This window comes from Streptosporangium sp. NPDC050148 (assembly GCF_055586505.1).
Genome location: NZ_JBVJIA010000010.1, coordinates 114,008 through 171,678, shown reverse-complemented (window position 1 = coordinate 171,678; position 57,671 = coordinate 114,008). Strand labels below are relative to the sequence as shown.

The window sequence follows — 57,671 nt, the reverse complement described above, 5'->3', positions numbered from 1 at the left end:
GTGCAGGAGATCGGGCCGCCCTTGCCGGTCGAGCCCGACCTGATCGACCTGTCCGGCCTGCCCGCCGGCGAGCGGGAGGCCCGCGCGACCGAGCTGGTCGCCGACCTCACCAACCGCCCGTTCGACCTGGCGGCCGGGCCGCTGCTGCGGGTCCACCTGATCACCATGTCGCAGGCCGACCACGTGCTCTGCGTGGTGCTGCACCACATCGTGGCCGACGGCTGGTCGCTGAAGGTCCTGCTGGGCGAGTTCGCGACCTTCTACGGCGCCCGCCTGGAGGGGCGCGAGGCCGACCTGCCGGAGCCGGCGCTGGAGTACGCCGACTACGCCGCCTGGCAGCGCGAGCGCCTGGACGAGGAGAGCGTGCGCCGCCAGCTCGACTACTGGGGCGAGCGGCTGGCCGGGGTGCCGGTGCTGGACGTCCCGGCCGACCGCCCCCGGTCACCGGTGCGCTCGTCCAACGGCGACTACGCGGCGCGCCGGATCGGGCGGGAGCTGACCGCCCGCCTGGACCGGCTGGCCAGGGACGAGCGCTGCACGCCGTTCATGGTGCTGCTGGCCGCCTTCCACACGCTGCTCGGCGCCCACTCCGGGCAGGACGACGTGTGCGTGGGATCGGTGATCGCCGGCCGGGAACACCCCGAGCTGGAGCACGTCGTCGGGTTCTTCCCGAACACGCTGGCACTGCGCGCCGACCTGTCGGGCGACCCGGGCTTCCGGGAACTGCTCGGCCGGGTCCGGTCGACGGTGCTGGACGCCTTCGCCCACCAGGACATCCCCTTCGAGCGGCTCCTGAACGAGCTGCACGTGGAGCGGGACCTGAGCACCACGCCGCTGTTCCAGGCGATGTTCGTGATGCAGGACAAGGACGCCTCCGAGCTGACCATCCCCGGCGTGGAGACCGGCGTCTTCGACCCGGGCGCGCGGCAGGCCAAGTTCGACCTGATGCTGGACGTGACGCCGCGCTCGGACTCGCTGTACGCGCTGCTGTCCTACAACGCCGACCTGTTCGAGCCGGACACGATGGCCCGGATGCTGCGCCGGTACGAGCGCACGCTGGAGGCCGTGGTCGCCGACCCCGACATCCCGCTCTCGCGCCTGCGCGCCGCGATGCTGCTCCCCGAGGACCGGCTGCCCGCGGTCACCGCGTCGCTGTCCACGGGCACGCGTCCCTCCTCCTCTTCGTCTTCTTCCTCTTCTTCCTCGTCCCCGGTCCCCCCGACCGGCGTGGTGGCCGGGCCCGCAGCCGGGCCACCGGACGGGAGCACCCGCACGAGCGACGCGACGGCCCGCGCCGTGGCCGGCCCGCCGGACGGGACCGCCGGTGTGGTCGGGCTGTTCGAGGAGCGGGCCCGGCTGGCGCCGGACGCTCCCGCGGTCGCCCACGCGGGCCGGCGGCTGAGCTACGCCGAGCTGGACGAGCGCGCCGGACGGCTGGCCGCGCGGCTGGCCGCCGCGGGGGCCGGGCCGGAGACGGTGGTCGCCGTACGCGCCCGGCGCGGCCTCGAACTGGTCGTGGCACTGCTCGCGGTGCTCAAGGCGGGCGGCGCCTACCTCCCGCTGGATCCCGCCTACCCGGCCGAGCGGCTGCGCTGGATGCTGCGCGACAGCGGTGCCGCGCTGCTGCTCTCCCAGGGCGACCCCGGCCTCCACGACGCCCCCGGCTCCCGCGGCTCGCAGGACGGCCTCGGCTCGCAGGACGGTGCCGGCTCGCAGGACGGTGCCGGCTCGCAGGGCGGCTCCGATCTCCTGCAGGGCACCGTCGACGGGAACGTGCCGGTGATCTCGCTGGAGGGCGTCGCCGACGGCCCGTCCGTCGGTGACACCACGACGTCCAGCGGGGATGCGGCCACCGGCCTCCGGGTCCCGAGCTCCGCGAGCTCCGCGAGCTCCGCGAGCTCCGCGAGTTCCGCGAGCTCCGCGAGCTCCGCGAGCCCGGCGAACCTGGCGTACGTGATCTACACCTCGGGTTCGACCGGCCGCCCCAAGGGCGTGCAGGTCGAGCGGCGGGCGCTGGACGCGCGGGTGGCGTGGATGCGCGCCGAGTACGGTGTCGGGCCCGACGACCGGGTGCTCCAGTTCGCCTCGGTGGGCTTCGACACCCACGCCGAGGAGATCTACCCCGCGCTCACCTCGGGGGCGGAGCTGGTGCTCGCCCCGGACGAGCCGCTCCCCGACTTCCTGCGGACCCCGGCGGGCGCGTCGCTGACCGTGATGGACCTGCCCACCTCCTACTGGCAGGAGCTGGTCGCGGCCCGGATCGCCTGGCCCGCGGCGCTGCGCCTGCTGATCCTGGGCGCCGACCCGCTGCCCGCACCGGTGCTCGCCACCTGGTACGAGACGCACGGCGAGCGCGTCACCCTGGTCAACAGCTACGGGCCGACCGAGACGACGATCATCGCCACCGCCGGGGAGCTCGACCCTTCCGAGGCGTCCAGGCGGCCCACCGTGGGCCACCCGCTCTCCGGCACCCGCGTCCACGTGCTGGACCGCGACGGGGCACCGGTCCCGGTCGGCGTACCGGGTGAGCTCTGCATCGGCGGCGACGGCCTCGCCCGCGGCTACCTGGGCTCGCCCGCGCTGACGGCCGAGCGCTTCGTTCCCGACCCGTACGGCCCGGCCGGGGCGCGTCTCTACCGCACCGGCGACCGGGCCAGGTTCCGGCCGGACGGCCGCCTGGAGATCCTCGGCCGCCTCGACCGCCAGGTGAAGATCCGCGGCTACCGCGTGGAGCCCGGTGAGATCGAGGCCCGGCTGCTGGCCCACCCCCGGGTGGCGCGGGCCACGGTGACGGTCAGGGAGGACACCCCCGGCGACCGCCGCCTGGTCGCCTACGTCGTCCCCCGGGCCCTCGTCCCCGGCGAGCCCGTCCCTGACGGGTCCGTCCCTGACGGGTCCGTCACGAGCGGGCGCCCCCCGGGTGAGCCGGACGCGGAAGGCCCGGAGGCCGCTCCGCCGGTCGGCGGGCGGCCCGGTGGCGAGGACCTGCGCGAGCACCTCACCGCGGAACTGCCACCGCACCTGGTGCCGAGCGCCGTGGTGGAGATCGCGCACATCCCGCTCACGCCGAGCGGAAAGGTCGACCAGGCGGCGCTGCCCGCCCCCGAACACCGCTCCGACGAGGGCTACCTGGCCCCGGAGAGCGCCACGCAGGAACTGGTCTGCGCGGTCTGGGCCGAGGTGCTGGGCGTCGAACGGGTCGGGGTGCTCGACGACTTCTTCCAGCTCGGCGGTCACTCACTGCTCGCGACCAGGACCATCGCCAGGCTCTCCGCCGCGACCGGGCTGGACGTCCCGCTGAAGCTGGCCTTCAGCCACTCGTCCGTACGGCGGCTGGCGCAGGCGCTCGACGAGCTGGCCCAGGAGGGTCCCGGCACCGCCGCGGGGCCCGGCCCGGTCCGGCGTCCGGAGGGCACGGCACCGCCGCTGTCGTTCGCGCAGGAACGGCTCTGGTTCATGGAGCAGTTCAGCCCCGGCACGGGCGCCTACGTCCTGCCCGCGGCGGCACGGCTGCGCGGGCCGCTGGACCTCGCGGCGCTGACCGCGAGGCTGGACGCGGCCGTGACGCGGCACGAGAGCCTGCGGATGCGTTTCCCCGCCGCCCCCGACGGGCGTCCCGAGGTGAGGATCGTCCCCGCGGACGACCCCGCGGCGCGGGTCACGCTCCGCGTCGTCGAGGCGGTCCCCGCGCCCGGAGCCGGGACGAAGGCCGGAGCGGGCACGGAGACCGGACCGGGCACGACGACCGACACCGGTACCGGAACCGGCACGACGACCGACACCGGAGCCGGAGCCGGCACCGACACCGGAGCGGGCACGACGGCCGGCGCCAGAGCGGAGGCCGAGGCGCGCCGGATCGTCAGCGACGACGCGGCACGCCCCTTCGACCTCGCCGAGGGCCCTCCGCTCCGGGCGACCCTGGTCAGGCTCGGCCCGGACGACCACGTGCTGCTGGTCGCCGTGCACCACATCGTGGCCGACGGCTGGTCGGCGGAACTCCTGCTGGACGAGCTGCTCTCCGGCCGCACCGGCCGCGCGGACCCGTCCGTCGGGTACGGCGACTACGCGCTCTGGCAGCGGGACCGCCTGACCGGGGAACGCCTGGAGGGGCACCTGGAGTTCTGGCGGCGGGAACTGGCCGCGCTGCCCCCGCTGGAGCTCCCCCTCGACCGGCCCAGGCCCGCCCGGCAGGGGCACCGGGGAGCCTGGTACGACCTGCGGCTGGACCCCGGGCTCACCGGCGACCTCGGCGCGCTGGCACGCGAGAACGGCGCCACCCTCTACATGGTGCTGCTCGCCGCCTACCAGGCCGTGCTCTCCCGCTGGTCGGGACAGCGGGACTTCGCGGTGGGCTCGCCGGTGGCCGGACGGGACCGGGCCGAGTTCGAGGACGTGGTCGGGTTGTTCGTGAACCTGCTCCCGCTCCGGGCCCGACTGGAGGGCGACCCCACGTTCGCCGACCTGCTCGCCCGTACCCGTGAGGCCGCCCTGGAGGTGTACGCCCACCAGGAGCTGCCGTTCGAGAAGCTCGTCGCCGAGCTGGACCTGGCCAGGGACGCCACCCGGTCGCCCGTGGTGCAGGCCCTCTTCGCGCTGCAGAGCTACCTGGGCGGCACGGTCCCGGCCGTGACACCGTCCGCGACGACGGCCGCGACGGTGGCCGGGACGGCGACCGGGACGGCGACGGTGACCGAGCCGTTCGCGCCCGACACCACCTCCACCCGCTTCGACCTGGAGCTCTACGTCTCGGAGACCGGGGGCGCCCTGGCCGCGAGGTTCGTCTACGACCGCGACCTGTTCGCGGCCGGGACCGTCGAGCGCATGGCCGCGTCCTTCGAGACGTTCCTGCGTTCGGCCGTCGCCGCCCCGCACACCCGGGTCGGCGACCTCGAACTCCTCTCCCCCGCCGAGCGGGACCTGGTGCTGACCGGCTGGAACGCCACCGGCACCGCGTACCCGCCGCCGGAGACGTTGCACGGCCTCATCGAGGCCCAGGTGGCGCGCACCCCCGGTGCCCCCGCCGTGGTCTTCGAGGGGGAGACCCTCACCTACGCCGAGCTGGACGACCGGGCCGAGGCCCTGGCCGCGCGACTCCGCGCCGCGACGGGCGCCGACGGCATCGGGAACGCCGGGGTGTTCGCCGTACGGGCGGAGCGCTCGCTCGACCTGCCGGTGCGGCTGCTCGCCGTGCTCAAGGCCGGGGCCGCCTACCTCCCGCTCGACCCGGGCCTGCCCGACCGGCGCGTGGAGGCCATGCTCGCCGACGCCGGGGCCGTGGAACTCGACCGCGCCGTCCGCTCCCCCGCCCCCACCGGTCCCACCGGCGCCGGGGAGGAGGACCGCCGGGCGGGGACCCCGCCGGACGCGCTGGCTTACGTGATCTTCACGTCCGGGTCGACCGGGCGTCCCAAGGGGGTCGGGGTCTCGCACCGGGCGATCGTCAACCGGCTGCGCTGGATGCAGGAGACCTACCGGCTGGACGCCGGTGACGCGGTGCTGCAGAAGACCCCCGCCGGGTTCGACGTGTCGGTGTGGGAGTTCTTCTGGCCGCTGATCAGCGGCGCGCGCCTGGTGCTCGCCCGCCCCGACGGGCACCGCGACACCGCCTACCTGCGCGACCTCGTCACCGCGCAGGCGATCACCACGATGCACTTCGTCCCGTCGATGCTGGCGGCCTTCACCGCCGAGGAGCGGATCGAGGAGTGCCGCTCGCTGCGCCGGGTCATCTGCAGCGGCGAGGAGCTCACCGCCGCGGCGGCGGAGCGGCTGACCGGCCGGCTGCCCGGGGTGGAGCTGCACAACCTCTACGGCCCCACCGAGGCCGCGGTCGACGTCTCCTGGCACCGCTACGCGCCGGGCGAGCCGACCGTGCCGATCGGCCGCCCGGTGGCCAACACCCGCCTGTACGTGCTGGACGGCTCGCTGCGCCCGGTGCCCGCGGGGATGCCGGGCGAGCTGTTCATCGGCGGGGTGCAGGTGGCCCGCGGCTACCTCGGCCGCCCCGCCCTGACCGCCGAACGCTTCCTGCCCGACCCCTACGGACCCCCCGGCTCCCGCCTGTACGCCACCGGAGACCGCGCCCGCTGGCGACCCGACGGCGAACTCGACTACCTCGGCCGCCTCGACACCCAGACCAAGATCCGCGGAATGCGCGTCGAACCCGGCGAGATCGAGGCCGCGCTCGCCCGTCACCCGGAGCTGGGCGCCGCGGCGGTCGGCGTGACCGACGGGCCCGGCGGGGCCCGGCTGGTCGGCTACGTCGTGCGCAGGCCCGCCCCCGACGTCCCCGGCACCCCCTCCGGGCGCGCACCGGGCGGCGGACAGGGCGGGATGGACGCGGACCTGCACGAACGGCTCCGGGACCGGCTCCGCGAGGAGCTGCCCGAGCACATGATCCCCTCCCTCTGGGTCGAGCTGGAGGCCCTCCCGCTCACCCCGAACGGCAAGCTCGACCGGGCGGCGCTGCCGTCGCCGTCGCAGCACTCCGGCGGCCCGGCCTGGGAACCCCCGCGTCCCGGCGCCGAGCAGGACGTGGCCGAGGTCTGGCAGGGGGTGCTCGGCCTGGACAAGGTGGGGCGCCACGACGGCTTCTTCGCCGTCGGCGGTGACTCCATCCTCAGCCTCTCGGTGGTGGCGGGACTGCGCCGCCGGGGCTACACGCTGGACCTGCAGCGGCTGTTCACCCACCAGACCGTGGCCGAGCTGGCCTCCGTACTGGACACACCAGGCGCAGAACCCGCCGCCGAGCCGGAGCCGGAGACCCCTGCCGGGGCGTTCGGCATGCTCAGCGCCGCGGATCTGGCCAAGCTCAGGAAGGGCGAACGATGATCGAGGACGCGTACCCGCTGGCGGCGCTGCAGGCGGGGATGCTGTATCACAGCGAACTCGAACCCGGCAGCCCCACCTACCACGACCTGATGACCGTCACGCTGCGCGGCGCCCTGAACGTCCCGGCGCTGACCGGGGCGCTGGCCGGGGTCGCGGCCCGGCATCCGGTGCTGCGCACCTCCTTCGACCTGACCGGGTTCAGCGAGCCGCTGCAGCTCGTGCACGACACCGTGACGATCCCGCTGGAGGTCGTGGACCTGCGTGACGGCGCCGCGACGACGGTCGTCCCCGGCGCGCCCGGCACGGGTACCGGCGCGGCCGTCGCGAGCGGTACGGGCGTCGGCGGGAAGAGCCCGCGGGAACGGCTGGCGGCCTGGCGGGAGGCGGAGAAGCACAACGCGTTCGACTGGTCGTCCCCGCCGCTGCTGCGGGCGTACGCGCACGTGCTGGACGACGAGGAGTTCGCGCTCAGCCTCAGCTTCCACCACGCGATCCTGGACGGCTGGAGCGTCGCGGCGCTGGTCACCGAGCTGCTGGGCCGCTACGACGCGGGCTGCGCGCAGGCCGGCGGTTCCGCGCCCGCGCCCGAACCGGCCCCGCCGCGTGCCCTGTTCCGCGACCTGGTCGCGGCCGAGCGGGCGGCCACGGCCTCGGCGCAGGCGCGGGAGTTCTGGCGCGAGCGCGTCGAGGACGCCCCGGAGAGCCGGTTGCCCCGGCTGCCCGGGTACCCGACCGGTGGCCCGCGTGCCGCGCAGGTGGTGGCCGTGCCCGTACCGGACGGGACCGTGGCGGAGCTGGAGCGGCAGAGCCGCGAGCTGCGGGTGCCGCTGCGCACCACGCTGCTGACGGCCTACCTGACGGCGCTGGGGCACGTCACCGGGGAGCGGGACGTGATGGCCGGCGTCCTCGGCCACGGCCGCCCGGAGAACGAGGGCGGCGGCGAGGTGCTGGGGCTGTTCCTGAACACGCTGCCGCTGCGGGTGCGCCTCGACGCGGGCGACCGGGCCGGGCTGATCCGGCGGGTGTTCGACGCCGAGGTGGCCGCGGTGCCCCACCGGCACTACCCGCTGTTCGAGATCCAGCAGGCCGCCGGGCGCTCGCCGCTGCTGGACACCCTGTTCGATTTCCGGGACTTCCACGTGTACGGGGGCCGGTCGGCCGACGGCGTGGCCATCACCGGGCAGGAGTTCTTCGAGCAGACCGACATGCCGTGCACGGTGGCCTTCGTCCGCCTGCCCGGGGGCGGCCTGACCCTCACGCTGTCCTACGACGCCTCGCAGTTCCCGCGCGAGCAGATGGAGTCCCTGGCCGGGCGGGTGATCGCCGCGCTGACCGGCGAGCCGGGCGAGGACCCGGCGGAGAACGAGACGATCGACCGGTGGAACGCCACCGGCCGCGCCCACCCTGCGGGCGGCACCCTGCACGGCCTGTTCTTCGCGCAGGCCGCGCTGACCCCCGACGCCCCGGCGGTGGGCTTCGAGGGCTCCTGGGTCACCTACCGCGAGCTGGCCGCGCGCGCCTCGGCGATCGCCGCCGAGCTGTACCGGGCCGGGGTGTCGCACGACCGGCCGGTGGGGGTGCTGCTCGAACGGAGCGCGGACCTTCCGGCCGCCCTGCTGGGCGTGCTCGCGGCCGGGGGCGCCTACCTGCCGCTGGAGCCGGGCCATCCGGTCGCCCGGATGCGCGGCATGCTCGACGACGCCGGGGCCTCGGTCCTGCTGACCTCCGCCGACCTCGCCGACGAGGCGCCGGACGGGGTGCGCGTCGTCGTGCTGCCGTCCGCGGCGACCGGCCGGGCCGCCGATCTCGCCGACCCCGCCGACCTCGTCGCCGGCCTGGCCGAGGACCTGCCGGACGCGCTGGCGTACGTGATCTTCACGTCCGGGTCGACCGGGCGTCCCAAGGGCGTCGGGGTCTCGCACCGGGCGATCGTCAACCGGCTGCGCTGGATGCAGGAGACCTACCGGCTCACCGCGGCCGACCGGGTGCTGCACAAGACGCCGATCTCGTTCGACGTGTCGGTGTGGGAGCTGTTCTGGCCGCTGCTCACCGGCGCGGGCATGGTGGTGGCCCGGCCGGGCGGGCATTACGAGCCCGGTCACCTCCTCGACCTCATCGAGACCGAGAAGGTCACCACGGCGCACTTCGTGCCGTCCATGCTGGACGCGTTCCTCGACACGCCCGACCTCGGCGCGGCCCCGGTCCCCGCCGACGGCGCGGACGCCCAGGGCACCCGGGACACCCGGGACACCGGGAACGTCGGGGAGACCGCGACCGCGCTCCTGGTGGACATCGCCAAGGCGTCCGTCGCGGACGCGCCGGGCGAGCCGGGCGACGCAGGCGAGCCGGTCGAGCCGGTCGAGCCGGTCGTTGCCCGTACGGGCAGCCTGCGCCGGGTGGTGTGCTCGGGCGAGGCGCTCCCCGCCGACCTGGTGCGGCGCTTCGCCGAGCGGCTGCCCGGGGTGGAGCTGTACAACCTCTACGGCCCCACCGAGGCCGCGGTCGACGTCTCCTGGCACCGGTGCGACCCGTCCGAGCCGACGGTCCCGATCGGCCGCCCGGTCGACAACACCCGCCTGGAGGTGCTCGACGAGCGGTTCGGCCGGGCCCCGGTGGGAACCCCCGGGCAGCTGTTCATCGGCGGGGTGCAGGTGGCCCGCGGCTACCTCGGCCGCCCCGCCCTGACCGCCGAACGCTTCCTGCCCGACCCCTACGGCCCCCCCGGCTCCCGCCTGTACGCCACCGGAGACCGCGCCCGCTGGCGACCCGACGGCGAACTCGACTACCTCGGCCGCCTCGACACCCAGACCAAGATCCGCGGAATGCGCGTCGAACCCGGCGAGATCGAGGCCGCGCTGCTGGCCGAGCCCGAGGTCCGGGCCGCGGCCGTCGTCGCCGAGGGCGACCGGCTGATCGGTTACGTGGTGACCGCCGAGACCGTCGACTGGCGTTCCCGGCTGCGTTCCCGGCTGCCCGAGCACATGATCCCCTCGGCCTGGGTGACGCTGGACGCGCTCCCCCTCACCCACAACGGCAAGCTGGACCGCAAGGCCCTGCCCGCGCCGGAGCGGACGGGCGGCGACGCCTTCCGGGTGCCGCCCAGGGACCCGGTCGAGGGACGGGTCGCGGCGATCTGGGAGGAGCTGTTCGACGTCCCCATGGTCGGGGTGTTCGACGACTTCTTCGACCTGGGCGGGCACTCGCTGCTGGCGCTGCGGCTGGCCGTGCGGATCAGGCGGGAGTTCGGCAGGGACCTGCCGGTGGCCACCGTGCTGGCCTCGCCGACCGTGGCGGGCCTGGCGGACGTGCTGCGCCGCCCCGAGGACCTGAGCGAGCAGCGGCTGGTGACGCTCAACGCCGAGGGGGACCGCCCGCCGATCGTCCTGGTGCACGCCCTGGGCGGGCAGGTCTTCCGCTACCAGCCGATGGCCCGCAGGCTCGGTCCCGACCAGCCCGTCTACGCGATCGCCGCCGCCGGGCTGGCCCCGGGCGAGGACCCGCACACCACCATGGCCGACATGGTCGAGGACTACGTCGAGCGGCTGCGCGCCGTCCGGCCGCACGGCCCGTACGTGCTGGGCGGTTTCTGCATCGGCGGGAACATCGCGATGGAGATGGCCCGGCGGCTGCGCGACCTCGGCGAGGAGGTCCCGCTGCTGGTGCTGTTCTACTCCGACGCCGACGAGCCCGTGATCAACAGCTCGCTGGAGGACGACGCCTCCCTGATGACCCACGCGCTGGCCGGGGGGCCGCTGGAGGCCGACGCCGCGGAGTTCGCCGGGCTCGGCCCGGAGGAGATGCTGGTGGCCGTCATCGCCGCGGCGAGCCGGGAGCAGCGGCTGGCCCCCGACACCGCCGACGTCGAGCAGGCCCGGCGCTTCCTGCGGGTGTTCCGGGCCAACGCGCACGCGGTCGGCCGCTACCGGCACGAGCCGTACGACGGTGACGTGGCGCTGTTCGCCCCCACCGGGGACCGGCCCGACCTGGGCTGGGGCGACGTGGTGAAGGGGAACCTCGCGATCGAGGCGATCCCCGGCGAGCGCGTGGTCATCCTGTTCGAACCCCTGGTCGCCGAGGCGGCCGCCAAGCTGAGGAGTTGGATCGACCATGGTGTCACCGGACACTGAGAGCACCCGGGGCGCCGGGAACGCGGGACCGCCCCGGCTCGCGGACGGCGCCGAGAGCCCCGGCGGCGCCCCGTCCGCCGGACCGGCCGCGCCCGCGACCGTCACCGGCCCTCCCGGGGAGCCCGCGGGACCGGCCGCGCCCGCCGGGGTCGTCGGCCCCGCCGGAGAGGCCGCGGGACCGACGGACCCGGCCGCGCTCGGGGACGGCGGCGCTCCCGGCGCTCCCGGCGCTCCCGGCGGCCCCGACGGGCCCGACGGGCCCGCGGACCCCGAGGACACCGGGGAGGGCGAGCGACCCGGTCAGGGCGGCGGAAGCCTCTGGAGCAACCAGGACTTCCTCCGCCTGTGGACCGGCCAGACCCTCTCCCAGTTCGGCTCGCAGATCTCCTACCTGGTGATCCCGCTGATCGCCATCGTCACGCTGGGCGCGAGCTCGACCGAGATGGGCATCCTCGGCGCGCTGCTCCGGCTGCCGATGCTGGGCTTCCTGCTGTTCGGCGTCTACATCGACCGGATGCGCAAGCGGCCGGTGCTGATCTGGTCGGACCTGGGCCGGGCCGCGGTGCTCGCCCTGGTGCCGCTGCTGTACGTGATGGACTCCCTCACGCTCGGCGTGCTGTACGTCGTCGTGTTCTTCCTGAGCCTGCTGTCGGTGCTGTTCCAGGTCGCCTACCGCTCCTACTTCCCGCTGCTCGTCCCGCTGCACCAGCTCGGCGAGGGCAACGGCAAGCTGCAGCTGAGCGAGTCGCTGGCGCAGACGGCCGGTCCGGGCGTCGGCTCGGCACTGCTCAAGGTGGTGGCCGCGCCGCTGCTCATCATGATCGACGTGCTCACCTACCTGTTCTCCGCGATCGCGATCATGCTCATCCGCAAGCGCGAGGACGCCCCCGTCCCCGACGAGGAGACGGCCGGGAGCGTGCACCGGGCGATCTGGGCGGGCTTCAAGTGGATCATGGACCAGCCGATGATCCGGCCGCTGGCCATCGCCAGCGGGCTGTACTCGTTCTTCGTCATGGGCGCGATGCAGTCGATCTACGTGCTGTTCCTGCTGCGGGGCGGGCCCAACCTGCCCCCGGAGTGGGTGGGCATCGTGATGGCGACCGGCGGTGTCGGCGCCATCCTCGGCGCGACCATGTCGGTGAGGACCATGCGCGGCATCGGGATCGGCCCGACGCTGCTGTGGAGCACGGTCGTCGGCAACTGCGCGTTGCTGCTGATCCCGTTCGCGTCCGGGCCGGTCTGGCTGGCCGCCGGGATGCTCGGCCTCTCCCAGTTCATCGTCTGGGCGAGCAACCAGGTGTTCTTCGTCAGCAACATGACCCTGGTCCAGTCGATCACGCCGCCGCACCTGCAGGCCAGGGTGATCGGCACGATCTACTCCCTCGGCCTGATCCCTGCACCGCTGGGCGCCCTGGGCGCGGGCCTGCTCGGCGAGACCCTGGGCCTGCGCACGGCCATCCTGTTCGCGGTCGTCGCCGGGGCCATCCTGCCCATCCTGCTGCTGGTCTTCTCCCCGATCCCGAAGGTGAAGGAGATCCCCGGCACCTGACCGGTCGCGGGCCCTTCCCACCGGGAGGGCCCGTCACCGGCCGGTCCTCCCCACCGCGGGAGGGGCCGTCACCGGCCGGTCGTCCCGGCGGCGCGCCGGTGGGCCGGTACGATGCACGCGGCCGGCCGGCCCGGCCGTCCCGGCCGCCGTGTCCCGCGCCACCCCGTCAGGAGACCCATGACCACCCTCGCCGACAGGACCGTCGCGGCCCTGCGCACCACCCATGACGACCTGACCGCCTTCGTCCGCGACCTGGACGCCGCCGACCTCACCCGGCCCTCGGCCTGTTCGGAGTGGACCGTCGCCCAGGTGCTCAGCCACCTGGGCAGCGGCGCGGAGATCGGCCTGGCCACGCTGCGCGCGGCACAGGAGGGCCGGGACGCGCCGGACTCGGACTTCATGAACTCGGTCTGGGACCGCTGGAACGCCAAGGGCCCCAAGGAGCAGGCCGAGGACTTCGCGCCCGCGGACGCCGAGCTCGTCTCCGCGTACGAGAGCCTGGACGCCGCCGCCCGCGAGGAGCTGCGGATCAAGCTGGGCTTCCTGCCCGAGCCCGGTGACGTCGCGCTGGTGGCCGGGATGCGCCTGAACGAGACCGCCCTGCACACCTGGGACGTGCGGGTCGCCTTCGACCCCGCGGCCGCCCTCGCGCCGGAGACCGCCGGGGTGCTGACCGACCTGCACGCCGGGCCGCTCGGTTTCCTCATCGGTTTCATCGGCAGGTCCGACGCCCTGGACCCGCGCCTGGCCACCACCCTGCGGGTGGAGACCACCGGCCCCGAGCGCGTGCTGGGCCTGACCCTCGGCGAGACCGTCGGCTTCAGCGAGGCCCCCGAGCGGGCCGACGTGGTGCTGTCCCTGCCCGCGGAGGCGTGGATCCGCCTGCTCACCGGCAGGCTGGCGCAGGAGCACACCCCGGCGTCGGTGACGGTGACCGGCGACGGGGTCACCCTGGAGGACCTGCGCCGGGTGTTCCCGGGCTTCTAGCCCGTCCAGGCCGGAGGTCTCCCAGGATCGCTACACGGCACCGGTGCCGTGAGGTCCGCGGGAGTACCGGGCCGTCAGGGGGGTGGCCGTGCCCCCGTCCACGCCGATCGGCGAGAGCGGCCGCGTCGCCTTGGCCGCCGTCCCCGCGTCGGGCCCGCACGCCGCCTCCAGCAGGTGGTCCCCGATCGCGAGGTCGATGGCGTGCGTGACCGGAGCACCGTTCTCGTCGAGCCGCTGGTAGTTCCTCAGGTTGACGCCGAAGGCGAACTGGCGGCCGCCGCCGGCATCGGAGAACGCGAAGGTCTGCATGCCGGGGACGCTCCCGTCGTGCCCCCAGAACCTGCCGCACGGCAGGTCGACGGGAAAGATCCCGAGACCGTAGTCGATCACGGCGCCCGAGAACGACCGGATGGACACGGTCTTCTGCATCTCGGCGAGCAGGGCCGCGTCGAGCAGTTCGCCGCGCAGCAGCAGCCGGAAGAAGCGGTTGAGGTCCTCCATCGTCGAGACGACCGCACCCGAGGTCCAGGCCCAGGACATGTTGTAGACGCTGTAGTCCCTGGGCGGGTCGAAGAACCCGAAGAGCGCCTCGTACGCCTTGGAGTTCGGCCCGGGCAGGTACGGCGTCCGCGGGAACGACGTGTGCCGCAGCCCGGCCTTCCGGAAGACGTGGTCGGTGATGTACCGCTCGGCGCTCATGCCCGTCACCTTCTCCAGCAGCAGGCCGGCGATGACGAAGTTCGTGTTCGAGTACGCCCCGGGTGTCACCCCCGGCCGCCCGGTCGCGGGGGCGCCGAGCCCCGCCCGCGCCAGCTCCTCCGGCGGGAAGGCACGGAAGCGGTTGGCGTCCAGGCTCTCGACCGTCGGGAAGATCACCCCGGTGTGGTTGGCGATGTGGCTGGTGTGGTCGAGCAGCATGCGTACGGTGATCTGCCGCCCGCGCTCACCCGGGATCACATCCGGCAGATAGCGGCCGACGGGGGCATCGAGCTCGATCGTGCCCTTGCCGACCTGCTGTAACACGGCCACCGCGACGAACGACTTGGTGATGCTCCCGGCCCGGTGCACCATCTCGGGACGCATCGGGCGGCGGGTCTCGACGTCGGCGACGCCTGCGGCGCCCTTCCAGCTCCGCCGTCCGTCCACGACGTTCGAGTGGATGCCGTACATGCCGGCCTCGTGCACGGCGTCCAGCGTCCGGCGCAGCCGCTGCCGGTCGAGGCCGCCGTCCGCGACGGCGACTGCGGGGTCCGCCGCGAGCAGCGCGGCGGCCAGGGTCGCGGCTCCCAGCCGCGAGGCGAACGTACCGGGGCGACGAATGGTCATGGCGCCCAGCATGCGTCTTCCGCTTCATGTACCGGCTTGCTCCGCGGCGCGACTGCCGTAGGCACGTGGTAAGGCGGGCTTACCCGGCGGTCAGGCGGGCCTGCTCACCGCGTGCCACCGGCCGCACGGTGGTCGATGTCACGGACTTGTACGCGTTCGGCCACGCTGTTCATCACGGTGGCCCGGTGCCGCCCGGCGCGGCAGCCGGACGGCGGTTCGCGACGGGGCGAACGTCACCTGACGCGGCACTAGACCGCCTCGGCGGGCGCGATCGCCGACGGCGTTCCCAGGGCGCGCAGGCCCCGGTCGGTGAAGGCGATCAGCCACTCGAAGCTCTCGTCGACGTCGGCGCTCCACTGGAAGCCGCCGGCCACCTGCAGCGTGGCGAAGCCGTGGAAGAGGCTGCGGAGCATGCGCAGGGCGTGGTCCATCTCGGACTCCCCGATCTCGTAGCCGCGCAGGACCGCCGTGAACGCGCCGAGCGCCCGCAGGCCGGCGGTGACCAGCGGGTCGTCCGGGCCGGACGGTTCCACGCCGATCGTCGCGGCGTACCGGCCGGGGTGTTTCAGGACGAAGGCGCGGAAGGCGCGCGCCGCGGCAGCCAGGGCGTCGCGGCCCGCGTACCCCTGGACCGCGTCGCCGATGGCGTCGGCGGCCTCGCCCAGCGCCAGGACCGCGATGCGCCGGTTGAGGTCCTCCAGGCCGTCCACGTGCTTGTACAGGGACGGGGCGCGCACGCCCAGCCGCTCGGCCAGCGACCCCATCGTCAGGCCGGTGAGGCCCACCTCGTCGGCGAGGGCGGCTCCGGCCGCGACCACGGCCGCCGGGTCGAGACCGGCCCTAGGCACGGGCGCCCTCCGATCGGAGGAAGGCCAGCACGAGCTCGGCCACCCGCTCGGGGAACTGGTCGTGCGGGTAGTGCCCGGCGCCCTCGATCATCTCGAGGCGGCCGAGGCCGGGCGGCAGGGCGTCGACGATCGCCGACCCCTCGGCGTGCGGGTCGGTCCAGTCGGGGTCGAGCGTGCCCATCACGACCAGGACCGGGCAGCGGACGTTGCCGAGCTGCGCGCCGGCGTCGGCCGGGGCGCTGCCGCCCATGCCCCGCAGGGCCTTCATCCGGCCCGGCTCGCGCAGCAGGGAGTCGATGCGGTCGAGCCGCCCGGCCCAGCCGGCCGGCTTCACGCCGGGGTAGGCCACGTCGAGGTAGGAGCGCCAGAGCGCCACGCTGCCGAACGCGGCCGTGCCGAGCAGACGCAGCATGCCCCGCCGGAAGCGCTTGACCCGCAGGTCGCCGAGGCGGATCGACTGCTTGCGGGTGAACGGTGCCAGCTCGACGACCGCGGTGACCAGCGAGGGCTCCGTCGCCGCGGCGATGGTGGCGGCGCCGCCGGAGATCGAGTGGCCGACGAGCACGGCCGGGCCGCCCAGGTGGCGGATCACGGCGAGCAGGTCCCCGGCGATGTCGGTGCGGCTCCAGGCCGGCCAGCCGACGCTGGACTCGCCGCAGCCGCGCAGGTCGACCGCGGCGACCCGGTACCCCGCCGCCACCAGCCGCGGGATCACGGCATGGTACGCGGCCCGGCTGTCGCCCATGCCGTGTGCGAGGACGATCAGCGGGCCGGACCCCGCCACCTCGTAAGCGATCGTGCCGCCGTCGACGGCAAGGTGTTCGGTCACGACGTCCTCCAGGTTTGGCTAATTCGATTAGCTAAAAGCTACTGCCATTAGCCAAACCTGTCAACGCCGACGCCCCGGCACAGCCGGAAGTGACGGCCTCCTCCTCGGGGAACGTTCCCTGAGCCGACTCCGACGACCCGGGTCCGAAACCATGTAAAGAGGCTTGACAGCGAATGTCAGTGCAATCACCCTTGCTGCGGGAGCGCTCTCTTCACGGTTAAAAATAAGTGATGATCCATGGCCCGGGGGACGTCCCGGAAGCCCCTTCGCCACTCGACGCGCCCACCGGCGGGCATGCCGGTCGCCCCCCGGCTCACACCCCCCGTGTCCGGAAGGAACCCCCGTGCGAAGACCACAGGTCCTGTTGCGCACCCTGGCGGCGGTCGTGCTCGCCGGCGGCGCCGCCGCCCTCACCCATCCCGCCGCGCAGGCCGCCACCGCCGTCGTCCAGGCGGAGCTGACGGTCTCCGCCCGCGTCGCCTCCGCCGTCGGCTCGGGCACGGTCGAGCTGCGCACCGGGTCCCTGACCGGGCCGCTGCTGGCGAGCCTCCCGATCACGACGAACGCCGGCTGGCAGAACTGGGTCACCGCGACCGCGACCGCCGCCACCCACTCGCCCGGCGCGCAGACGGTGTTCGCCGTCATGCGCAACACCACGGCCGGCGACTTCGTCAACATCAACTGGTTCTCCTTCGCGACCGGCGCCCCGTCCGGCAACGGCTGGGCCGGCATCGACCAGGCGGCGTGGAACGCCCAGCTCAAGGCGTTCAGGGCGATGACCCCGGCCCCGGTGCCCGGCCACGTGGTACGGGTGCCCGAGTTCAACGCCACCTGCGCCTACAGCCACTCCAGGCCCGACGACCCGATCGTCTTCCCCGGCCTGCCCGGCGCCTCCCACATGCACACCTTCGTGGGCAACCGCGGCGCCGACGCCTCCACCACCACGCAGAGCCTGCTCGCCGACACCGCGACGAGCTGCGCACCGGCCGCGGACCCGTCGGCGTACTGGATCCCGACCCTGTACGAGCGCGACAAGGCCATCGAGCCCAAGGACGTGATCGTCCACTACGGCTCGCGCCTGGCGGACGCGACGAAGACCGTGCCGTTCCCGACGGGCTTCCGCATGATCGCCGGAAGCGCCACGTCGCAGGTGCCCACCCCCAAGGGCTCGGTCAACCAGTTCTACTGCGCCGGGCCCGGCGGCGAGATCGGGCGCAGCGCCGACGGCAACTGGCCGGTGTGCGCCCCGACCGCCAACCTGATGTTCCAGCTCGTCTTCCCCGACTGCTGGGACGGCGCCCACCTGGACAGCCCTAACCACAAGTCGCACGTGGCCTACGCCCACACCGGCGCGTGCGGCGGTGACCACCCGGTCGCCATCCCCTCGGTCTCGTTCGTCATCTCCTACCCGACCAGGGGCAGCGCCGACGGCTTCCGTCTGGCGTCGGGAATGGCCTCCTCGATGCACGGCGACTTCTTCAACGCCTGGAACGAGAACGCGCTCGGCCACCGGGTCAGGGACTGCATCGTACAGAGCGCCAAGTGCAACACCGCGGGAACCTTCTGAACCACCTCGCGGCCGGGGTCCCGCCCTCGGCCGCGGCCCCCGCCTGAGCGGGCGAGGTGGGGTCGTGCCCGGGTTCCGTATCTGTCGGTGGCGGCAGGCAGCATGACGGCATGACCATGCAGCCCCCCGACACCTCCTGGCTCCGCGGCGAGTACGGCGAGGAGTGCTACAGCTTCGTCTACGTCCGTGCCATGCCGGAACAGGTGGTCACCCGCCTCGGCGGCCGATGGCAGGACTTCACCCCGGGCCCCTTCCCCGACGACCCGGACCACTACCCGCACCCCGGAGAGCCTCTCGGCGTCACCTCCATCGGCGACTGGACGTTCGTCTTCGACCCCGACTGGCTCTGCACCCTCGAAGACGTGATCACTCGGCTCTCCGAGGGCACCCGCCTCGTCTCCCAGGCCGCCCTCGCCATCAAGGGCCTGGACTACTTCACCTGGTGCGAGAACGGCGAGATCCGGTTCTCCTGGGGATTCGACGAGGAACATCCTCCGGAGGACCCGGGCGAACTCATGGGCACGCTGGTGGAGATCGGCAGGCTCTACCCGTCGTTCTCCTACCTGTACGAGGGGCCGGCGTTCCTGCTCGTCGAGCACCTGACCGGGATCAGGGTGACGGAACGACTGCTGAAAGGCTTCACGTTCATGTGGGGCGTCGTCCCGGCCCCGGCCACGTCGTGACGCCGGCCGACAGTGACGTGAACTCGGTGAAGCTTTTTCACCCTGATGGCCTGGTACAGCAGAACGGCGCCCCCGGGGAACCTCGCAGGGGCTTGCAGCGAAGTGATCCACCGGCTGTGGCCAACCTGTGGGGATCACAGGCAATGGATCCTGCTCACCTTGGTTCGGGGATGACTCCGCACAGGTAGGTGGACTCCTCCAGTAGTTCCGGTGTCAGCGTGATCCCGGTGAGACGCTCGGTCAGCAGGAACGCAGGCCCCTCGCTGGGGTAGAGGAGTCTGTAGTCGGAACCGATCCGCCGCATGGTCACCGCGACGTCGTCCGGCACCTCTTCCGAGTAACCGTCATCAGCAATGAAGCAGAACCGGATCTCTCCATCTTCGCTCCAGTGGAAAGACTCGACCCCTTCGACGTCGCGGAAGCGGGAGACGAGGCGGGTGCCCGCCGACAACGGCGCCGCACCCCGGACGTGGACATGATCTCCAGCACCGGCGGGCCGACGGCGGGGACGGCCACCGAGGTGGAGATCCCCAGGACCCGCAGATCCCAGCCCAGCCGTACGAGGTGGATGTACTGCTCCTGCTGCGGATCGCGCTTTCGCACCGGTGTCGCCATCTTCACACCACGTCCGTAGCTGGCTGACTACACTGCGGAACGTACCGCAGGTCATAAGGCTTTGGCAGTTACCTTTGGAAATTTCCAAAGCGTAGGAACGGAAGGAAGGTGCGACCTTGACCGCTGACACGAGTCCCACCGTGCGCAGACGTCGTCTGGCGTCGGAGCTGCGACGGCTCCGCATCGGGCACGGCCTGTCCATGCAGGAGGTGGCGGAACGGATGGAGCTCACGCCGGCCTCTGTCAGCCGGATCGAGACGGGCCGCAGGGGCATACGTCCGCGAGACCTCCGCGCCTTCCTCGATCTGTACGAGGTACCCGAAGCCGACCGGGAACCGCTGCTCGCCCTGTCCCGGGAGGCGCGGCAGCGGGGGTGGTGGCAGAGCTACGGGGATGTCCTCCCCGGCGAGTACGCGACGCTCATCGGTCTCGAAGCCGAGGCGACGTCTCTCAGGACGTACCAGCAGACATTGGTGCCGGGACTGTTGCAGACCGCGGACTACGCACGAGCACTCATCGCGGCGGGACGTCCTGGCGATACGCCGGAGGAGGTCGAGCGCAGGGTCTCCGTACGGATGGAACGTCAGAAACGGCTCACGGACGACGACCCGCTGGAGCTCTCCGTCATTCTTGGTGAGGGCGTGGTGCATCAGCACGTGGGAACGGCCCAGATCACCGCCGGCCAGTTCAAGCACCTCGCCGAGATCGGCCGCCTCCCCAACGTGATGATCCAGATCCTCCCCTACCGTGCCGGGGCGCATCCGGCGATGACCGGATCGTTCACCGTCGTGGGCTTTCCCGCATCCACCGACCTGGACGTCATCTACCTGGAGAACATGTCCAGCGGCCTGTACCTGGAGGACGCCGCCGACGTCCGCCGGTACGTCTCGGTGTTCGACTACCTCAGAGCGGCGGCCCTCAGCCCCGCCGACACGGCGGCTATGCTGGCGAACGCGCCGAACACCCTGGCGTGAGTGTCCAGCCGAAGGGGCGCGGGATGTCCGAACCGGTAGACCTGGCCACCGCCGCGTGGCGCAAGAGCTCGCTCAGCGGAGCCAACGGTGACTGCGTGGAGGTCGCGGACCTGGGAGACGTCGTGGCCGTCCGCGACTCCAAGAACCCCGGCGGGCCCGCGCTCGTCTTCGCCCGTGACACGTGGTCGGCCTTCGTCACGCGGCTGAAGAACGAGGCGTGAACGACCGAAACCCGAAGCGGGACACGGCCGACGACCGGTGAACGCGGAGCACTCGGCACTTCGTGATCCGCCGGGATCGCGCGGGCCACAACCGCACGACCCCAACGGGAACCAGACCTTCAGGTCACCAGGTCGGCGACCAGTTCGAGCTGTTCCATGCGCAGTCGCAGGGTCGGGGTGACCAGGCCGACGACCAGGCTGGTGGCGCCCGCCTCGCGGTAGGCGGCGACGCGCTCGCGGAGCTTGCCGGGCGGCCCGCACATCGTCATCGCGTCGACCAGGCCGTCCGGGAGCAGCGACATGGCCTCGCCCTGGCGTCCGGCCAGGAACGCCTCCTGGATCGCCTCGGCCTCCTTCTCGAAGCCCAGGGAGCGGGCCAGCCGGTTGTAGAAGTTGGTCCGGCGCGAGCCCATGCCGCCCAGGTAGAGGGCGAGCATCGGCCGCATCATGTCGAAGGCCAGCTCCTCGTCCTCGTCGACGAGGGTGAGGATCATCGGCGCGACGTCGAAGCCGTCCAGACTGCGGCCGGCCCGTGCCGCACCGGCGCGCAGGTGCGCCGTGCGCTCGGCCAGGTGCTCGGGCGGGAAGTGGATCGCCAGCCAGCCGTCGGCCAGCTCCCCCGCCAGGGCGGTCGTCTCCGGGCCCATCGCGCCCAGGTAGACGGGAAGGTGCTTCTGCACCGGGGAGACGCCCAGCGAGAGCTCCTTGCCCTGGCCTCCGGGGAGCGGCAGCGTCATCGTCTCGCCCGCGTAGCTCACCGGACGGCCCTCCAGGGCCAGGCGCAGGACCGACAGGTAGTCGCGGGCGCGGGCCAGCGGGCGGTCGAACCGCTCGCCGTGCCAGCCCTCCACCACCTGCGGCCCGGACACGCCCACGCCCAGGCGGGCCCGGCCGCCGGAGACCTGGTCGATGGTGGCGGCCGTCATCGCGGCCACCACGGGCTTGCGGCCCGACATCTGCAGTACGCCGGTGCCGAGCCCGATCCGCTCGGTCTGCCCGGCGATCCAGGCCATCAGGCTCGCCGGGTCGGTGCCGTAGGTCTCCGCGGCCCACACCGACTCGTAGCCCAGCCGCTCGGCCTCGCGGACCAGGGCGAGGTGGTCGGCCGGTCCGAGACCGGCCCCGCCCCAGTAGCTCATGCTGTAACCGAGACGCATCCGATCTCCTCTGCTATGACGGCGGCGAGCAGGTCGGGGACCTCCTCGGCCAGCCAGTGTGACGCCTCCAGCTCGCGCAGCGCGAGCGGCCGGGCGCTCTGCCTGCGCCAGCCGAGCAGCCCGCCGCGCGACACCGAGCCGTCGCGGCTGCCGTACAGGACGGTGACGGGGGTGGGCAGTGGCGGCCCGGGGCGGTGCCGGTACCCGGCGAGCATGCCGAAGTCGGCGCGCAGGGCGGGCTCCAGGAGGGGCCGGAGCACCTCGCGCTCGGCGACCTCCGCCGGGACCCCGCCCAGCTCGATGAGCTGGTCCCAGAACAGCCAGGAGGGCAGGGACGGCAGCCTGCGCAGCAGCAGCGTGACGTCCGGCGCGGCGAAGGAGCCCACCAGCAGCCGCACCGGCCCGGCACCGGCCGGGACCTCGCCGGCCCCCGGTGCCGCCCCGGAGACCGGACCCGAACCCGGACCAGGGGACGGCGCGAGCTCGGCCAGGCGGCGGCAGACCAGGTAGGCCAGCAGCGCGCCGCTGCAGTAGCCGAACAGCGCGTACGGCTCCCGTGCCGTCGCCAGCAGGTCGCGGGCCAAGGCGTCGACGAGCGCGTCGAGGTCGTCCGGCGGCGGTTCGGCCAGCCTGGCCTGGCGGCCGGGCAGGTTCAGCCCCCACACCTCGACCTCGTCGGGGAAGCGCTCGGCCAGGCCGGTGAGCGAGGCCGGGCCGCTGCCCGCGTTGGGGAAGGCGTACAGGCGGATGCGGCCCTCCCGCCGCTCCCCCACCGGCACGAACCACGGGGAGGAGGTCACGACCTGGCCCCTTCCTGGATGTAGGCGGCCAGCTCGGCCGGGGTGGGATGGTCGAAGACCGCGCGCACGCCGATCGGGTGACCGGCGAGGTCCTCCAGGGGGGCGATGAGCCGCACCGCGAGCACCGAGTGGCCCCCGTTGAGGAAGAAGTTGTCGTGCTCGCCCAGGTTCGGGCGGCGCAACGCCTCCCGCCAGAGCCGCAGCACCCCCTCGGCGAGCTCCGAGCTCGCCGGGGCCTGCGGGGCGGCGGGCGAGTCGTCCTCGGGAACGGTCAGCGCCCGATGGTCGATCTTGCCGTTGGCCGTCATGGGGAGCTCCCCGGCCAGCACGATCCCCGAGGGCACCGCGTAGTCCGGCAGCCGCGTCCCGGCGTAGCGCCACAGCTCCTGGCGCAGGGCCGCGCCCGTCTCCTCGTCGGGCATGGACGTGGGCTGCACGAACGCCACCAGCCGCTCGTCGTGCACGATGACGGCCGCGACCTTGACGGTGTCGTGGTGGTGCAGCACCGCCTCGATCTCGCCCAGCTCGATCCGGTGGCCGCGCAGCTTGATCTGGCGGTCGTCGCGGCCCAGCAGTTCCAGGGCCCCGTCGTGCCTGAGCCGGGCCATGTCCCCGGTGCGGTAGAAGCGCCCGTGGCGGGGGTGCTCCCCGAACCGCTCCGCGGTGAGCTCGGGCCGGTTGACGTACCCGGCGCTCACCCCGTCGCCGGCCACGCACAGCTCGCCCGGCACCCCCGGCGGGGCCTCGCGCCCGTCCGCGTCCCGGATGAACAGGCGCGTGTTGGCGAGCGGCACCCCGATCGGCACCGGGTCGGACGGCGGGGCGGTGATCTCCGCCGCGGTGGACCAGATGGTCGTCTCGGTCGGGCCGTAGACGTTGAACAGCCGGCAGCCCAGGCCGAGCAGGTCGGCGGCGAGCGCGGCGGGCATGGGCTCGCCGCCGCAGAGCACGATCCTGCCGTCCAGCTCGTCGCCCGCCTCCGGCGCGATGAGCCGCCACGCCGTCGGGGTGGCCTGCACCACCCGTACGTCCCGGGCCGCGATGAGCTCCAGGAACCTGCGCGGCTGGAGCTGGTCGTCGTCGGAGGCGACGACCAGGGTCCCGCCGACGACCAGCGGCAGCATCAGCTCCAGCGCGGAGATGTCGAACGAGGTGGTGGTGGACCACAGCACCGCGTCCGACGCCCCGGCCCCGAGCCGGTCGGCGAAGTCCAGCACGAGGTTGGCCAGGTTGCCGTGGGTGACGGCGACCCCCTTGGGACGGCCGGTGGAGCCCGAGGTGTAGATCACGTACGCGACGGAGCCGCCGGTGATCGCCGCGGCGAGCTCGGCCGGGTCCGGCCGGTGCGCGGACGCGCCGTTCGCACCCCCCGCGTCCTGGGCGCCGGTCACCGGGGACGCGGGCATCGCGATCACCGGGACCTCCCCCGCCCAGGGGGCGTCGGCGTCGGAGATCACCAGCCGGGCGCGGCAGTCCTCCACCTGGTAGGCCAGGCGCAGCTCGGGCTGGCGCGGGTCCAGCGGCAGGTAGGCGGCCCCGGCCGCCCAGACCCCCAGCACGGCGGCGACCGTCTCGGCCGAGCGGGGCAGGCCGAGGGCCACGATGTCGCCGGGCCCGACGCCGTGCGCGGCCAGCGTGTCCCTGACCGTGACCGCCCAGGCGAGCAGCTCGTCGTAGCCGACCTCCCGCTCCCCGTCGCGGATCGCGGTCCCGGTACGGGCGGCGATCCTCTCCGGCAGCGTGGGCGGGCCCTGCCAGGTCCGCGCGGTGTCGTTGAGCCGGTCGAGCAGGTCGCGGTCGGAGGCGGCCATCGCCTCCAGCGCCCGCTGCGGGCGCCCGCCCTCCTCGGCGGCCCGGCGCAGCAGCGCGGTCATCCTGGCGACGAACGCGGCGATCTCGGCCTCGTCGTGGACCTCGGTGCTGTGCCAGACGCGGATGGTGAGCCTGCCGGGCTCCTGCACCGCGATGCACTGCAGGTCCAGGCGGCTGCGGTCGAACAGGTCCTCGACGTACTCGGGGACCGAGCCCTGGATGCTCACCTGCTCGTCGGTCCACGGCCGGTAGTTGAACATGTGCCGGAACAGCGGCACCCGCCAGTCACCGGTGTCGTGCCCGCGCTCGACCAGTACCGCCTCCACCGAGGCGTCGGCGTGCTCGACCGCCTCGAAGAAGGCGTCCTCGACCCGCCGGACCAGGGCCGGGAAGTCCTCGTCCGGGTCGGCGAGCACCCGGATCGGCAGCGTGCTGACGCCGTAGCCGACGTGTCCGCGCATCGCGGCCGTGCGGGTGGTGACGGGCATCGCGGCCACCAGGTCGGGGCCGGCACCGTGCGCGCGCAGGGTGAGCATGAACGCCGCCGCCAGCACGATGTTGTCGGTGGTGCGCAGGCCCGTCCGGAGCGTGTCGAGGGCCCGGCGGGTGTCGGCGTCCACCTCCCACGAGCAGGTGTGCCCGGCGAAGGTGGGCCGGGCGGGCGAGGGCCTGCTGCCGGGCAGCACCATCGCGGCGGGATCGACGTCGCGGAGCCGGTCCAGCCAGTACTCCAGCGAACCGCGCGAGGCCCGTCCCGGCTCCAGCATGGGCGCGGTGCCGGTGAGCGCGGCCGGAAGCGGCTCCTGGCTGGTCTGCGCGTCGTAGAAGCCGCCCAGCTCCTCCACGAGGAACTGCATCGAGGTGGCGTCCACGATGATGTGGTGCGCGACCAGGCAGACCACGCTGCCGCCGCCGTCGGGCAGCGTGAAGTGCCCCGCCCGCAGCAGCAGGTCGCGGTCCAGGTCGAAGGGCACGTCCAGGAACGCCTGCAGGTCGGCGACCAGCGTCTCCTCGGTGGTGGCCGCGTTGACCAGCTTGATCTGCGCGTCCTTGGGGGCGGTGAGGTGCCGCACGGGCGCGCCGTCCACCTCGGGGAACCGCAGGCGCAGCGCCGGGTGCCGCTTGAGCAGCCGGTTCACCGCGATCTGCAGCGGGAGCCTGCGCAGCGGCTCGCGGGTCCTGAACGCCACCGCGAGGTTGGACACCCCGCTCGACCCGGCGAGCTGCTCCAGCACCCAGAACGAGTACGGGACCGCCTCGGGCCTGCGCAGCGGCTCCTCGGGCTCGGGCAGACCCTCGGGCGAGGACAGCGGGGGCCCGGCAGTCGCGGGCCGCTCCCCCGGCTCCAGGCCGGAGTCCCCGGCCGTCCCCGCGTCCCCGGTCTCGCGGCCGGCCGGGGCGGGCGCGGGGGTGACGGTCCCCGGTGCCGCGACGGGCACCCGGGCCGGTACGGGGTCCGGCGTCCGGGCCGGTGCGGCGGTGCCGTACCGGCCGGGGACGGGCAGGCGCTGCAGGGGGTGGTCGGGGTCGAGCGCGACCCAGTCCACCGGGCAGCCGAGGGTCCACAGCCGGGCGACGGCCGCGAGCAGGCCGTGCCGGTCGTCACCGCAGTCGAGGGTCGTCCCGGCGGCGGCCCGTCCGGCGCGCTCCCCGGCCGTCCCGACCAGCAGGGACGGTGACGTCGCCGGATCCGCGGCGGAGGTCCCGGAGGTGGCGACCGGCCCGGGGACCGGTGTGGAGGAGGCCAGGCGGGCGATCGCCTCGTCGAGGTCCACGGCTCCGGACAGGACCGCGGCGGTGAGCTCGCCGACGCCCTCCCCCGAGCAGGCGAGGGGGGTGATCCCCCAGCCGGTCAGGGTCGCCGCCAGCGCGTGGGTGACCGCGAACGTCACCGGGTCGTCGTCGCGTTCCCCGGCGAGCCAGGCGTCGTGGAGGTCGACGCCGTGCCGCTCGAAGCCCTCCAGGCAGACGTCCATGGCCTCGCTGAACAGCCGCTCCGTCCCGTAGAGGGAGGCGCCCAGCCGTCCGGCGCCACCGGAGGGGAACACGAAGGCGGCACCGGCCGCGCCGTCCGCCACTCCGGCGGAGGCCGAGGCCAGGGCCCGCGCGGCCTCGGCCGGGGTCGCGGCCACGACCGCTCCCCGTACCGGGTGCGCGGTGCGGCCCCGCTGCAGGACGGCCACGGCGTCGGCGAACCGGTCGGCCGGCAGGGCGGCGAAGAACTCCGCCAGCCCGGCCCGTACGGTCTCGGCCTCCTCGGCCGTGCGGCCCGACCACACCACGGCGCGGGGCCGGGAGTCGGCGGGCAGGTGGACCGGCGGGAAGCCGTCCCGCACGGTCGGCGACGCCCCGGACGCGGACGGCTCCCGGCCGGACGATCCGGGCCCGCTGCGGGCGGGACCGGAGCCTGTCGGGGAGCCTGCCGCGGAACCGGAGCCGGAGCCGGTCACGGTGTCGATCGGGACGTCGATCACGGCGCGTACCAGGTCGCCGTCGAGCAGGGCGTCGTCCAGGCGCCGGAGCACGATCCGGACGCCCGGTCCGGCGACGCCGCGCAGGTGCGGCCCGGCCGGGGCCACCGCGAGGTCGCAGGCGCCCGAGGCCAGGGCCAGGCAGGCGGCCTCGGCGGTGTCGTGCAGCGCGAGCACGCCGGGCGGGCGGGCCGGGTCGTGCCCGGCGTCCTCCAGGGCGGCCTCCACGGCCGCGTCCAGGACCCCTGGAGCGTTCTGCGGCCCGTTCCCGGCGCCGGTGGCGCCCGTGACGCCACCGGCCCCCCGGGCGTCCTGTCCGCCCCCTGCGTTCCGTACCGCCGCGGTGTCCCCCGCCGTCCCGGCGCCGCGTACGGCCTCGGCCGGGTCGGCGGGGAGCGACGCGTGTGAGCCCGTGCCGATCACGGCGATCGGCGAAGTGTCCGTCACCGAGGCGACCCGCCGTCGCGGCGGATGCGGGAGCGCACGTCCCGGCGGCTGCCGCCGACGGGGCGCAGGCGCGGGGGCTCGCTCTTCACCGGTTCCTGCGCGCCCTCGACGAGGCGGCTCAGCGCCCGCACGTTGGGCCGGGTGAACATCGACGTGACCGGGAAGTCGAGGCCGAGCACGCCCGTGAGGTCGGCGTGCAGCTCGACCAGTGCCATGGAGTTCAGCCCGGCCTCGAAGAAGTTCTCGTCGGGGTCGACGGGCCGTCCAAGGCGCGCCTCTATCATCTCCGCGACCGTGTCGGCGGCCGAGACGCGGTGCCCGGGGAGGCCCGGCGGTCTGCCCGCCGCCTCTTCGCGTCGCGACTCCGCTCCTCCCGGCCGACTGCCCTGGATCATCCGGTGCCTCTCGTTCAGTTCGTGGGGCGGCCCGATTCCGGGCACGCCATGGACCGATCCTCTGACACCTATTCGGACACGACAAGGGTATATTTTTCGCCTTTTTGAATCGTGACCGGACGGAGGCCCTCGAACACGCGTACGGCCACCGCCGAAGCGGTGGCCGTACGGGTCGGAAACGGGTCGGAGCGGGTCGGAAGGAATCAGGCGGGGTTGGAGACCGCCGCACCGATGGTGTGCACGCGCAGGGCGTTCGTGGAACCGGCGGTGCCGGGAGGTGAGCCGGCGACGATGACGACCTTGTCGCCCTTCTCCAGGCGGGAGTTGGCCAGCAGCGAGGCCTCCACCTGGCGGACCATGTCGTCGGTGTGGTGCACGAACGGCACCTCGAAGGTCTCCACGCCCCAGGTCAGCGCGAGCTGGTTGCGGACGTGGGGGGCGGAGGTGAAGGCCAGCAGCGGGATCGGCGAGCGGTAGCGGGCCAGGCGCCGGGCCGTCTCGCCCGACATGGTGAACGCCACCAGCGCCTTGGCGCCGACGATGGCGCCGACCTCGGCCGCTGCGCGGGCGATGGCGCCGCCGGTGGTCTCCGGCAGCCGGTGGAGGCTGTGCGTGGCCTGCAGCGAGCTCTTCTCCGCGGTCGTGGCGATGCGGCTCATCGTCTCGACGACCTCGATGGGATAGTTGCCGACCGAGGTCTCCCCGGAGAGCATCACCGCGTCGGCGCCGTCCATGACGGCGTAGGCGACGTCGGACGCCTCGGCGCGGGTGGGGCGCGGGGCGGTGATCATGGATTCGAGCATCTGGGTGGCCACGATGACCGGGCGGGCCTTCTCGCGGCAGAGCTCGATGGCGCGCCTCTGCACGATGGGCACCTCCTCCAGCGGCAGCTCGACGCCGAGGTCGCCGCGGGCGACCATGATGCCGTCGAAGGCCTCGATGATCTCGGGGAGCCGCTCCACGGCCTGCGGCTTCTCGATCTTGGCGAGCAGCGGGAGGCGGATGCCCTCCTGCTCCATGATGTTGCGCACCACGTCGGCGTCCGAGGGGCGCCGGACGAAGGAGAGGGCGACCAGGTCGAAGCCGGTGCGCAGGGCCCAGCGCAGGTCGGTCTCGTCCTTGTCGGTCAGGACCGGGGCGCTGACGTTGACGCCGGGCAGGTTGAGGCCCTTGTTGTCGGAGATCATGCCGCCGACGACCACGCGGGTGGTCACGCGCTGGCCGTCGACCCGGGTCACCTCGAGACGGACGCGGCCGTCGTCGACCAGGATGTTGTCCCCGGGCCTGACGTCCTTGGGGAGTCCCTGGTAGGACGTGGAGACCTGCTCGCGGTCGCCCGGGACCTCCTCGGTGGTGATCGTGAAGACGTCACCGAAGCCGAGGCGGACCGGGCCGTCCTCGAACTTGCCGACCCGGATCTTGGGACCCTGCAGGTCGGCCAGCAGCCCCACGCCCCGCCCGAGCTCGGCGGCGGCCTCCCTCAGCCGGTCGTATACCTCCCTGTGCAGCTCGTGGCTGCCGTGGCTGAGGTTGAAACGGGCCACGTCCATCCCCGCCACGATCAGTTCGCGTAGGCGTTCGGGAGAGGAGGTGGCAGGGCCGAGAGTGCAGACGATTTTCGCGCGACGAGTCACGGATCCCACCCTAATTGGTACAGACCACTTGGTCGTGACGTTGGTCAGAGCGCCGATGAAAAAATCGGTGACATCACGCTACCGTCGGTGAACGCCAGGTTGCGAATCGACGCCGGGCACCCGCGGCGACCTGCCCGTACGCCGGCCGGGCCCTCCATGGGGACCGGCCCTGCCGGCAGCCGGGGCGCCCGCGGGAAACGTCCCGCCCCGGAGGCCGTGGCGCGCGCGAGGACCCGGGCACTCCGGAAAGGAACGCGAGGCGGTGCGGGCGCGTCAGTCGCGGGTGATCTCCTCCACGACCAGGCCGGTGCCGATGCCCAGCAGCCAGACGTCCTTGGCGATCGTCAGGCCCTGCTGGGAGGGGCGCAGGGTGCCCTCCTCGCGCATGCCCGGTGTCCTCAGGTACAGGCCGAGCAGTCCCCCGGCGAACGCGGTCAGCGCGGCGCCCGCCAGCAGCGACGGCACCACCGGGACCAGCAGCGCGGCCCCGAGGGCGATCTCGGCGGTGGAGAGCAGCCGCACGAACCTGGCCGGCTCCAGGTCCTTCAGGAAGGGGTAGGTGCCCGCGGCCATGCCGTGCAGTCCCTCGGCGGCCTCGGGCCCGGCGGAGCGTTTGGCCAGCCCGGAGTTCAGGATGATCACACCGGCGGCGATCCTGGTCGGGAGCTGGTGCGGGCGCGACAGGAGTCTCATGGGTCCCCCAGTGACGAGACGGAGCCGGAACCGTTCTCCTTCCCGCTCACGCCCGGAGCATCCGCCCGTTGGTCCTCTCTTGAACCTGGCGCCCCCGCCGGGCGCGCGGGGTGACGGCCCCGCGCGCCCCGGGACTCAGCGGGCGACGGTGGCGGCCGCCTTGGCGTTGACGATGCCGTGGCCGTAGAAGCCGTTGCGCGTCGCGGGCCCCTCGCACCGGTGCGTCTCGTCCTTCACCAGGTCGATCTTGTACGTGTAGGCGCGCGGGGAGGGGCAGGCCTTCTCCGTGGCGGTGGAGTACAGCAGGCGCTGGACGTCCCCGGGGGCCATGGTGACGCCGTCCTTGGCCTTCTTGCCGAAGCGGCCGATCAGGATGGCGGCGACGCCGGTGGCGTGCGGGGCGGCCATGGAGGTGCCGACGAGGTACTGGTAGTAGGCGCAGGTGCCGTTCGCGCACTGCCGGACGACCGAGTCGTCCTTCGGCGTGCCGTCGGCGCCGATCTGGCCCTTGGCCTGGAGCGCGTTCTTCGGCGCGGCGGCCAGGATGCCCTTGGCGGGGTCGTAGGTCCTGCCGCCGTCGAACTCGTCCCCGCCGGGGGCCGACAGGTCGGTCTGCTCGAGGCCGTAGTCGGAGTAGTAGGCCTTGCGCGTGGTCGGGCCGACCGAGGAGACCGAGATGACGCCCTTGGACTCGGCCGGGACGTTGAGGCAGGAGTTGTCGACCTTGCGGGTGCGCTCGGTGTCCTTGGGATAGTCGGGGCTGGTCGTGTCCTTGCTGGGCCTGCCCAGGTCGGTGGAGCCGTTGCCGATGGCGCTGATCAGGGTGACGCCCCGCTTGCGGGCGTAGTCGAGGGCGCGCTGCATGCCGGTGATGATGCCGCGCTGCTCGGCCTGCTCGGCCTTGGAGTCGCCGGGGTTGGCCTTGCAGTTGAACAGCCACGGGTCGACGTAGAAGCTCATGTTGACCACGTCGATGCCGTTGTCGGCGGCGTAGGTGAGCGCGTCGATGCTGGGCTTGAGGAAGAACAGCCCGGAGTCCTGGCCCGCGCGCAGGTTCACCAGGGAGACCTTGGGGGCGACGCCGGCGATGCCCACGCCGTTGATCGGGGAGGCGATGGTGCTGGCCACGTGGGTGCCGTGGCCGTCGTCGTCCCGGTCGACCGGGTCCTTGCAGCTCGCGACCTCGCACGGCCCGTCCAGGACCTTGCCGTTGGGGTCCTTGGGCCGGTCGGTGACGAAGTTGCGGCTCAGGGCGCGGTTGAAGTTGGGCGCGATGTCGGGGTGGGTGCCGTCGATGCCGGTGTCGATGACGCCGACCAGCACCTCCTTCCTGCCCGGCGCGGTGGCGTAGGACCCGCTGGTGGTGGCGCCGATCAGCTTCATGTCCCACTGGCGGCCGGCCAGCGGCTCCGGCGCGGTGCCGGCCGAGGTGGAGCCGCCGGGCGTGCCCGCCTGCCCGAGGATGTCGGACGGCGGGAAGGACAGCGGCGCACCGCCCCCGGAGGTCGCGGAGACCGCAGAGACGACCGTGGAGGTTCCGGTGGACGTGGCGGGGGTGAGCCCGGTGGTGAGCCCGGTGGCGGTGCCGATCCTGCGGTCGGAGGAGACGCCCTCGACGGCGGCGCTGGCCGCCAGCCCCTCCACGAAGCGCGTCCCCGGGCCGCCGGCCACGAGGTAGCCGAGCCTGGGGTCGCCCGACAGCACCGTGCCGCCGTTCGCGGCGATCGCGGCGGCGGCGCCGTCACGGGCGCCGTCGGCGTAGAAGACCAGGTACTCGCGGGTCTGGCCCGCCGCGGCCGTGGCCCCGCCGCCCAGCGCTCCCGCCGTGAGGGTCGCCGCCAGGGTCAGCGTGGTCGCCGCCCCCGTCAGGCCTCTGATACCGCGCTTCATCCGTCCTCCGCACCTGGCCCGACCAAGATATTTATTTTTCCGTCATATTCATCATAAATAGCGGAAGTCGTACTTTACGCGCTTTCGTCGGTGGGGCGCTCCGGACGCGCGAGGGGCCGGCCCGGCGAGCGGACCGGCCCCCGCACGATCTAGACCATCGGCCGCGCGGTCGGCGGGATCGCCACCGGCAGCGCCGTACGGCCGGTGAGGTAGCCGTCGGCGGCCGAGGCCGCCGAGCGTCCCTCGGCGATCGCCCAGACGATCAGGGACTGGCCCCGGCCCATGTCACCGGCGACGAAGACGCCGTCGACCGAGGACATGTAGCCCCTGTCCCTGGCGACGTTGCCCCGGGCGTCGAAGAACTCGCCCCCGGCGGCCTCGGCGAGCTCGTCCAGCAGGCCGCCGCGCTCCGGGCCCACGAAGCCCATGGAGAGCGTGACCAGCTCGGCCGGGATCTCCCGCTCGGAGCCGGGCACCGGCTTGAACCCGTTCGCCGGCCCCTCCACCTCGACCAGACGCAGCGCCCGGACGTTGCCGTCGGCGTCGCCGACGAACTCGGTGGTGGAGACCGCGTACACCCGGTCGCCGCCGCTCTCGGCCAGCTCCTCGTGGGCGCTCTCCATCTTGAACAGGATGGGGAACGTGGGCCACGGCTGGCTGCCGGGACGCGCCTCCGGGGGCCGGGGCATGATCTCCAGCTGGGTGACCGAGGCGGCCCCCTGGCGGATCGCGGTGCCGATGCAGTCGGCGCCGGTGTCACCGCCGCCGATCACCACGACGTGCTTGCCCTCCGCGCTGATCGGCGAGACCGGGAAGTCGCCCTCCTGGACCTTGTTGGACGGCGGCAGGTACTCCATCGCCTGGTGGACGCCCTTGAGGTCGCGCCCGGCGACCGGCAGGTCCCGCCACTGGGTCGCGCCACCGGCGAGGATGATCGCGTCGAACTCCTCGCGCAGCCGCGCCGCCGTGATGTCCACGCCGACGTTGACGCCGGTACGGAACTCGGTGCCCTCGGCCCGCATCTGGGCGAGGCGGCGGTCGATGTGGCGCTTCTCCATCTTGAACTCGGGGATGCCGTAGCGCAGCAGGCCCCCGATCCGGTCGGCGCGCTCGAACACCACCACGTCGTGACCGGCCCGGGTGAGCTGCTGGGCGGCGGCCAGGCCCGCGGGGCCCGAGCCGACGACCGCGACGCGCCTGCCGGTCTTGGACGCGGGGATCTGGGGGGTGACCCAGCCCTCGTCGAAGGCACGGTCGATGATCTCGACCTCGACCCGCTTGATCGCGACCGGGTCGGAGTTGATGCCGAGCACGCACGCGGCCTCGCACGGGGCCGGGCACAGCCTCCCGGTGAACTCCGGGAAGTTGTTGGTGGCGTGCAGGCGCTCGATGGCCTCGCGCCAGTCGTCCCGGTAGACCAGGTCGTTCCACTCGGGGATCAGGTTGCCCAGCGGGCAGCCGTTGTGACAGAACGGGATGCCGCAGTCCATGCAGCGCGCGGCCTGCTTGGCCAGCGCGGGCTTGGGGAAGTCCTGGTAGACCTCCCGCCAGTCGCGGATGCGCACGTCCACCGGGCGGCGGGCCGGCAGCTCGCGTCCGTGAGTGAGAAAACCCTTGGGGTCAGCCATCGGTCGTACCTCCCCGATATCCCTTTTCGAGCTGGACGGTGTGGACCCGGCGGGAGCGGCCGCGCGCGGCCGTTCCCCTCGCCGGTCCGGAGCCGAGGGGGCGGATCCGCCCCGGTGCCGGCCTCATGCCTGCACCGCGGCGGTCATGACGGCCTCGTCGATGTCGCGGCCCTCCAGCCGGGCGGACTCGGCGGCCCGCAGGACCCGCTTGTAGTCCGTCGGCATGATCTTGCGGAAGCGGGACGGGTCCCAGTCGGCCAGCAGCGCCTTGGCCACGGTGGAGCCGGTCTCGGTCAGGTGCGCCTCGACGATCTCGCGCAGCGCCTCGGAGTCGGTCTCGTCGAGCTCCTCGACCTCGACCATCTCGCGGTTGACCCGGTCGGTGTCGAGGTCGAGCAGGTAGGCGACGCCGCCCGACATGCCGGCCGCGAAGTTGCGTCCGGTCGCGCCCAGGACGACCACCTTGCCGCCGGTCATGTACTCGCAGCCGTGGTCCCCGACGCCCTCGACCACCGCGGTGGCACCGGAGTTTCGGACGCAGAACCGCTCCCCCGCGACGCCGCGGATGAACGCCTCGCCGGAGGTCGCCCCGTACAGGCCGACGTTCCCGGCGATGATGTGGCCCTCCAGCGGGGCCACGTCGTGCGGGGCGACCGAGATCCGGCCGCCGGACAGGCCCTTGCCCACGTAGTCGTTGGCGTCGCCGGTCAGCCGCAGCGTGATCCCCCGGGGCAGGAAGGCGCCGAAGGAGTTGCCCGCCGAGCCGGTGAAGCGGACGTCGATGGTGTTGTCGGGCAGGCCCGCGCCGCCGTACCGCTTGGTCACCTCGTGGCCGAGCATGGTGCCGACCGTGCGGTTGACGTTGCGGATCGGCAGGTCGAGGGTGACCCTGCTGCCGGTCTTGAGCGCGCCCTCGGCGAGCTGGATCAGCGTGTTGTCCAGCGCCCGGTCCAGCCCGTGGTCCTGGGCCACCGTACGGCGCAGCGAGGCGCCCTCGGGCAGCTTGGGCATGTGCAGGATCGGCGCCAGGTCCAGCCCGGCGGCCTTCCAGTGGTTCTCCGCCGGGGTGGTGTCGAGCAGCTCGGCGTGGCCGACGGCCTCCTCCAGGCTGCGGAAGCCCAGCGCGGCCAGGTACTCGCGGATCTCCTGGGCGACGAACTCGAAGAAGTTGACCACGAACTCGGGCTTGCCGGTGAAGCGCCGGCGCAGCTCGGGGTTCTGGGTGGCGACGCCGACCGGGCAGGTGTCCAGGTGGCAGACGCGCATCATCACGCAGCCGGAGACGACCAGCGGTGCGGTGGCGAAGCCGTACTCCTCCGCGCCCAGCAGGGCGGCGATGACCACGTCGCGGCCGGTCTTGAGCTGGCCGTCGACCTGCACCGTGATGCGGTCGCGCAGCCCGTTGAGCAGCAGCGTCTGCTGGGTCTCGGCCAGGCCGAGCTCCCAGGGCGAGCCCGCGTGCTTGAGCGAGGTCAGCGGGGAGGCGCCGGTGCCGCCGTCGTGGCCGGAGATGAGCACCACGTCGGCGTGCGCCTTGGACACGCCCGCCGCGACCGTGCCTACCCCGACCTCGGCCACCAGCTTGACGTGCACGCGGGCGGACGGGTTGGCGTTCTTCAAATCGTGGATGAGCTGGGCGAGGTCCTCGATGGAGTAGATGTCGTGGTGCGGCGGCGGCGAGATGAGGCCGACGCCCGGGGTGGAGTGCCGGGTCTTGGCGATCCACGGGTAGACCTTGTGGCCGGGCAGCTGGCCGCCCTCGCCGGGCTTGGCGCCCTGCGCCATCTTGATCTGCACGTCGTCGGCGTTGACCAGGTACTCCGAGGTCACGCCGAACCGGCCGGAGGCCACCTGCTTGATGGCCGAGCGGCGGGCCGGGTCGTGCAGCCGCTCGGGGTCCTCGCCGCCCTCACCGGTGTTGGACTTGCCGCCCAGCCGGTTCATCGCGATGGCCAGGGTCTCGTGCGCCTCCATCGAGATGGAGCCGTACGACATGGCGCCGGTGGAGAAGCGCTTGACGATCTCGCTGATCGGCTCGACCTCGTCGACCGGGACCGGCTCGCGGACGCCCTCCCTGAGCCTGAACAGGCCGCGCAGCGTCATCAGCTTCTCCGCCTGGGAGTCCACCAGGCCGGTGTACTCCTTGAAGATCTCGTAGCGGCGCGAGCGGGTGGCGTGCTGCAGCTTGAAGACGGTCTCGGGGTTGAACAGGTGCGGCTCGCCCTCGCGGCGCCACTGGTACTCGCCGCCGACCTCCAGGCGGCGGTGGGGGTTCTCCGCCCGGGGGTAGGCGCGGCGGTGCCGCAGCGCCGCCTCCTCGGCCAGCACGTCGAAGCCGACGCCGCCCAGGCGGGAGGTGGTCCCGGTGAAACAGGCGTCGACGACCTCCTGGCTCAGGCCGAGCGCCTCGAAGATCTGAGCGCCGGTGTAGGAGGCCACCGTGGACACGCCCATCTTGGACATGACCTTCAGCACGCCCTTGCCGTACGCCTTGATCAGGTTGCGCACCGCCTTGTGCCGGTCGGCCTGGAGCACGCCCGAGTCGACCATGTCCTCGACGGTCTCGATGGCCAGGTACGGGTTCACCGCGCCCGCGCCGTAGCCGATCAGCAGCGCCATGTGGTGCGCCTCGCGCGCCTCGCCGGTCTCGACGACCAGGCCGACCCGGGTACGGGTCTTCTCGGCGATCAGGTGGTGGTGCACGGCGCCGGTCAGCAGCAGCGACGGGATCGGCGCGAGCGCCTCGGACGAGCCGCGGTCGGAGAGCACGATGATCCGCGCCCCGCCCTCGATCGCCGCCGAGACCTCGGCGCGGATCTCCTCCAGGCGGTGCAGCAGCGCCTCGCCGCCGCCCGCGACCGGGTACAGCCCGGAGATCACGCGCGGGTGGAAGCCCGGCAGCGCGCCCTCGTCGTTGATGTGGATGATCTTCGCGAGCTCGTCGTTGTCGATCACCGGGTAGGGCAGCACGAGCTGGCGGCAGGAGGCCGGGCCGGGTTCGAGCAGGTTGCCCTCGGGGCCGATGGTGCTGGCCAGGGAGGTGACGAGCTCCTCGCGGATGGCGTCCAGCGGCGGGTTGGTGACCTGCGCGAACAGCTGGCTGAAGTAGTCGAACAGCAGCCGGGGCCGCTCGCTGAGCACCGCGACGGGGGTGTCGGTGCCCATCGAGCCGATCGGCTCGGCGCCCGCCTTCGCCATCGGCGCCAGGATGATCCGCAGCTCCTCCTCGGTGTAGCCGAAGGTCTGCTGCCGCTTGATCAGCGCCTCGTGCGTGGGCACCTCGTGCGCGCGGACCGGCAGCTCCTCGAAGCGGACCAGCCCGGCGTGCAGCCAGTCCGCGTACGGCAGCTCGGCCGCGAGCTCGGCCTTGATCTCGTCATCCTCGATGATCTTGCCGAGGGAGGTGTCGATCAGGAACATCCGGCCGGGCTGCAGGCGGCCCTTGCGGACCACGTCCTGCGGCGCGATGTCGAGCACGCCGGCCTCGGAGGCCAGCACGACCAGGCCGTCGGCGGTGACCCAGAACCGTCCCGGGCGCAGGCCGTTGCGGTCGAGGACCGCGCCGACCAGGGTGCCGTCGGAGAAGGTGATCGAGGCGGGGCCGTCCCAGGCCTCCATCATCGTGGAGTGGAACTCGTAGAACGCCCGGCGCGCCGGGTCCATCTCGGTGTGGTTCTCCCACGCCTCCGGGATCATCATCAGCACCGCGTGCGGCAGCCGGCGACCGGCCAGGTGCAGCAGCTCCAGCGTCTCGTCGAAGGAGGCGGTGTCGGAGCCGTCCGGGTCGCAGATCGGGAAGAGCCGCGCCAGGTCGCCCGGCAGGTTCGCGGTCTGCAGCATGGCCTCGCGGGCCCGCATCCAGTTGCGGTTGCCCTTGACCGTGTTGATCTCGCCGTTGTGCGCGACGTAGCGGTACGGGTGGGCCAGCGGCCAGGAGGGGAAGGTGTTGGTGGAGAAACGCGAGTGGACCAGCGCGATGGCGGACTCGTACCGCTCGTCGGTCAGGTCGGGGAAGAACCGCTCCACCTGCAGCGGGGTGAGCATGCCCTTGTAGACGATGGTCCGGCAGCTCAGCGAGGGGAAGTAGACGTCCGCCTCGTGCTCGGCCCGCTTGCGCAGGCAGAAGACCAGCCGGTCCAGCTCCAGGCCGGTCTCACCGTTCGGTGAGGTCACGAACAGCTGGGCGAAGAAGGGCATGACCGCGCGGGCGCTCGGCCCGGGCAGGTCGGGGGTGGTCGGCAGGTCCCGCCAGCCGAGGACCGTCAGGCCCTCCTCGGCGGCGATCTCCTCGATCAGCCGCACGGCGGTCCCGCGGGCCTGGGCGTCGGCGGGCAGGAACGCCGTGCCGACCGCGTAGGCACCGGCCTCGGGCAGCGGGAAGTCCGCCACCACCCGCAGGAAGGTGTCCGGGATCTGCGTGAGGATGCCGGCCCCGTCCCCGGTGTCCGGCTCGCTACCCTGGGCCCCCCGGTGGTCGAGATTGCACAGCGCGGTCAAGGCCTTCGCGACGATGTCGTGACTGCGGCGACCGGCCACGTCGGCGACCATGGCGACGCCACAGGCGTCGTGCTCGTGCGAGGGGTGGTACAGGCCCTGAGGCTCGGGAAAGCCGAGGTGGGCAGCAGGCATTGAATCCCTCCCGTCGTCTTGCTTCTTTGGAACAAGCAAGGGACGACGTTGGCCCTGCTGCGTGGTGGGTAGAGGTTACCGTACCCTGCCGGATAACTGCCTACCCGGTCTTGGTAGCGCGAATTAAGGGCGATTCGCCCGTTTCATTGAACGCGCTCCGGCGGCACGACATTCCAGGTCGGGGCTCTAAGGTGGCCTGATGGAACCGAGCGTCCCCGTGCCGTCGGGCGAGCCCGCCGATCTGACAACCGCCACCACCGCGGGCCCCTCGGGCGTGTCGGGGAACGCCCCGGACTCCGCCTCGGGTCCCGCGCCCGATCGGGCCTCCGCGTCCGATCCCGATCAGGTCTCCGCGTCCGGTTCCGGCCAGGCCCGCCCTTCCGATCCCGATCCCGATCCCGATCGAGCCCCCGCCGCGCCCGGTCCCGCTCCGGCGCTCGCCGCCCTCGCGGCCTCCGCCTCCGCCGGCCCTCCCTGCGCCTCCGGGCCCGGCGAGGGGGCCATGGCGCTCGTCGCGCGGGCGGGCATCGACGGCAGGCGGCTGCGGAACGCGCTGGTGGCGCTGTCGGACGGCCGCTGGTGGACGCTCGCCGACCTGGTCAGGGAGACCGCGACGTCCCGGCGGACCGTCGAGGAGCTGCTGCGCGAGGTGGACGAGCGGCTGGAGAGGTCCGGGGCCCGCTTCCGGCTCCCCTCCGCGCCCGCTGCGCCGTCCGGGACGCCGGGCACATCGGGGACGCAGAGGACGCAGGGGCCGGGGCCCGGCGCCGTCTCCCCGGCGGACCCGGTGGCGCATCTCCTGCCCGGCCACGCCGACCTGGTCGCGCTGATGGACGAGCTGATCGCCAAGGCGCCCCGGGGCCGCCACGCGCTGGACCACGTCGCCGCCACCGGGGAGACCGTGGTCCGGCGGGCCCTGCTGCTGGACGCCCGGTTCTGGCTGGACGGCGCCCGGCTGCTCTGCGTGGGCGACCACGACCTGACCTCGCTGGCCACCGCCCTGCTGCACCCGGGCGTCGAGGTGACCGTGGCCGACATCGACGAGCGCATCCTCGCCTACATCTCCGACCAGGCCGACCGGCTGGGCCTGGCCGTGCGGACCCGCTGGGCCGACCTGCGGCTGGGCCTGCCCGCCTCGGCGCACGCCTGGGCCGACCTGGCGATCACCGACCCGCCCTACACCCCCGAGGGGGTCGCGCTGTTCGTCGCCCGCGGCGCCGAGGGGCTGCGCGACCGCGACCGCGGCCGGATCCTGCTGGCGTACGGGGCCAGTGAGCGCACCCCCGCGCTCGCGCTGAAGGTGCAGCAGGCCCTGTCCGGGCTCAACCTCGTCAACGAGGCGATCTACCCGGACTTCAACCGCTACCTCGGCGCCGAGGCGATCGGCTCGGCCGCCGACCTGTACGTCCTGCGTCCCACCACGAAGACCTGGCCCGCCGTGGCGTCCCGCGTCGAGGCCGCCGCCACCGCGATCTACACCCGGGGCCCGCAGTCGGTGGAGTCGGCCGGCTCCCCCGGCGCGTCCTCCCCCGCCACGGCGCCCCCTTCCGCGCCCTCCCCCGCCACGGCCGCCGGCGGGCGGGACCCCGGCGCGGACGACGGTTTCATGCCGGAGGTGCTGGTGGGCGACTGGCCGCGGGACGTGCTGCCCAGGCTCCCCCGGGCGCGCCTGACGACCTGGCTGGCCAAGCCGTACGCCAGCGACCCGGCCCGGGTGGCGATCTCCGTCCCGGCCGGGCTGGAGGCCGCGCTGCCCCGGCTGCTGCTGGCCACCCGGGCCGGGGAGGTGCGCGTCACCCTGGCCTCGGCCGTCCGCGAGCTCCCCGCCGACCTGCTCTCCCCCGTCTACCGGCTCACCGCCGAGGGCACCGGCGTCCGCGCCGTACGGGTGGCGCCGCCCGTCCCGGGAGCCGGAAGGCCCGGGGGCACCGCGACCGCGCCGGGCACCGCGCGGGACCGGGACGCCGAACCGGCCGCGGACACCGCGCGGACCGGGGACACCGAACAGGCCGGGAACGCCGAGGCGGCCGGGGACGCCGAGCGGATCCTGCGCCGGATCCTGGACAACGCGCACGGCAAGCTCGCCAACACCTGGCGCGAGGCCCTGATCGGCGCCCGGGGCGATCTGACGAAGAAGCAGGCCAGGGCGGTCGTCACCGCCGTCGCCCCCTGGGCGGCCGACGTCACCGTGCTGGAGCTGCCCGCCCACCGCCTGCTGGAGCTCCCGGCCGCGGTGCGGGACTCCCTCAGCGCACCAGTCGTCGCTGGATCACCAGGCTGAGGCCGTCCAGCGCCACCTGCGGGTAGGTGAGGTCGGGCCGCTTCCCCTGCACCACGGGGCCCACCCAGCTCACCGTGACGAAGTGGCCCAGGGCACGGACCTGGGCCCAGCCGTGCGCGCCGTCGAGGCCCCCGGGCGCGCCGGGGGCCGGGCGGACGAAGCCGTCGCGCCCGAGCGCCGCCACCAGGGCGTCCGCGGCGGCCGAGTCGGCGAGGTTGAAGATCACGAACTGGCCCCAGACCGTGCCGTCCTCGGTCTCGTACCGGGCCCGCAGCACCTGGGTGCAGCCGCCGAGCGCGTCCCGCGCGCCTCCCCAGGCGGCCTCGGCGCAGTCGGCGAGGTCCTCGGTGCCCTTGAGGGCGAGCCGGGTGGTGCCCGCCGACACCGTCGGCCGGTCGAACAGCTCGGCGACGGTCAGGGGCCGGGGGTCGAGGGCGCGGGTGGCGATGGGCGCGTAGTGGGCGGTGCCGGTCTCGGCGCGCAGGACGGCCGCGCGCGGTGCGGGCTCGTCCCCCAGCCACAGGAAGATCCCGGCCCCCGCGACCACGGCCAGGACGACGACGGTGATCCACGTGCGCATGACGACAGAGCCTACTGTGACGCGCGGTGCATCGGTGACTACCTGGAGGGAGCCGGGACCGGGGCCACGGCGACGATCCGGCGGAAGATCGCCTTCTCGGTGCCGCGAACCGTCAGGGCCAGGGAGACGAAGTCGTCCCTGGGGGTCGGCTCGGCGCCGTCGGCCCGGCCGAACCAGACCAGCCCGGCGTAGTGGCCCATGGCGTGACCGCTGGACTCGGTGTGGCCACCGGAGGGGAACGCGGCCCTGGCCGACTCCAGCGGCCGTACCCAGCCGCCCCGGTGCAGGGTGGTCAGGCCGTTCACCAGCGCGTCGGCCGAGGCGGCGTCGCGGAGGTTGAACAGCGTGTACTGGGCGACGTAGCGGCCGTCGGCGCTGGCGTACAGGCCCCTGGCCACCTGGGTGCAGCCGCCCCGGACGAGCAGGTCGACGACCCCCTGCCCCCAGACCGCGCCCGCGCAGCCGCTCTCCAGCCGGGTGCCCGCCAGCCGCAGCGTGGTCCTGCCCTCCTTGAGGGTCCGGGCGGGGAAGAGCTCCTTGAGCGTCAGCGGCCGGGGGTCGGCCTTGCTCTGCGCGATGGGCCCGAACACCGCCGAGGAGGGCCAGCCCCGGTAGGCGTCGGGCCGCGGCTCGGTGCCGATGACCGAGGCGGTGGCCCGCTCGGGCTCGAAGTCGTTGCCGATCGCGGAGATCCCCATGGTGAGGGCGACCGCGGCGATCAGCACGCCCGCCACCGAGCCGAGGATCAGCAGCAACCGCTGCTGGGTGCGGGTCAGGCCCCACTCCTCCAGCCGGGGGATGCTCCACGACTCCGCGGGGCCGGAGGAGCGGCGGCGTTTGCGGGCGGGGGCGGGAGGGGGGGTGGCGGGGGTGGTCACAGTCCGGTTCCTCCCAGCAGGGTGCCCAGGGCGAAGGTCAGGGCCGCGGCGATCACGCCCACCACGAGCTGGCGCAGCCCGCTGTACCACCAGCTGCGCGCGGTGACCCGGGAGACGAGCGCGCCCGCGCCGAACAGCGCCAGGCACGAGATCACCGCCGAGGCCACCAGGCTGGTGACGCCCAGCAGGTACGGCAGGAGCGGCAGGAGCGCGCCCACGGCGAACGACAGGAACGAGGAGACGGCCGCGGTCCTGGGCGAGGGCAGGTCCCGGGAGGTCACCCCCAGCTCGGCCTCGGAGTGCACCTCCAGCGCCGTCTCCGGGTCCATCGAGATCTGCCGGGCCACCTCGGCGGCCACGGCCGGGTCGACGCCCCGGTCCCGGTAGAGCTTGGCCAGCTCCTCCTGCTCGGCCTCGGGGTGGCGTTCGAGCTCGCGCCGCTCGATGGCGATCTCGGCCAGGGCCAGCTCGCGCTGGCTGGCCACCGACACGTACTCGCCTCCGGCCATGGAGAACGCGCCCGCCGCCAGGCCCGCGACGCCCGCCAGCACGATGACCCGGGTGCCGGCGCCGCCGCCGGCGACCCCCGCGATCAGGGCGAAGTTCGAGACCAGGCCGTCCATCGCGCCGAACACCGAGGGACGCAGCCAGCCGCCGTTGACGTCACGGTGCTGGTGGTGCATCTCGGCGCCCTGCCGGGGGGCCTCCTCGTTCATCCCGCCCTCCGGCGCGCGGGGCGCCCGTGCCGCGCCCGGCACGGGAAGGTCTCCGCGCCGGGCGATCCGGTGACCCGGACCATGGATGGACGGAACGTCAACGTCGTTCTTTCCCGCCCTCGGGAACGGTCTCGGCCGCGTCCTGCTCACCGCGGTCGCCCCCGGCCACGGCCGGTACGGCGTCACCGCGCACCGGCCCGGAACCGGTGGCCCCGTCGGCCGTGGCGGGACCCGCGACCGTGGCGGACCCGCCGGTCCCCGCGGGACCGTCGATCCCAGGGGTGCCGGCGATCCCGGCGGAGCCAGCGGCCGTGGCGGGACCGCCGGTCCTCGCGGGCCCGTCGATCTCGGAGGCCTCCGCCTGGTCGGCCGGGTGGGCCGGATCCGCGGACGCCGGATCGGCGGGGGTTGCCGGGACGTCTGCGGCGAGCGTGCCCGGTGACGGCACGGACGCGCTCGAAGCGGACGCGGGCGTCCCCTCCCGGGCCGCCGCGCTCACGGCCTTCTCGGCGGGCTCGGCCTGGTCGGAGGGGTGCGCCGGGTCGACGAGGCCCTCCTCGCCGGGAGTGGCCAGGGCCGTGGCGGTGCCGGTGGTGCTGGTGGCGGTGCCGGTGGTGCTGGTGGCGGTGCCGGTGGTGCTGGTGGCGGTGCCGGTGGTGCTGGTGGCGGTGCCGGTGGCGGTGCCGGTGGTGCTGGTGGCGGTGCCGGTGGTGGTGCCCGGAGAAGTGCCGGTGGTGCCGCCTCCCGGGGGCGTCCCCGTGGCGGTGTCGTCCCCGGCGCCCTCCCGGACGCCGCCGGCGGTGAGGTCCTCGGGGTTCTCGTGGCCCTCGCGGTCCTCGTCCGACGCCACGGCCCCGTCCGGGACGCCCCCGCCGGTCCCCGCGGGGAGCACCGGCTCGTCGTCGGTCCTGTTCCTGGCGTACCAGAAGTAGATCATCGCCCCGATGAACACGATGATCGAGGTCCACTGGTTGAGGCGCAGGCCGAGGATGTGGTGGGCGGTGTCGACCCGCAGCCCCTCGATCCAGAAGCGGCCCACGGTGTAGCCGGCGACGTAGAGCGCGAACAGGCGCCCGTGGCGGAGCGCGAACCTGCTGCCCGCCCAGATGAGGATGACCCCCAGGCCCAGGTCCCAGATCGACTCGTACAGGAACGCCGGGTGGTAGGTGTCCTCGCCCGGCACCGTGCCCGGCCGGTCGGGGTCGATCTCCAGGCCCCACGGCAGGTCGGTGGGGCTGCCGAACAGCTCCTGGTTGAAGTAGTTGCCCCAGCGGCCGATGCCCTGGGCGATCACGATGCCGGGGGCGATGGTGTCGGCCACCGCGGTGAGCGAGAGGCCCGCCCGCCGGCAGGCGATCCAGACGCCCACGCCGCCCAGCGCGACCGCGCCCCAGATGCCCAGGCCGCCGTTCCAGATGAACAGCGCCTCGTACGGCTCGTTCGGCGCGTCCGCCCCGAAGTAGAGCTGCCAGTCGGTGAGGACGTGGTAGATACGCCCGCCGACCAGGCCGAACGGCACGGCCCAGACGGCGAGGTCCACGATCGTTCCCGGCTGGCCGCCGCGGGCTCGCCAGCGGCGTTCACCGATGACGACCGCGACGACGACGCCGAGCACGATGCACAGTGCGTAGGCCCGGATGGGGACCACGCCGAAGAGGTGCCAGACCCCCTGGGAGGGGCTGGGAATCGAGGCGAGGGGCATGTCAGGTGACGTTACCGTGTCGCGCGCTACTTGGCGGCATCCAGAACGGCCTGGCGTAGCTCGGCGGGTTTGAAGGCGACCTCGATGTCCACCTCGCTGCCGTTGAGCTTCAGCGTCGGCGTGCCGCTGAGCTTCTGCCCCTCCATGACCTTGGTGCTGTAGGCGGCGTGCGCGGCCGCCTTCTCCTGGCTGGTCACGCAGGCGTCGAACCCGGCGTCGGTCACGCCGGCCTCCTTGCCCCAGGCGATCAGGTCCGGGATCGCGAAGCCCTCCGCGGTCTCCGAGGGCTGCTCCTTGAACAGCTTGTCGTGGAACGCGCTCCAGGGGGCTCCCCCGGGGATGCAGCGGGCCGCGGCGGCGGCGCGCACCGAGTTCGCCCGGGTGACGCCCTTGTTGGTCTGCTGCGGGAAGATCGTGATCGGGTGGAAGACGACCTTGGCCTTGCCCTCGGCCGCCAGGTTCTTGATCGTGGGGCCGCTGGTCTCCTCCAGCGCCCTGCAGGCCGGGCACTGGAAGTCCTCGTAGACGTCCAGGACCGGCTTCTCCACGCCGGGCCTGGCCATGACCACCGAGCCGTCGGCGGCCACGGTGATCGGCGCGAGAGTGGCGGCGACCTGCTCGGACCTGCTGCTCTGGGCGGCGAACCACCAGCCGCCGCCGACCGCGGCCAGCGCGATGACCGCAACCGTCCCGGCCGTCAACGCCCGCTTGCGCCGGTCCTTGTTCCTCTGTTCCTCGCGCTGTGACTTGATGCGATCACGCGCCGACTGCTCCCGCGCGGCCTTGCCCATCAGTCCGTCTCCTTTTCGTGGGGCTCCTCGTCGTCGTCGCCCTCGAAGTCGTCGTACGGTTCCTGGCCGGGGGTCAGCCCCAGCACGGAGTCCAGCGCGAAGCGACCCGGCGGGAACCAGGCGACGAACACGCCGAGCGCGAAGAGACCGAAGTCACGCAGGATGTCGATCAGGTAGTCGGGTTCCACGCCCGCCGCCAGCCGGCCGCCGCCGCCGAAGCAGCCGCAGTCGATGCGCAGCCCGCGCGCCCACGCCGAGGCGATGCCGATGACGAACGCCAGCATCAGCAGTGCCGAGACGACGGCCGCCGTCCGGGTGAGCAGCCCGACAACCAGCAACACCCCCACGACGATCTCCAGGATCGGCAGGCCGTAGCCGACCACCGTGGCGAGCGATTCAGGGAGCAGCTCGTATGCCTCGACCGCCTGGACCGAGAGCGCCGGGGTGCCGATCTTGCCCCAACCCGCGACGATCAGCACGCCCGCCAGCACCAGCCGCGAGACGGTCGTCACCCAGCGTAGCGCCGAAATCACGATACGCGACCTATTGGGCGCGGGCTGTTTGCGGTCACGACCACCATTCTCCTTTTCCGGGGACCGGGCACGAACGGCTCCGGCGAACGCACGGTACCGAGGAAAACCTCATCACGGACCGGATAAGCGTTGAATAAGCCTGCCCGACGGACACGGAGCGTGACAAGGGCCCGGTCCCCGCGCGGAGGTGACACCGGCGGCCCCGGACGGGGCCGGTGCCGTACGCGCGGGACCGGGACCGGGCGGTCGCGCCCGTGACCTTCGGGTCCGTCAGCCGCGGACGCCGGCCGCCAGCTCGGCGCCCAGCTCGCGGACCGCGGCCAGGCCCGAGGCCTCGTCGGGGGCGTCCAGCACGCGGCGGATGAACGCCGAGCCCACGATGACGCCGTCGGCGTAGGCCGCGACCTCGGCGGCCTGGCGGCCGGTGCCGACGCCCAGGCCGACGCAGACCGGGAGCGAGGTGTGCGGGCGGGTGCGCTCGACCAGGCCCTGGGCGGCCTCGCCGACCGAGTCGCGGGCTCCGGTGACGCCCATCAGCGAGGCCGCGTAGACGAAACCGGTGCAGCTGTCGGCGACGGCCTGGATGCGCGCCCGGGTGGAGCTGGGCGCGACCAGGAAGACGGTGTCGATCCCGGCCGCGGCGCTGGCCTCGCGCCAGGGCCCGGCCTCCTCGGGGGTCAGGTCGGGCGTGATGGTGCCCACCCCGCCCGCGTTCGCCAGGTCGCGGGCGAAGCGCTCGGCGCCGTAGCGGTCGATCGGGTTCCAGTACGTCATGACCAGGGTGGCGGCGCCCGTCCTGGCGACGCCCTCGACCGTGCGCAGCACGTCGGCGATGCGGGTGCCGTTGGTCAGCGCCCGGTGGACCGCGTCCTGGATCGTCGGGCCGTCCATGAGCGGGTCGGAGTAGGGCAGGCCGATCTCGATCACGTCGCAGCCCGCCTCCACCATCGCGGTGGCGACGGCGACGCCGCCCTCCTTGGTGGGGAACCCCGCGGGGAGGTACCCGATGAGGGCGGCGCGGTCGTCCGCCTTGGCCTTGGCGAACACCGTCTGGAGAGTCGTCATCGTTGCTTCCGTTGCGGGTCGTCCTCCCCGGCCGTGGCGGAGGGGAAGAGGGGCGGTCGTCAGAGGTTGAAGTACTTCATGGCGGTGCCCATGTCCTTGTCGCCCCGGCCAGAGAGGTTGACCAGGATGGTGGCGTCCGGGCCCATCTCGCGGCCGAGCTTGAGGGCTCCGGCCAGCGCGTGCGAGGACTCGATCGCGGGGATGATGCCCTCGGTACGGGCCAGCAGCGAGAAGGCGTCCATCGCCTCGGCGTCGGTGATGCCGTGGTAGGTGGCGCGGCCGGTGTCTTTGAGCCAGGCGTGCTCGGGGCCGACGCCGGGGTAGTCGAGCCCGGCCGAGATCGAGTGCGACTCGACCGTCTGGCCCTCGTCGTCCTGGAGCACGTACGTGCGCGAGCCGTGCAGCACGCCGATGGAGCCCTCGGTGAGGGTCAGGGCGTGCTCGCCGCTCTCCAGGCCGCGCCCGCCCGCCTCGTAGCCGTGCAGCTGGACGTCGCGGTCGCCGATGAAGGCGTGGAAGATGCCGATGGCGTTGGAGCCGCCGCCGACCGCGGCGGCGACCGCGTCCGGCAGGGCGCCGGTGAGCTCCAGCATCTGGCGGCGGGCCTCGACGCCGATGATGCGGGCGAAGTCGCGGACGATCTCGGGGAACGGGTGCGGGCCGGCGATCGTGCCGAACAGGTAGTGGGTGCGGTCGACGTTGGCCACCCAGTCGCGGAACGCCTCGTTGATGGCGTCCTTGAGGGTCTGGCTGCCGTTGGTGACCGGCACGACGGTCGCGCCGAGCAGCTTCATCCGGGCGACGTTGAGCGCCTGGCGCTCGCAGTCCACGGCGCCCATGTAGATCACGCACTCCAGGCCCATCAGGGCCGCGGCGGTCGCGGTGGCGACGCCGTGCTGCCCGGCGCCGGTCTCGGCGATCACCCGCGTCTTGCCCAGCCGCTTCGTCAGCAGGGCCTGGCCGAGCACATTGTTGATCTTGTGGGCGCCGGTGTGGGTCAGGTCCTCGCGCTTGAGGATGATCCGGGCGCCGCCCGCCTGCTCGGCGAAGCGGGGCACCTCGGTCAGCGTGGTGGGACGCCCGGCGTAGGTGCGCAGCAGGTGGTCGAACTCCCGCAGGAAGGCCACGTCGTTCTTGGCCCTGTCGTACTCCGCGGCGACCTCGTCCAGGGCGGGGATCAGCGCCTCGGGCACGTAGCGCCCGCCGAAGACGCCGAACTTGCCGTGCACGTCGGGGTCGTCGCCGTGCACGCCGTTGCCCGCGAGGTCCGCGGTGGTGAGGACGGTTCCGTCGTGAGTCGTCACTGCTTACTGCCCCTCGGGTCGGGATGCGGGATGGGCACCGGCGGTGACCAGGTCGACCACGGCGGCCCGCGGGTCCTTGCCGGTCACCAGGCTCTCGCCGACCAGGACGGCGTCGGCGCCGGCCCTGGCGTAGGCGAGCAGGTCGTGGGGGCCGCGCACACCCGACTCGGCGATCTTGATGACGCCCTCGGGGATCTTGGGGGCGAGCTTGGCGAACACCTCGCGGTCCACCTCCAGCGTCTTGAGGTCGCGCGCGTTGACACCGATGAGCCGGGCACCGGCGGCCAGCGCCCGCTCCAGCTCCTCCTCGGTGTGCACCTCGACCAGCGGGGCCAGCCCGATCGACTCGGCCCGCTCGATGAGCGAGACCAGCGCGTTCTGGTCCAGGGCCGCGACGATCAGCAGCGCCAGGTCGGCACCGTAGGCGCGGGCCTCCCACAGCTGGTAGGAGGTGACGATGAAGTCCTTGCGCAGCACCGGGATGTCGACGACGGCGCGTACCGCGGCCAGGTCGTCGAGGCTGCCGCCGAAGCGGCGCCGCTCGGTGAGCACGCTGATGACGTGGGCGCCGCCCGACTCGTAGTCACCGGCCAGCGCGGCGGGGTCGGCGATCGCCGCCAGGGCCCCCTTGGACGGGCTGGAGCGCTTGACCTCGGCGATGACCGCCACCTGGTCGCCGCCCAGCGCCGCGTACGCGTCGCGCGGGGCGGGCGCCTTGGCGGCCCGCTCCTTGAGCTCGGCCAGCGACACCCGCTCCTGCCGCTCGGCCAGGTCGGCGCGGACTCCCTCGAGGATCTCTTCGAGCACGCTCACTTGCCCTCCCCGCGAAGCTCGGAGGCCAGGCTCGCGAACGCCGTCGTGTCCGTGGTTCGCTCGCTCCGCTCGCTCACGAGTAAGGCCCCTCCCGATCGACTGCCCTTGTCCCGCCGATGGTATCGGCCCGGCCGCACTCACCCGGCCACGGGGTGAGACCTATAGGTGACTATGGGGCTAGGAATTCCCCAAAAGGAAGATTTCGTGCTATCCAAAATGCGAAGGTCACGGCGAGCAATGACCACGCGTACACGGGTCGCACGGATATCCCGGACATCCGGGATATTCTGGGATATCCGGGATACCGCCCGCCGTTCGGGTCCGGGGCGCCACCGCGCCAGGCGCGCAGCGTCCACCGGCCCCAGAGGGCGGCCAGCACCGGGATCATGATCACGACCAGCGGGTTGAACCCCAGGGCCGCCGGCAGATCGCCGTGCGCGAGCGCGTGCACCGCCCGCAACCCGCCGCAGCCGGGGCAGTACAGCCCGGTGAGCATGAGGAACGGGCAGGGGGGATAGTGGCCCGGCTCGCCGGGGTCGACCGCGGCCACGAAGGCCACCGCGGCGCCCGCCAGCGCCGCGACCCCCAGCGCCGCCGCGACCGCCGCGCGCGATCCCGCCGTACGGCTCGTCGGCACGATCCGTCAGCACCTCCCACCGGTGATCGGCTCCCGGCCGGCCAGCCTACCCGCGCGGGGTCCCGATGCCCGTGAACCGGGACGTCCGCGACTCCCGGCCCGCGTCCCCGGTCCACGTCCCGGGCCCGCATCCCCGGTCCGCGCCCCCGGCCGTGTCGGGGGCTCGCAGGGGTCCCGCGGCCCGTGTCGGGGGCTCGCGGGGATCCCGCCTCAGCCGCCGCTCAGCAGGGCGGCACCGCCGAGAGTGCCGACCAGCACCAGCCACAGCAGGGCCAGACCCAGCCAGCACACGACCCCGAAATAGGACAGCGCCAGCCCTGCGACGGCCATGCCCCGCCCCTCCTCGCCGGTCCGCTTGATCTGCCCCATCGAGATGTGGCCGAGCACGACGCCCACGATCGAGGGGAGGCCGCAGGAGAACAGCCCGACGATGCCCATGACCAGCGCGGCGATGGCCATGCCGTTGTTGCCCCGCTGCTGCGGCGGGCCGTAGCCGCCGTAGTTGCCGTAGGGGTCGTACCCACCGGGCCCATACTCCCCGCCGGGCCCGTAGCCACCCGGCCCGTACCCGCCGGCGGGGTCGTATCCCCCGGCCGAACCGTATCCGCCCGGGGAACCGTAACCGCCCGTGGAGCCGTAACCGGAGGAACCCTTGTCCGGGGAGCCATAGCCGCCGTTCTCCGGAGGCTGCCCATAACCACCGGACTGATTGCCATAGCTCATAACGACTCCCGATTATCCGAGTTGCGGGCGAAATACTAGCCAAAATACGTTCGGTACGGCGGAGTACGGCCGACAGGACGAGCGGCCGGTGAGCATGTCATGGCCTTCGGGTACCGGAACGGGGCCCGCTCAGCTTTCCCGGGGGTCCGGGCCGGCCGTCGGGTCGGTCCCCTCGTCCAGGGCGTCCCAGAGCGCCCGCTCGCTCGGGACGCCGCGCGCCGAGGAGGCCGGGGCGGGACGGCCGGTGGCGGGGCCGGCCCCCGGACGGTCGTAGCGGCCGGACATGCCCGGCCAGAGATCACCTTTCAGGAGCGCCACCAGCCCCGCGACCAGCAGGAGCGCTCCCCCGGCTCCGGCGACGATCGGCCAGGCCGGGACCGCGACGACCTGCGGGACCGTGCCCGCGGCCGTCGGCGCCCGCTCGGCGGCGAGGCGCAACGCGGCGTCCGTGCCGCTCCCCGACCAGGAGGCGGCGATCACCCCGGCGCCGCAGAGCGCCAGCACCGCGCCGACGAGGGCGCGCCAGAGGCCGCCCGTCGCGAGCACGGCGACCGCCGCGGCGAGCGCCGCCCAGGCCGCGGGCCCCAGCGCGGGGACCAGCTCGGCGGCGGACAGGGCGACCTGCCGGGTGCCGTACGTCACGGTGAACCAGTCGCGCCCGGCGGCGAACAGCACCGGCAGGGCGCCCGCCACGCAGGCCGCCGGCCAGATCCACCGCCCGCGCCCGGCCGTCATGCCCGGGTCACCGCCAGCTCCCCGGCGTCGAAGCAGGTCCGGTCGCCGGTGTGGCAGGCGGCGCCCACCTGGTCGACCTTGAGCAGGAGGGTGTCCCCGTCGCAGTCGAGCGCGGCGGACCTCACGTGCTGGACGTGACCGGAGGTGTCGCCCTTCACCCAGTAGGAACCGCGGCTGCGCGACCAGTAGGTGGCCCTGCCGGTGGTGAGCGTGCGGTGCAGCGCCTCGTCGTCCATCCAGGCGAGCATCAGCACCTCGCCGGTGTCGTACTGCTGGACCACGGCGGGGACGAGCCCGTCGGCGGTGCGCTTCAGCCGGGCGGCGATGGCGGGGTCAAGGGGCATGCCGCAATTGTGCCGCACCGGCGGGACGGTCCGGCGCCCGGCACGTCCACCTCCGGACGAGCGCCCGGCACGTCCGTCCCCGGGCGGGCACCCCGCGTCCCCGTCCCGGACCGCGGCCCGGCGTGTCCGTCCGGGAACCCGCACGTCCCGCCCGGACACGGCCCGGTACGGATGGACGGCGGACGCGGGTGCTCAGTTCGAGCGGTCGTCGTCGAGCACGTCGGCGGCGTGGACCACGATCTTCGGATCGGGGGAGCCGACGACCTTGTGGTCCTTGTTGTCGTACTCGAACAGGCTCAGGACGTGCCGCATGGCCTCGATCCTGGCGCGCTTCTTGTCATTGCTCTTGATCACCGTCCACGGAGCCTCCTCCGTGTCGGTGTTGACGAACATGTCCTCCTTGGCCTCGGTGTAGTCGTTCCACTTGTCGAGCGACTTCAGGTCCATCGGCGAGAGCTTCCACTGCCGCACCGGGTCGACCTGCCGGATCACGAACCGGGTGCGCTGCTCCGAGCGCGACACCGAGAACCAGAACTTCACCAGGTGGATGCCGTCGCGGACGAGCATCCGCTCCAACGCCGGAGCCTGTTCCAGGAACTCCAGGTACTCCTCGGGGGTGCAGAACCCCATCACCCGCTCGACACCGGCGCGGTTGTACCAGGAGCGGTCGAAGAAGACCATCTCCCCCGCGGCCGGCAGGTGGGCGATGTAGCGCTGGAAGTACCACTGGGTGCTCTCGCGCTCGTTCGGCTTCTCCAGCGCCACCACGTTGGCCCCGCGGGGGTTGAGGTGCTCCATGAAGCGCTTGATCGTGCCGCCCTTGCCGGCCGCGTCCCGCCCCTCGAAGAGGACGACCAGCCGGCCGCCGTTGTCCTTGATCCAGTACTGCAGCTTGAGCAGCTCGATCTGGAGCAGCCGCTTGAGCCGGTCGTACTCCGCCCGGTCCATCCGCTCGGAGTAGGGGTACCTCTCCCGCCAGGTGTCGACCGGAGATCCGTCCACCCGCACCAGGACGGGATCGTCGTCATCGTCGTCGTCGACCCGCAGGTCCGCCAGCTCGTCGAGCAGGTCGCTGCGCTCCATGACCTCTCGGACGTCCGGGACGGGCGGCTGCCCGCCCATGGGCTCTTCGCCCACTGCCTCTGTCATCGGTCCCTTCCCCAGGACGGAACGTGGGATCCGTCCGTCCCTGCCTCTACCTCACCGTGACCAGGCTAATCCTCGACGCGGGGACGGTCTTGACCGGCCGTGCCCCGTCACCGGGACCGGCCGTGACCCTGCCACCGGTCCCGGGAGCCGGGACCGGCCGCGGGGCGTCCAAGGGGCGTCTAGGAACGGGCCGAGGAGGCCCAGGAGGCGTACAGGTCGGCGTAGACGCCGGGCTGCCGCAGCAGCTCGGCGTGCGGGCCGCGCTGCACGATCCGGCCGCGGTCGAAGACGAACACCTCGTCCGCGGCCTCGGCCGTGGAGAGCCGGTGGGCGATGGAGACCGCGGTACGCCCCCGGGTGGCGCCCTCCAGGGCGCGGGCCAGCCGCACCTCCGTGGCCGGGTCCACCGCCGAGGTGGCCTCGTCCAGCAGGAGCAGGTCCGGGTCGGCCAGGTAGGCGCGGGCCAGCGCGACGAGCTGGCGCTCGCCCGCCGACAGCGACTCGCCGCGCTGGCCGACCCTGGTGTCCAGGTCGGCGGGCAGCCCCTCCAGCCAGTCGGTGAGCCCCAGCTCGGTGAGGGCCAGCCGGATCTCCGCCTCGGTCGCCGACGGCCTGCCGAAGGCGATGTTCTCCGCGAGGGTGCCGTCGAACAGGAACCCGTCCTGGGGCACCATGACGATCCTGCGGCGCAGCGAGGAGAACCGCACGTCGCGCAGGTCGTGGCCGTCGACGGTGATCCGCCCCGACACCGGGTCCATCAGGCGGGTGAGCAGCTTGGCGAAGGTCGTCTTGCCCGAGCCGGTCTCCCCCACCACGGCGACCCGCGAGCGCGGCGTGATGTCGGCAGAGACCCCGTGCAGCACCGGAACCCCGCCCGGGTAGGAGAAGCCGACGTTCTCGAAGGAGACCGAGATGGGGCCGCGCGGCAGGTCGACGCCGTCGTCGCCCGGGTCGGCGACGTCGGCCGGGGTGTCGAGCACGCCGAGGATGCGCCGCCACCCGGCGACGGCGTTCTGCGCCTCGTTGAGCACCTCCGTCGCCATCTGCATCGGCGAGACGAACAGCGTGATCAGGAACAGGAAGGCCACCAGGCGTCCCTCGCTGATGTCGCCCGCCAGCCCGATCCTGACCCCGACCAGCACCAGCGCGGCCAGCGCGACGGCCGCGACGATCTCGGTCAGCGGGAACACGGTCGCCACGATCCGCTGGGTGCGGGCCTGGGCCGCCTTGTTGGCCTCGATCGCGGCGTCCAGCCGCTCGGCCGTACGGGCCTCCGAGCCGTGCGCCCTGATCACCGCGGCGCCCACCACGGCCTCGCTGACGGCCGACAGCATGTCGCCGGTGCGCTCGCGCACCCGGGTGTAGGCGCCCGACAGCCACCGCTGGAAGCGCGGCAGGACGACCATGAGCGGCAGGAAGCAGGCCCACACCACCAGGGCGAGCTGCCAGGAGTAGACGAACATCAGCACGGTGGCGACCAGCAGCTGCCCCAGGGCGATGATGATCATCAGCCCGCCCCACTGCATGAACGTGCTGATCTGGTCGACGTCGCCGGTCACCCGGGAGACGAGCGCGCCGCGCCGCTCGGAGTTCTGGGTGAGCACCGACAGGTCGTGCACGTGCCGGAAGCCGCGCACCCGCAGCGTGGCCAGCGAGGACTCGGTGACCCGGTACAGGCGCACGTTCATCAGGTACGCGCACAGCGCGGTGAGCACCACGGCGGCGGCGCACACCAGCACCGTGGCGCGGACGTAGGCCAGGTCGGGGGTGGGCCCGGCGAGCCCGGTGTCGATGGTCTGCTGGACGGCGATCGGCACGATGATCTTGCCGACCGTGGCGACCACGGCCAGCGCGAGCGTCCCGGCCAGTCCCCGGCGGAACTCCGGCGTGAGCGACAGCCCGTGCCGGACGGTGGCCAGGCCGGAGCGCTCGATCCCCTGGAACGCGCTCATCGGAGCCCCCCGTCCCGCGGGCCGTGGGCGGCCGGGTCCCGGTCGTACTCCCTCACGCGCTGACCTCTTCCTCGTGTTCCGCGGCGAGCGCCTCGCGCTCGGCACCCTGACGTTCGTAGGCGGTGACCAGGTTGCGGTAGCCCTCGCAGCGGGCGAGCAGCTCCGCGTGCGAGCCCCGGTCGGTGACCCGGCCGTGGTCGAGGTAGACGACCTCGTCGGCCAGGGCGATGGTGGCCATCCGGTAGGCGATCACGACGACCGTGGAGACCTGGGCCGCGTCCCGCAGCCCGAACAGGATCCTCGCCTCCACCTGCGGGTCGACGCTGGAGGTGGCGTCGTCCAGGATCAGCAGCCTGGGGCGGCGCACCAGCGCGCGGGCCAGGGCGATCCGCTGGCGCTGGCCACCGGACAGGGTGGTGCCGCGCTCGCCGACCATGGTGTCCAGCCCCGAGGGCAGGGCGCTGACGAACCCGTCGGCCTGGGCCAGCCGCAGCGCGGCCCAGATCTCCTCGTCGGCGACCGGCAGGCCCAGGGCGACGTTGCCGCGCACGGTGTCGTCGAACAGGAACGTCTGCTGGGGCACCAGGGCGACCGCGCCGCTGACGCCTCCCCTGGCGACCTCGCGCAGGTCGGTGCCGTCCACCAGGACGGCGCCCGAGGCCGGGTCGACCAGGCGGACGAAGGTCTGGGCGAGCGTGGACTTGCCCGAGCCGGTGGGGCCCACCAGGGCCACGGTCCGGCCGGGCTCGACCTCCAGGCTCACCTCGTGCAGGACGGGGAAGTCACCGTCCCCGTAGGCGTAGGCCAGCTCGCGCACCTCCAGCCGGGCCGGGTCGGTGCCGGGCAGCCCGGCCGTGCCGTGCTCCATGGACCCGCTGGCGTCCAGCACGGCCCGGATCCGCTCGTAGCCGACCACCGAGCGGGGCAGCTCGGCGAGCACCCAGCCCAGCGCCCGGATCGGGAAGGCCAGCAGGGTGAACAGGTAGGCGACCTGGACGAGCACCCCGGAGCCGATCGCGCCGCTCTCCAGCCGCATCGCGCCGATCATCAGCACCGCGAGCACGCCCAGCGTGGGCAGCGCCTCCAGCACCGGGTCGAACAGGCCGCGGACCCGGCCGACGGCGATGTTGGCGTCGCGCAGCTCGTGGGCCTTGGCCGTGAACCTGGCGGTCTCCTCGTCCTCGCGGCCCAGGGTCTTGACGACCAGGGCGCCGTCGAAGCTCTCGTGGGCGATCTCGCTGACCTCGGCGCGCAGCTGCTGGGCGCGGGTCGCCAGCGGGTTGAGCCTGCGCTGGTAGACCAGGTTGAGCACGGCGATCGCCGGGAAGACCAGGAAGCCCACCAGGGCCAGGACCGGATCGGTGATCACCAGCGCGACCGCGGCGGTGACGAGCATCACCACCACGCCGACCGCCATCGGCAGCGGGGCCAGCGGCGCCCAGGCGGCCTCGACGTCGGAGCTGGCGTTGGACAGCAGCTGCCCGGTCGGGTGCCGGTGGTGCCAGGCCAGCGGGAGCCGCAGGTACTGGCGGGTGACGTCCCGGCGGGAGCGGGCCTGCATCCGGTACTGCATGACCCCGGCGAAGTAGCGCCGGCCGGCCACCCCCAGCGCCTTGAGCAGGGACACGCCCAGGATGAGGAGCGTCCCGGCCACGAGGGTGCCGGTGGTGATGTCCCCCTGGCGGAAGGCGGGGAGCACGACGTGGTCGGTGGCCCAGCCGAGCGCCCACGCCGCGGCGACGGTCATCACGCCGTACAGGGCGCTGGACAGGACCGCCGCGGTGAAGATCGACTTCTCTGCGCGGACGGCCACCCCGAGGACACCGAGCCCCCGGCGCATGACTGCGGTGGTCACCTTGCTCGACACGCGGGGGATGTCCCTTCGGAGAAGATTGTTTCAAGCCTGTTTCTACCTAAGTCCCTATCACAGATGATCATGCGGTTATTCCCGACCTGTTCGGCGAGTTCCCCACCCCGCGCCTCGGCCCCCCGTACGGCGGCGTTGGTAGAATGATCGATCGACCTCCTCCCTAGTGCCGCAGGCGGGGGTTCGAGCCCCGGAGCCCGCGCTCCGGACCGCCACGGAGGTATCCGATGTCCCACGCCAGCTCCGAGCGCGCCGCGCTCGCCGACCTGTTCACCCGGCTCGGCCCGGACGCCCCCACCCTGTGCGAGGGATGGACCACCTTCGACCTCGCCGCCCACCTCGTGCTCCGCGAACGCCGCCCCGACGCCGCCGGGGGCATCCTGCTCAAGCCGCTGGCCGGGCACACCGCCAGGGTGCAGGAGGCCCTCAAGTCCACCAAGGGCTACACCGGCCTCGTCGAGCTGGTGCGCTCCGGACCGGGCGGGCTCTACCGGGTGCCGGGCCTGGACGGGATGGTCAACACCACGGAGTACTTCGTCCACCACGAGGACGTACGGCGTGCCCAGCGGGTCTGGGAGCCGCGCGAACTCTCCGGCGACCTCGAGGAACGGTTCTGGAAGCAGGTGCGCGCGGGCATCCGGGTGTTCCTGCGCCGCTCCCCCGTCCGCGTGATCCTGCACCGCATCGGCGGGGGCGTGGCCATCGGCGGCCCCAGGGACGCCACGCAGCAGGTCGAGGTGACCGGCCGGGCCGGGGAACTGCTGCTGTTCTGCTTCGGCCGCCAGTCGCACGCCAAGGTCGACGTCAGCGGCGACGACGATGCCGTCGCCCGGCTGATGGACGCCCCCCTGGGCGTCTGAGACCGCCGTGAAAGCATCCCGGCTCGCGCGTTAGGACCCCTGCCTCCCGGGAAATCAGTGGCGATGAGCCTCACGAGCGATGACTACAGCGTCCACATCGACGGCCACACGGTGGAGGTGACCGGCAAGACCGGTCCCGTCCACGCCCGCTGGACCCTCCTGGTCGACGGCCGGGAGATCGACAGCGCCAAGGCGGCCGGAGACTTCACCCTCAAGGGCACCATGCCGGACGGTTCCGCCGTCCACGCCGAGGTGCACCAGAGCCTGATGGGCCCCACGGAGGTCGTGGTATACCACCGTGACCAGGAGGTCACGCGGTTCCACGGCTTCGTCGCGTGACCCCTGCCCCCACGACGGACCGTCCGGGCGGCGGGGTCCGGCCCGCCGCCCCTGCCCGGAGCCGCGCGCGGGCCACCGGAGCCCCTCGCGAGCGTCCCGGATCGGTCACGGTCCCCCCGGAGGCGTAGCCCTACCGGTATACCTGGCAGTGAACATTGGACAGGATCGCCTCGCGACCGCACCATGGCGGGTGTGACCTATGCCAGACTCACGACCGGACCACGGCTCGTCCCCGTGGGCCGGGTATGATCATCAAAATCCGGGAGCCACCCGGGCCGCAGATGCCAAAGAT

41 protein-coding genes (1 of these 41 cut by a window edge) are annotated in these 57,671 nt (G+C 73.4%); 12 read left to right on the top strand and 29 right to left on the bottom strand.

The features are described from left to right. The 4 genes from ACZ6RT_RS14065 to ACZ6RT_RS14050 all read left to right on the top strand — a co-directional run. On the top strand, nt 1-6,828 hold the 3' portion of the coding sequence (locus ACZ6RT_RS14065; RefSeq protein ID WP_470153744.1) for an amino acid adenylation domain-containing protein. Its footprint begins 324 nt before the window's first position; the window shows 6,828 of its 7,152 coding nt (coding positions 325-7,152); the start codon falls outside the window, past its left edge; it ends in the stop codon at nt 6,826-6,828. Further along, entirely contained in the window at nt 6,825-10,955 is a 4,131-nt protein-coding gene (locus ACZ6RT_RS14060; RefSeq protein ID WP_470153742.1) for an AMP-binding protein, read from the top strand. Before ACZ6RT_RS14065 ends, ACZ6RT_RS14060 begins: the two co-directional genes overlap by 4 nt. Beyond that, nucleotides 10,936-12,504 carry an MFS transporter gene (locus ACZ6RT_RS14055; RefSeq protein ID WP_470153740.1) on the top strand — a complete coding sequence of 523 codons (1,569 nt, stop codon included), beginning with the start codon at nt 10,936-10,938 and terminating at the stop codon, nt 12,502-12,504. The genes ACZ6RT_RS14060 and ACZ6RT_RS14055 overlap by 20 nt, the downstream gene beginning before the upstream one ends. Nucleotides 12,505-12,681: 177 nt before the next feature. Next, nucleotides 12,682-13,491, top strand: coding sequence for a maleylpyruvate isomerase family mycothiol-dependent enzyme (locus ACZ6RT_RS14050; protein ID WP_399192047.1), 810 nt, complete (start codon nt 12,682-12,684; stop codon nt 13,489-13,491). Nucleotides 13,492-13,521: 30 nt separating this feature from the next. On the opposite strand, the gene ACZ6RT_RS14045 is transcribed toward ACZ6RT_RS14050, so the two are convergent. The 3 genes from ACZ6RT_RS14045 to ACZ6RT_RS14035 form a co-directional block, all read right to left on the bottom strand. After that, nucleotides 13,522-14,817, bottom strand: a complete 1,296-nt coding sequence (locus ACZ6RT_RS14045; RefSeq protein WP_470153738.1) for a serine hydrolase domain-containing protein — start codon at nt 14,815-14,817, stop codon at nt 13,522-13,524. A 248-nt stretch (nt 14,818-15,065) separates the two neighbouring features. Then, nucleotides 15,066-15,665 carry a TetR/AcrR family transcriptional regulator gene (locus tag ACZ6RT_RS14040; protein ID WP_470153736.1) on the bottom strand — a complete coding sequence of 200 codons (600 nt, stop codon included), beginning with the start codon at nt 15,663-15,665 and terminating at the stop codon, nt 15,066-15,068. Next, nucleotides 15,658-16,494: an alpha/beta fold hydrolase gene (locus ACZ6RT_RS14035; RefSeq protein WP_470153734.1), complete on the bottom strand. Its 837-nt coding sequence runs from the start codon at nt 16,492-16,494 to the stop codon at nt 15,658-15,660. The genes ACZ6RT_RS14040 and ACZ6RT_RS14035 overlap by 8 nt, the downstream gene beginning before the upstream one ends. Before the next feature lie 343 nt (nt 16,495-16,837). On the opposite strand from ACZ6RT_RS14035, the gene ACZ6RT_RS14030 reads away from it, so the two are divergent. Together ACZ6RT_RS14030 and ACZ6RT_RS14025 are read left to right on the top strand one after the other, a co-directional pair. Then, nucleotides 16,838-18,061 (top strand): DUF1996 domain-containing protein, encoded by a 1,224-nt coding sequence (locus ACZ6RT_RS14030; RefSeq protein WP_470153732.1) that lies wholly within the window; start codon nt 16,838-16,840, stop codon nt 18,059-18,061. A gap of 110 nt (nt 18,062-18,171) precedes the next feature. After that, complete coding sequence (locus ACZ6RT_RS14025) at nt 18,172-18,744, top strand: DUF6461 domain-containing protein (protein WP_470153731.1); 573 nt, start codon at nt 18,172-18,174, stop codon at nt 18,742-18,744. A gap of 154 nt (nt 18,745-18,898) precedes the next feature. Here the strand turns inward: ACZ6RT_RS14025 and ACZ6RT_RS14020 are convergent, their stop codons facing one another. Continuing rightward, nucleotides 18,899-19,195: a DUF6461 domain-containing protein gene (locus tag ACZ6RT_RS14020; protein WP_470153729.1), complete on the bottom strand. Its 297-nt coding sequence runs from the start codon at nt 19,193-19,195 to the stop codon at nt 18,899-18,901. Between ACZ6RT_RS14020 and ACZ6RT_RS14015 the strand changes: the two genes are divergently transcribed. The 3 genes from ACZ6RT_RS14015 (at nt 19,133) to ACZ6RT_RS14005 (ending at nt 20,554) form a co-directional block, all read left to right on the top strand. Then, on the top strand, nt 19,133-19,378 hold the full coding sequence (locus ACZ6RT_RS14015) for a hypothetical protein (RefSeq protein ID WP_470153826.1): 246 nt from the start codon (nt 19,133-19,135) through the stop codon (nt 19,376-19,378). The two genes, ACZ6RT_RS14020 and ACZ6RT_RS14015, sit on opposite strands and share 63 nt — an antisense overlap. 97 nt (nt 19,379-19,475) lie before the next feature. Continuing rightward, nucleotides 19,476-20,333 (top strand): helix-turn-helix domain-containing protein, encoded by an 858-nt coding sequence (locus tag ACZ6RT_RS14010; protein ID WP_470153728.1) that lies wholly within the window; start codon nt 19,476-19,478, stop codon nt 20,331-20,333. Nucleotides 20,334-20,356: 23 nt separating this feature from the next. Beyond that, nucleotides 20,357-20,554, top strand: a complete 198-nt coding sequence (locus tag ACZ6RT_RS14005) for a DUF397 domain-containing protein (RefSeq protein WP_470153727.1) — start codon at nt 20,357-20,359, stop codon at nt 20,552-20,554. A gap of 119 nt (nt 20,555-20,673) precedes the next feature. Here ACZ6RT_RS14005 and ACZ6RT_RS14000 read toward each other — a convergent pair whose 3' ends face one another. From ACZ6RT_RS14000 to gltB, 9 genes are all read right to left on the bottom strand, one after another. After that, on the bottom strand, nt 20,674-21,711 hold the full coding sequence (locus tag ACZ6RT_RS14000; protein ID WP_399192065.1) for an LLM class F420-dependent oxidoreductase: 1,038 nt from the start codon (nt 21,709-21,711) through the stop codon (nt 20,674-20,676). Further along, a complete protein-coding gene (locus ACZ6RT_RS13995) occupies nt 21,690-22,511 on the bottom strand; it encodes a thioesterase II family protein (RefSeq protein ID WP_470153725.1) in 822 nt (273 codons plus the stop codon). The genes ACZ6RT_RS14000 and ACZ6RT_RS13995 overlap by 22 nt, the downstream gene beginning before the upstream one ends. Continuing rightward, nucleotides 22,508-27,241, bottom strand: coding sequence for an amino acid adenylation domain-containing protein (locus tag ACZ6RT_RS13990; protein WP_470153723.1), 4,734 nt, complete (start codon nt 27,239-27,241; stop codon nt 22,508-22,510). Before ACZ6RT_RS13990 ends, ACZ6RT_RS13995 begins: the two co-directional genes overlap by 4 nt. Beyond that, complete coding sequence (locus tag ACZ6RT_RS13985; RefSeq protein WP_344904340.1) at nt 27,238-27,525, bottom strand: acyl carrier protein; 288 nt, start codon at nt 27,523-27,525, stop codon at nt 27,238-27,240. The genes ACZ6RT_RS13990 and ACZ6RT_RS13985 overlap by 4 nt, the downstream gene beginning before the upstream one ends. A gap of 314 nt (nt 27,526-27,839) precedes the next feature. Further along, nucleotides 27,840-29,270, bottom strand: a complete 1,431-nt coding sequence (gene pyk / locus ACZ6RT_RS13980) for a pyruvate kinase (RefSeq protein WP_399192072.1) — start codon at nt 29,268-29,270, stop codon at nt 27,840-27,842. A 273-nt stretch (nt 29,271-29,543) separates the two neighbouring features. Further along, nucleotides 29,544-29,963 carry a hypothetical protein gene (locus tag ACZ6RT_RS13975; protein WP_399192074.1) on the bottom strand — a complete coding sequence of 140 codons (420 nt, stop codon included), beginning with the start codon at nt 29,961-29,963 and terminating at the stop codon, nt 29,544-29,546. Nucleotides 29,964-30,098: 135 nt separating this feature from the next. Then, nucleotides 30,099-31,853 (bottom strand): S8 family peptidase, encoded by a 1,755-nt coding sequence (locus ACZ6RT_RS13970; protein WP_470153720.1) that lies wholly within the window; start codon nt 31,851-31,853, stop codon nt 30,099-30,101. 149 nt (nt 31,854-32,002) lie between these two features. Beyond that, nucleotides 32,003-33,481: a glutamate synthase subunit beta gene (locus tag ACZ6RT_RS13965; protein WP_399192078.1), complete on the bottom strand. Its 1,479-nt coding sequence runs from the start codon at nt 33,479-33,481 to the stop codon at nt 32,003-32,005. 123 nt (nt 33,482-33,604) lie between these two features. Then, nucleotides 33,605-38,110, bottom strand: a complete 4,506-nt coding sequence (gene gltB, locus ACZ6RT_RS13960) for a glutamate synthase large subunit (protein ID WP_470153719.1) — start codon at nt 38,108-38,110, stop codon at nt 33,605-33,607. Between the two features lie 199 nt (nt 38,111-38,309). On the opposite strand from gltB, the gene ACZ6RT_RS13955 reads away from it, so the two are divergent. After that, nucleotides 38,310-40,391: a bis-aminopropyl spermidine synthase family protein gene (locus ACZ6RT_RS13955; RefSeq protein WP_470153717.1), complete on the top strand. Its 2,082-nt coding sequence runs from the start codon at nt 38,310-38,312 to the stop codon at nt 40,389-40,391. Here the strand turns inward: ACZ6RT_RS13955 and ACZ6RT_RS13950 are convergent. The 16 genes from ACZ6RT_RS13950 to ACZ6RT_RS13875 all read right to left on the bottom strand — a co-directional run bounded on the left by ACZ6RT_RS13950 (nt 40,357) and on the right by ACZ6RT_RS13875 (nt 56,153). Then, nucleotides 40,357-40,971, bottom strand: coding sequence for a hypothetical protein (locus ACZ6RT_RS13950; RefSeq protein WP_470153715.1), 615 nt, complete (start codon nt 40,969-40,971; stop codon nt 40,357-40,359). The genes ACZ6RT_RS13955 and ACZ6RT_RS13950 overlap by 35 nt on opposite strands. Before the next feature lie 38 nt (nt 40,972-41,009). Then, nucleotides 41,010-41,849, bottom strand: coding sequence for a hypothetical protein (locus ACZ6RT_RS13945; protein WP_470153713.1), 840 nt, complete (start codon nt 41,847-41,849; stop codon nt 41,010-41,012). Continuing rightward, nucleotides 41,846-42,565: a VIT1/CCC1 transporter family protein gene (locus ACZ6RT_RS13940; protein WP_470153711.1), complete on the bottom strand. Its 720-nt coding sequence runs from the start codon at nt 42,563-42,565 to the stop codon at nt 41,846-41,848. Before ACZ6RT_RS13940 ends, ACZ6RT_RS13945 begins: the two co-directional genes overlap by 4 nt. Nucleotides 42,566-42,662: 97 nt before the next feature. After that, nucleotides 42,663-44,267 carry a prolipoprotein diacylglyceryl transferase gene (gene lgt / locus ACZ6RT_RS13935; RefSeq protein WP_470153709.1) on the bottom strand — a complete coding sequence of 535 codons (1,605 nt, stop codon included), beginning with the start codon at nt 44,265-44,267 and terminating at the stop codon, nt 42,663-42,665. A 26-nt stretch (nt 44,268-44,293) separates the two neighbouring features. Then, complete coding sequence (locus tag ACZ6RT_RS13930; RefSeq protein ID WP_399192091.1) at nt 44,294-45,058, bottom strand: DsbA family protein; 765 nt, start codon at nt 45,056-45,058, stop codon at nt 44,294-44,296. Then, a complete protein-coding gene (locus ACZ6RT_RS13925) occupies nt 45,058-45,591 on the bottom strand; it encodes a MauE/DoxX family redox-associated membrane protein (RefSeq protein WP_399192093.1) in 534 nt (177 codons plus the stop codon). The genes ACZ6RT_RS13930 and ACZ6RT_RS13925 overlap by 1 nt, the downstream gene beginning before the upstream one ends. Before the next feature lie 270 nt (nt 45,592-45,861). Further along, nucleotides 45,862-46,656: a tryptophan synthase subunit alpha gene (gene trpA / locus ACZ6RT_RS13920; RefSeq protein ID WP_399192095.1), complete on the bottom strand. Its 795-nt coding sequence runs from the start codon at nt 46,654-46,656 to the stop codon at nt 45,862-45,864. A gap of 59 nt (nt 46,657-46,715) precedes the next feature. Further along, a complete protein-coding gene (gene trpB / locus ACZ6RT_RS13915) occupies nt 46,716-47,906 on the bottom strand; it encodes a tryptophan synthase subunit beta (RefSeq protein WP_399192279.1) in 1,191 nt (396 codons plus the stop codon). A gap of 57 nt (nt 47,907-47,963) precedes the next feature. Next, nucleotides 47,964-48,773: an indole-3-glycerol phosphate synthase TrpC gene (gene trpC, locus ACZ6RT_RS13910; protein WP_399192097.1), complete on the bottom strand. Its 810-nt coding sequence runs from the start codon at nt 48,771-48,773 to the stop codon at nt 47,964-47,966. A gap of 169 nt (nt 48,774-48,942) precedes the next feature. Beyond that, complete coding sequence (locus tag ACZ6RT_RS13905) at nt 48,943-49,410, bottom strand: DUF2752 domain-containing protein (protein WP_470153706.1); 468 nt, start codon at nt 49,408-49,410, stop codon at nt 48,943-48,945. Nucleotides 49,411-49,620: 210 nt separating this feature from the next. Then, nucleotides 49,621-50,133 (bottom strand): DUF4190 domain-containing protein, encoded by a 513-nt coding sequence (locus tag ACZ6RT_RS13900; protein WP_399192101.1) that lies wholly within the window; start codon nt 50,131-50,133, stop codon nt 49,621-49,623. 129 nt (nt 50,134-50,262) lie between these two features. Continuing rightward, a complete protein-coding gene (locus ACZ6RT_RS13895) occupies nt 50,263-50,868 on the bottom strand; it encodes a Trp biosynthesis-associated membrane protein (RefSeq protein WP_470153703.1) in 606 nt (201 codons plus the stop codon). Then, nucleotides 50,865-51,212 carry a phosphoribosyl-AMP cyclohydrolase gene (gene hisI, locus ACZ6RT_RS13890; protein WP_399192105.1) on the bottom strand — a complete coding sequence of 116 codons (348 nt, stop codon included), beginning with the start codon at nt 51,210-51,212 and terminating at the stop codon, nt 50,865-50,867. Before hisI ends, ACZ6RT_RS13895 begins: the two co-directional genes overlap by 4 nt. A gap of 192 nt (nt 51,213-51,404) precedes the next feature. Next, nucleotides 51,405-52,361 carry a polyphosphate kinase 2 gene (ppk2, locus tag ACZ6RT_RS13885; protein WP_399192107.1) on the bottom strand — a complete coding sequence of 319 codons (957 nt, stop codon included), beginning with the start codon at nt 52,359-52,361 and terminating at the stop codon, nt 51,405-51,407. A 179-nt stretch (nt 52,362-52,540) separates the two neighbouring features. Beyond that, complete coding sequence (locus ACZ6RT_RS13880) at nt 52,541-54,313, bottom strand: ABC transporter ATP-binding protein (protein ID WP_470153701.1); 1,773 nt, start codon at nt 54,311-54,313, stop codon at nt 52,541-52,543. 52 nt (nt 54,314-54,365) lie between these two features. Beyond that, on the bottom strand, nt 54,366-56,153 hold the full coding sequence (locus ACZ6RT_RS13875; RefSeq protein WP_470153820.1) for an ABC transporter ATP-binding protein: 1,788 nt from the start codon (nt 56,151-56,153) through the stop codon (nt 54,366-54,368). A 254-nt stretch (nt 56,154-56,407) separates the two neighbouring features. Between ACZ6RT_RS13875 and ACZ6RT_RS13870 the strand changes: the two genes are divergently transcribed. Both ACZ6RT_RS13870 and ACZ6RT_RS13865 read left to right on the top strand, forming a co-directional pair. Then, nucleotides 56,408-57,040 (top strand): TIGR03085 family metal-binding protein, encoded by a 633-nt coding sequence (locus ACZ6RT_RS13870; protein WP_399192111.1) that lies wholly within the window; start codon nt 56,408-56,410, stop codon nt 57,038-57,040. 63 nt (nt 57,041-57,103) lie between these two features. Continuing rightward, the gene (locus ACZ6RT_RS13865) at nt 57,104-57,379 is read left to right on the top strand and encodes a hypothetical protein (protein ID WP_399192113.1); all 276 of its coding nucleotides are present in this window, start codon (nt 57,104-57,106) and stop codon (nt 57,377-57,379) included. Nucleotides 57,380-57,671 lie beyond the last annotated feature (292 nt).

Bases quoted from the DNA above. Each gene is read 5' to 3' on its own strand.
- ACZ6RT_RS14060 (WP_470153742.1), top strand. From the start codon at position 6,825: ATGATCGAGGACGCGTACCCGCTGGCGGCGCTGCAGGCGGGGATGCTG.
- ACZ6RT_RS14055 (WP_470153740.1), top strand. From the start codon at position 10,936: ATGGTGTCACCGGACACTGAGAGCACCCGGGGCGCCGGGAACGCGGGA.
- ACZ6RT_RS14050 (WP_399192047.1), top strand. From the start codon at position 12,682: ATGACCACCCTCGCCGACAGGACCGTCGCGGCCCTGCGCACCACCCAT.
- ACZ6RT_RS14045 (WP_470153738.1), bottom strand. From the start codon at position 14,817: ATGACCATTCGTCGCCCCGGTACGTTCGCCTCGCGGCTGGGAGCCGCG.
- ACZ6RT_RS14025 (WP_470153731.1), top strand. From the start codon at position 18,172: ATGACCATGCAGCCCCCCGACACCTCCTGGCTCCGCGGCGAGTACGGC.
- ACZ6RT_RS14005 (WP_470153727.1), top strand. From the start codon at position 20,357: ATGTCCGAACCGGTAGACCTGGCCACCGCCGCGTGGCGCAAGAGCTCG.
- ACZ6RT_RS14000 (WP_399192065.1), bottom strand. From the start codon at position 21,711: ATGCGTCTCGGTTACAGCATGAGCTACTGGGGCGGGGCCGGTCTCGGA.
- ACZ6RT_RS13985 (WP_344904340.1), bottom strand. From the start codon at position 27,525: ATGATAGAGGCGCGCCTTGGACGGCCCGTCGACCCCGACGAGAACTTC.
- ACZ6RT_RS13975 (WP_399192074.1), bottom strand. From the start codon at position 29,963: ATGAGACTCCTGTCGCGCCCGCACCAGCTCCCGACCAGGATCGCCGCC.
- ACZ6RT_RS13970 (WP_470153720.1), bottom strand. From the start codon at position 31,853: ATGAAGCGCGGTATCAGAGGCCTGACGGGGGCGGCGACCACGCTGACC.
- ACZ6RT_RS13965 (WP_399192078.1), bottom strand. From the start codon at position 33,481: ATGGCTGACCCCAAGGGTTTTCTCACTCACGGACGCGAGCTGCCGGCC.
- gltB (WP_470153719.1), bottom strand. From the start codon at position 38,110: ATGCCTGCTGCCCACCTCGGCTTTCCCGAGCCTCAGGGCCTGTACCAC.
- ACZ6RT_RS13955 (WP_470153717.1), top strand. From the start codon at position 38,310: ATGGAACCGAGCGTCCCCGTGCCGTCGGGCGAGCCCGCCGATCTGACA.
- ACZ6RT_RS13950 (WP_470153715.1), bottom strand. From the start codon at position 40,971: ATGCGCACGTGGATCACCGTCGTCGTCCTGGCCGTGGTCGCGGGGGCC.
- ACZ6RT_RS13940 (WP_470153711.1), bottom strand. From the start codon at position 42,565: ATGAACGAGGAGGCCCCCCGGCAGGGCGCCGAGATGCACCACCAGCAC.
- lgt (WP_470153709.1), bottom strand. From the start codon at position 44,267: ATGCCCCTCGCCTCGATTCCCAGCCCCTCCCAGGGGGTCTGGCACCTC.
- ACZ6RT_RS13930 (WP_399192091.1), bottom strand. From the start codon at position 45,058: ATGGGCAAGGCCGCGCGGGAGCAGTCGGCGCGTGATCGCATCAAGTCA.
- trpA (WP_399192095.1), bottom strand. From the start codon at position 46,656: ATGACGACTCTCCAGACGGTGTTCGCCAAGGCCAAGGCGGACGACCGC.
- ACZ6RT_RS13900 (WP_399192101.1), bottom strand. From the start codon at position 50,133: ATGAGCTATGGCAATCAGTCCGGTGGTTATGGGCAGCCTCCGGAGAAC.
- ACZ6RT_RS13895 (WP_470153703.1), bottom strand. From the start codon at position 50,868: ATGACGGCCGGGCGCGGGCGGTGGATCTGGCCGGCGGCCTGCGTGGCG.
- hisI (WP_399192105.1), bottom strand. From the start codon at position 51,212: ATGCCCCTTGACCCCGCCATCGCCGCCCGGCTGAAGCGCACCGCCGAC.
- ppk2 (WP_399192107.1), bottom strand. From the start codon at position 52,361: ATGACAGAGGCAGTGGGCGAAGAGCCCATGGGCGGGCAGCCGCCCGTC.
- ACZ6RT_RS13880 (WP_470153701.1), bottom strand. From the start codon at position 54,313: ATGAGCGCGTTCCAGGGGATCGAGCGCTCCGGCCTGGCCACCGTCCGG.
- ACZ6RT_RS13875 (WP_470153820.1), bottom strand. From the start codon at position 56,153: ATGCGCCGGGGGCTCGGTGTCCTCGGGGTGGCCGTCCGCGCAGAGAAG.
- ACZ6RT_RS13870 (WP_399192111.1), top strand. From the start codon at position 56,408: ATGTCCCACGCCAGCTCCGAGCGCGCCGCGCTCGCCGACCTGTTCACC.
- ACZ6RT_RS13865 (WP_399192113.1), top strand. From the start codon at position 57,104: ATGAGCCTCACGAGCGATGACTACAGCGTCCACATCGACGGCCACACG.